The sequence below is a fragment of the Mucilaginibacter sp. P5_A6 genome (genome assembly GCF_056400585.1).
This window is the reverse complement of record NZ_JBFUKZ010000005.1, coordinates 230,685-288,355: the sequence shown is the minus strand read 5'-3', so window position 1 is coordinate 288,355 and position 57,671 is coordinate 230,685. Positions and strand designations below refer to the sequence as shown.

The 57,671-nt window shown below is 41.4% G+C and carries 43 protein-coding genes (2 of these 43 cut by a window edge); 16 read left to right on the top strand and 27 right to left on the bottom strand.

The features are described 5' to 3' along the window. The 6 genes from AC1DO4_RS07785 to AC1DO4_RS07760 form a co-directional block, all read right to left on the bottom strand. Nucleotides 1–1,018 carry the 5' portion of a vanadium-dependent haloperoxidase gene (locus tag AC1DO4_RS07785; RefSeq protein ID WP_477414527.1) on the bottom strand. 326 nt of this gene lie to the left of the window's left edge, so only the first 1,018 of its 1,344 coding nucleotides appear in the window; it begins with the start codon at nucleotides 1,016–1,018; its stop codon lies off the left edge, out of view. After that, complete coding sequence (locus AC1DO4_RS07780) at nucleotides 1,018–4,332, bottom strand: VCBS repeat-containing protein (RefSeq protein ID WP_477414525.1); 3,315 nt, start codon at nucleotides 4,330–4,332, stop codon at nucleotides 1,018–1,020. The genes AC1DO4_RS07785 and AC1DO4_RS07780 overlap by 1 nt, the downstream gene beginning before the upstream one ends. A gap of 123 nt (nucleotides 4,333–4,455) precedes the next feature. Further along, entirely contained in the window at nucleotides 4,456–6,051 is a 1,596-nt protein-coding gene (locus AC1DO4_RS07775) for a SusD/RagB family nutrient-binding outer membrane lipoprotein (RefSeq protein ID WP_477414523.1), read from the bottom strand. A 5-nt stretch (nucleotides 6,052–6,056) separates the two neighbouring features. Continuing rightward, entirely contained in the window at nucleotides 6,057–9,371 is a 3,315-nt protein-coding gene (locus AC1DO4_RS07770; RefSeq protein ID WP_477414521.1) for a SusC/RagA family TonB-linked outer membrane protein, read from the bottom strand. 241 nt (nucleotides 9,372–9,612) lie between these two features. Further along, on the bottom strand, nucleotides 9,613–10,704 hold the full coding sequence (locus tag AC1DO4_RS07765) for a FecR family protein (RefSeq protein WP_477414519.1): 1,092 nt from the start codon (nucleotides 10,702–10,704) through the stop codon (nucleotides 9,613–9,615). A gap of 88 nt (nucleotides 10,705–10,792) precedes the next feature. Continuing rightward, nucleotides 10,793–11,425 (bottom strand): RNA polymerase sigma-70 factor, encoded by a 633-nt coding sequence (locus tag AC1DO4_RS07760; protein ID WP_477414517.1) that lies wholly within the window; start codon nucleotides 11,423–11,425, stop codon nucleotides 10,793–10,795. A 451-nt stretch (nucleotides 11,426–11,876) separates the two neighbouring features. On the opposite strand from AC1DO4_RS07760, the gene AC1DO4_RS07755 reads away from it, so the two are divergent. The 3 genes from AC1DO4_RS07755 to AC1DO4_RS07745 are packed head-to-tail and all read left to right on the top strand — an operon-like array spanning nucleotide 11,877 to nucleotide 17,618. Continuing rightward, entirely contained in the window at nucleotides 11,877–13,316 is a 1,440-nt protein-coding gene (locus AC1DO4_RS07755) for an alpha-L-fucosidase (protein ID WP_477414515.1), read from the top strand. Between the two features lie 55 nt (nucleotides 13,317–13,371). After that, nucleotides 13,372–16,041: a glycoside hydrolase family 2 protein gene (locus AC1DO4_RS07750; protein ID WP_477414512.1), complete on the top strand. Its 2,670-nt coding sequence runs from the start codon at nucleotides 13,372–13,374 to the stop codon at nucleotides 16,039–16,041. 8 nt (nucleotides 16,042–16,049) lie between these two features. Next, on the top strand, nucleotides 16,050–17,618 hold the full coding sequence (locus AC1DO4_RS07745; RefSeq protein WP_477414510.1) for an FG-GAP repeat domain-containing protein: 1,569 nt from the start codon (nucleotides 16,050–16,052) through the stop codon (nucleotides 17,616–17,618). A gap of 96 nt (nucleotides 17,619–17,714) precedes the next feature. On the opposite strand, the gene AC1DO4_RS07740 is transcribed toward AC1DO4_RS07745, so the two are convergent. From AC1DO4_RS07740 to AC1DO4_RS07690, 11 genes are all read right to left on the bottom strand, one after another. Further along, the gene (locus tag AC1DO4_RS07740) at nucleotides 17,715–18,620 is read right to left on the bottom strand and encodes a PepSY-like domain-containing protein (RefSeq protein WP_477414508.1); all 906 of its coding nucleotides are present in this window, start codon (nucleotides 18,618–18,620) and stop codon (nucleotides 17,715–17,717) included. Nucleotides 18,621–18,759: 139 nt separating this feature from the next. Further along, a complete protein-coding gene (locus tag AC1DO4_RS07735; protein ID WP_477414506.1) occupies nucleotides 18,760–19,851 on the bottom strand; it encodes a hypothetical protein in 1,092 nt (363 codons plus the stop codon). A 141-nt stretch (nucleotides 19,852–19,992) separates the two neighbouring features. Then, nucleotides 19,993–20,613 (bottom strand): tetratricopeptide repeat protein, encoded by a 621-nt coding sequence (locus AC1DO4_RS07730; RefSeq protein WP_477414504.1) that lies wholly within the window; start codon nucleotides 20,611–20,613, stop codon nucleotides 19,993–19,995. Then, nucleotides 20,601–21,776 (bottom strand): tetratricopeptide repeat protein, encoded by a 1,176-nt coding sequence (locus tag AC1DO4_RS07725; RefSeq protein ID WP_477414502.1) that lies wholly within the window; start codon nucleotides 21,774–21,776, stop codon nucleotides 20,601–20,603. Before AC1DO4_RS07725 ends, AC1DO4_RS07730 begins: the two co-directional genes overlap by 13 nt. Next, the gene (locus tag AC1DO4_RS07720) at nucleotides 21,758–23,914 is read right to left on the bottom strand and encodes an urea transporter (protein ID WP_477414500.1); all 2,157 of its coding nucleotides are present in this window, start codon (nucleotides 23,912–23,914) and stop codon (nucleotides 21,758–21,760) included. Before AC1DO4_RS07720 ends, AC1DO4_RS07725 begins: the two co-directional genes overlap by 19 nt. Further along, nucleotides 23,911–25,266, bottom strand: coding sequence for a hypothetical protein (locus AC1DO4_RS07715; protein WP_477414498.1), 1,356 nt, complete (start codon nucleotides 25,264–25,266; stop codon nucleotides 23,911–23,913). The genes AC1DO4_RS07720 and AC1DO4_RS07715 overlap by 4 nt, the downstream gene beginning before the upstream one ends. 10 nt (nucleotides 25,267–25,276) lie before the next feature. Next, nucleotides 25,277–26,329, bottom strand: coding sequence for an ATP-grasp domain-containing protein (locus tag AC1DO4_RS07710; RefSeq protein ID WP_477414496.1), 1,053 nt, complete (start codon nucleotides 26,327–26,329; stop codon nucleotides 25,277–25,279). Further along, nucleotides 26,329–26,577 carry a PqqD family protein gene (locus AC1DO4_RS07705; protein ID WP_477414494.1) on the bottom strand — a complete coding sequence of 83 codons (249 nt, stop codon included), beginning with the start codon at nucleotides 26,575–26,577 and terminating at the stop codon, nucleotides 26,329–26,331. Before AC1DO4_RS07705 ends, AC1DO4_RS07710 begins: the two co-directional genes overlap by 1 nt. Before the next feature lie 102 nt (nucleotides 26,578–26,679). After that, complete coding sequence (locus AC1DO4_RS07700) at nucleotides 26,680–27,057, bottom strand: response regulator (RefSeq protein ID WP_477414492.1); 378 nt, start codon at nucleotides 27,055–27,057, stop codon at nucleotides 26,680–26,682. 113 nt (nucleotides 27,058–27,170) lie between these two features. After that, entirely contained in the window at nucleotides 27,171–27,866 is a 696-nt protein-coding gene (locus AC1DO4_RS07695; RefSeq protein WP_477414490.1) for a LytR/AlgR family response regulator transcription factor, read from the bottom strand. 12 nt (nucleotides 27,867–27,878) lie between these two features. Next, complete coding sequence (locus tag AC1DO4_RS07690) at nucleotides 27,879–29,057, bottom strand: sensor histidine kinase (RefSeq protein WP_477414488.1); 1,179 nt, start codon at nucleotides 29,055–29,057, stop codon at nucleotides 27,879–27,881. 365 nt (nucleotides 29,058–29,422) lie between these two features. Between AC1DO4_RS07690 and AC1DO4_RS07685 the strand changes: the two genes are divergently transcribed. Beyond that, the gene (locus AC1DO4_RS07685; protein ID WP_477414486.1) at nucleotides 29,423–29,908 is read left to right on the top strand and encodes a DUF421 domain-containing protein; all 486 of its coding nucleotides are present in this window, start codon (nucleotides 29,423–29,425) and stop codon (nucleotides 29,906–29,908) included. A 3-nt stretch (nucleotides 29,909–29,911) separates the two neighbouring features. On the opposite strand, the gene AC1DO4_RS07680 is transcribed toward AC1DO4_RS07685, so the two are convergent. Further along, nucleotides 29,912–30,373: a nuclear transport factor 2 family protein gene (locus tag AC1DO4_RS07680; RefSeq protein WP_477414484.1), complete on the bottom strand. Its 462-nt coding sequence runs from the start codon at nucleotides 30,371–30,373 to the stop codon at nucleotides 29,912–29,914. A gap of 293 nt (nucleotides 30,374–30,666) precedes the next feature. On the opposite strand from AC1DO4_RS07680, the gene AC1DO4_RS07675 reads away from it, so the two are divergent. Both AC1DO4_RS07675 and AC1DO4_RS07670 read left to right on the top strand, forming a co-directional pair. Then, on the top strand, nucleotides 30,667–32,493 hold the full coding sequence (locus AC1DO4_RS07675) for a glycoside hydrolase family 9 protein (RefSeq protein WP_477414482.1): 1,827 nt from the start codon (nucleotides 30,667–30,669) through the stop codon (nucleotides 32,491–32,493). A 71-nt stretch (nucleotides 32,494–32,564) separates the two neighbouring features. Then, nucleotides 32,565–33,323: a ThuA domain-containing protein gene (locus AC1DO4_RS07670; protein ID WP_477414480.1), complete on the top strand. Its 759-nt coding sequence runs from the start codon at nucleotides 32,565–32,567 to the stop codon at nucleotides 33,321–33,323. A gap of 88 nt (nucleotides 33,324–33,411) precedes the next feature. On the opposite strand, the gene AC1DO4_RS07665 is transcribed toward AC1DO4_RS07670, so the two are convergent. Next, nucleotides 33,412–34,587 (bottom strand): DUF5009 domain-containing protein, encoded by a 1,176-nt coding sequence (locus tag AC1DO4_RS07665; protein WP_477414478.1) that lies wholly within the window; start codon nucleotides 34,585–34,587, stop codon nucleotides 33,412–33,414. A 717-nt stretch (nucleotides 34,588–35,304) separates the two neighbouring features. Between AC1DO4_RS07665 and AC1DO4_RS07660 the strand changes: the two genes are divergently transcribed. Further along, on the top strand, nucleotides 35,305–38,184 hold the full coding sequence (locus AC1DO4_RS07660; RefSeq protein WP_477414476.1) for a TonB-dependent receptor: 2,880 nt from the start codon (nucleotides 35,305–35,307) through the stop codon (nucleotides 38,182–38,184). A 157-nt stretch (nucleotides 38,185–38,341) separates the two neighbouring features. Further along, nucleotides 38,342–39,223, top strand: a complete 882-nt coding sequence (locus tag AC1DO4_RS07655; RefSeq protein WP_477414473.1) for an AraC family transcriptional regulator — start codon at nucleotides 38,342–38,344, stop codon at nucleotides 39,221–39,223. A 43-nt stretch (nucleotides 39,224–39,266) separates the two neighbouring features. Here the strand turns inward: AC1DO4_RS07655 and AC1DO4_RS07650 are convergent, their stop codons facing one another. Further along, entirely contained in the window at nucleotides 39,267–39,956 is a 690-nt protein-coding gene (locus tag AC1DO4_RS07650; protein ID WP_477414471.1) for a class I SAM-dependent methyltransferase, read from the bottom strand. Between the two features lie 61 nt (nucleotides 39,957–40,017). Here AC1DO4_RS07650 and AC1DO4_RS07645 point away from each other — a divergent pair, with 61 nt between their 5' ends. Next, nucleotides 40,018–40,740, top strand: coding sequence for a DUF92 domain-containing protein (locus AC1DO4_RS07645; protein WP_477414469.1), 723 nt, complete (start codon nucleotides 40,018–40,020; stop codon nucleotides 40,738–40,740). A 98-nt stretch (nucleotides 40,741–40,838) separates the two neighbouring features. After that, nucleotides 40,839–41,609 carry a M90 family metallopeptidase gene (locus AC1DO4_RS07640; protein WP_477414467.1) on the top strand — a complete coding sequence of 257 codons (771 nt, stop codon included), beginning with the start codon at nucleotides 40,839–40,841 and terminating at the stop codon, nucleotides 41,607–41,609. A 3-nt stretch (nucleotides 41,610–41,612) separates the two neighbouring features. Here the strand turns inward: AC1DO4_RS07640 and AC1DO4_RS07635 are convergent, their stop codons facing one another. Continuing rightward, on the bottom strand, nucleotides 41,613–42,434 hold the full coding sequence (locus tag AC1DO4_RS07635) for an MBL fold metallo-hydrolase (RefSeq protein WP_477414465.1): 822 nt from the start codon (nucleotides 42,432–42,434) through the stop codon (nucleotides 41,613–41,615). A gap of 153 nt (nucleotides 42,435–42,587) precedes the next feature. On the opposite strand from AC1DO4_RS07635, the gene AC1DO4_RS07630 reads away from it, so the two are divergent. Continuing rightward, nucleotides 42,588–43,241 carry a YceH family protein gene (locus AC1DO4_RS07630; protein WP_477414463.1) on the top strand — a complete coding sequence of 218 codons (654 nt, stop codon included), beginning with the start codon at nucleotides 42,588–42,590 and terminating at the stop codon, nucleotides 43,239–43,241. Between the two features lie 98 nt (nucleotides 43,242–43,339). On the opposite strand, the gene AC1DO4_RS07625 is transcribed toward AC1DO4_RS07630, so the two are convergent. Next, nucleotides 43,340–47,632, bottom strand: a complete 4,293-nt coding sequence (locus AC1DO4_RS07625; protein WP_477414461.1) for a hybrid sensor histidine kinase/response regulator — start codon at nucleotides 47,630–47,632, stop codon at nucleotides 43,340–43,342. 263 nt (nucleotides 47,633–47,895) lie between these two features. Between AC1DO4_RS07625 and AC1DO4_RS07620 the strand changes: the two genes are divergently transcribed. Further along, nucleotides 47,896–48,120: a VF530 family protein gene (locus AC1DO4_RS07620; RefSeq protein WP_477414459.1), complete on the top strand. Its 225-nt coding sequence runs from the start codon at nucleotides 47,896–47,898 to the stop codon at nucleotides 48,118–48,120. On the opposite strand, the gene AC1DO4_RS07615 is transcribed toward AC1DO4_RS07620, so the two are convergent. From AC1DO4_RS07615 to AC1DO4_RS07605, 3 genes are all read right to left on the bottom strand, one after another. After that, entirely contained in the window at nucleotides 48,117–49,418 is a 1,302-nt protein-coding gene (locus tag AC1DO4_RS07615) for a DEAD/DEAH box helicase (protein ID WP_477414457.1), read from the bottom strand. The genes AC1DO4_RS07620 and AC1DO4_RS07615 overlap by 4 nt on opposite strands. Nucleotides 49,419–49,535: 117 nt before the next feature. Next, nucleotides 49,536–50,345 carry a tRNA pseudouridine synthase A gene (locus AC1DO4_RS07610; protein ID WP_477414455.1) on the bottom strand — a complete coding sequence of 270 codons (810 nt, stop codon included), beginning with the start codon at nucleotides 50,343–50,345 and terminating at the stop codon, nucleotides 49,536–49,538. A 105-nt stretch (nucleotides 50,346–50,450) separates the two neighbouring features. Then, nucleotides 50,451–50,675, bottom strand: a complete 225-nt coding sequence (locus AC1DO4_RS07605; RefSeq protein WP_477405487.1) for a CDGSH iron-sulfur domain-containing protein — start codon at nucleotides 50,673–50,675, stop codon at nucleotides 50,451–50,453. A gap of 280 nt (nucleotides 50,676–50,955) precedes the next feature. On the opposite strand from AC1DO4_RS07605, the gene AC1DO4_RS07600 reads away from it, so the two are divergent. The 4 genes from AC1DO4_RS07600 (at nucleotide 50,956) to AC1DO4_RS07585 (ending at nucleotide 56,135) form a co-directional block, all read left to right on the top strand. Next, complete coding sequence (locus AC1DO4_RS07600) at nucleotides 50,956–51,987, top strand: aldo/keto reductase (protein ID WP_477414453.1); 1,032 nt, start codon at nucleotides 50,956–50,958, stop codon at nucleotides 51,985–51,987. A gap of 324 nt (nucleotides 51,988–52,311) precedes the next feature. Further along, nucleotides 52,312–53,697: a Gfo/Idh/MocA family protein gene (locus tag AC1DO4_RS07595; protein WP_477414451.1), complete on the top strand. Its 1,386-nt coding sequence runs from the start codon at nucleotides 52,312–52,314 to the stop codon at nucleotides 53,695–53,697. A gap of 52 nt (nucleotides 53,698–53,749) precedes the next feature. Further along, on the top strand, nucleotides 53,750–55,105 hold the full coding sequence (locus tag AC1DO4_RS07590; protein ID WP_477414449.1) for a 3-keto-disaccharide hydrolase: 1,356 nt from the start codon (nucleotides 53,750–53,752) through the stop codon (nucleotides 55,103–55,105). Nucleotides 55,106–55,727: 622 nt separating this feature from the next. Further along, the gene (locus tag AC1DO4_RS07585; RefSeq protein ID WP_477414447.1) at nucleotides 55,728–56,135 is read left to right on the top strand and encodes a GNAT family N-acetyltransferase; all 408 of its coding nucleotides are present in this window, start codon (nucleotides 55,728–55,730) and stop codon (nucleotides 56,133–56,135) included. 116 nt (nucleotides 56,136–56,251) lie between these two features. On the opposite strand, the gene AC1DO4_RS07580 is transcribed toward AC1DO4_RS07585, so the two are convergent. Beyond that, a complete protein-coding gene (locus tag AC1DO4_RS07580; RefSeq protein ID WP_477405499.1) occupies nucleotides 56,252–56,779 on the bottom strand; it encodes a hypothetical protein in 528 nt (175 codons plus the stop codon). Between the two features lie 228 nt (nucleotides 56,780–57,007). Then, nucleotides 57,008–57,671, bottom strand: the final stretch of a protein-coding gene (locus tag AC1DO4_RS07575) for a M20/M25/M40 family metallo-hydrolase (protein ID WP_477414445.1). 896 nt of this gene lie beyond the right edge of the window; the window shows 664 of its 1,560 coding nt (coding positions 897–1,560); the start codon falls outside the window, past its right edge — the gene reads right to left on this strand; its stop codon occupies nucleotides 57,008–57,010.

Here is a 57,671-nt window from a genome sequence, read left to right as displayed (position 1 = left end):
CATCGATATACCGGTTAATATAGGTTTCGGGGCGGATGCGGTTACTGGAGAATTTCTCCTCCCAACAGCTAATGAAAGCATCCATTAATGTTAGTCCCTCTAAGGCAGTTACCATTATGGAATGATCAAAATCAAGATGTGCCTGTTTGGTAACCAGCCCTGTTATATGCATCCAATGCCCGCCCGGACTGATCTTTTTATAACCAATAGCCATATGACCCGAAGTGGTAATGGCGAAAGGGTTACAATCCCAAAACAAGGCAATATTAATTTGTTCGGTAGTAAGGTGTTTCGAGATACCGTAAACGGCCTTAACCTGTTTATAAAATGCCGATGTGGTATCCTTACTAAAAGGAATTAAGGGTGCAGGTTTATACTGATTGGCCGAATCAATCACCATGGTACGTATGGTACGCCAGTTTGGCTCAACTGCTTCAAAATATCCCGGAGGGGTTGGGTACCATTTACTTTCATCTTTTATAGGGGTATATCTTTTTAGAGCGCTTAATTTGCTGTAGTTATCTGATTTTGAAAAACCTACCGCAATTTTAGAGGCTGTTTCTGCTACCTTAACAGAATTATCAATGATACTTTGATCAACCTTGGTTTTTTGAAGTAACTGGACAAACGCGTCTTCATCATCCTTTAGCATAAAGCCCGATGGCAGCATAAGTTTAGCCGTTTCAAGGATGCTGTAATAGGCGGCTATTTTATAGTCGTATTTGGTATGGATGGTATCTAAACTGTTATTAGGCTTATAGTCCTTTACAAAATTTTGCAGTTGGGGTATGGTTTTATTTTTTGCGGCAACAATGTTGTATGCGCCCAGCATGGTATAAGCATAGTAGCGCGCCGCAACCGGCGGACTAACCACATCATGCACCATCACCATGGTTACAGCATTCACCGCATGATCTGGCTGTAAATAATCCGGGTAATCATTAGCAGTGTTTTGTGCATAAGCCTGCCTGGTTATTATAGCACAAAATATAATAAGCGATATTTTTAAGTAATTCATTATTCTTTATAAAATTGAAGCGGACCGTCGCTCACGCCTATCAGTAAATATGGTATATTGTTGATATTGATCTCCACCGCCGATTTTACATCGCCCATAACCGAAAGCCCGGATGTTGGCTGATCTACATAAGTAAAACCTCCCTTGCCATCGCCTTTTAACAGGCACCCGTAATTTGCATCAATGCTGCCAATCTTGAGGCGATTATCGGAGTGGTTACCTAATAAAAGAACATCGGTATGCCCGTCATGGTCAAAGTCGCCGGTTATTACCTGGCTTACCGGGGCAAACTGCGCTTCTATTGGTAAAGGTGCAGGTGTAAACTTGCCATTATTATTGATGAAAAGCGTTGTTTGTATATTGTTAATGCTCAGCTTGCCGGCTTTGGTCAGGTCATCGGCACTAAAAATTTCATTGATGGTGGCGTCAGCATACATTTTGTAGGAGTTAAACTTCCTGCGCATCGGGTAAATCTGCTCGTTCAGTTCGTCCCTGCTTACAAAAGGATAGCTTTTACCCTGGATATAGAAGTTAAAGAAAGGATCGATAGAACCATTATTGTCCAGATCGGTAAAATACATTTCGGCAGGTTCCTTATCACTTGCGCGGATCTGTGTGTTTAAGCCCAGGTTGCCTGCAATCAAATCGGGTTTACCATCACCGTTTACATCGGCAAAAGCAATTTTATACCAAAATCCTTTTTGAGGCGTGTCAAAATAATCGCTGGTTTTATCTTTAAAGCCATCCTTGTCATTTATCAAAACAGTGACCGGCATATATTCACCACATAATACCAAATCTTTGCGGCTATCATTATTTAGGTCGATCCATTGTGCATCTGTAACCATCCCAATTTTATTAAATGGGATAGCGGCGGCTGCGAATTTGCCCGTACCATCGTTTGCCAGCAGGTAGCTTTGCGGTGCAGCCGGGTATTGACCCGGAATTACCCTGCCACCTACAAACAGGTCGATATCGCCATCACCATCAAAATCGCTGGGCTTTACAACTGATTTACTATTGGCATTAAGTACCGGTAATGCAGTAGGAGAGAGTACAAAGCGGCCATTACCTTCGTTGATATAAAGTTCGTCCTGCAGATCGGCAGTATTGGGATCATATAATGAATAACCACCTTTTGCTATGTACAGATCTGGTTTACCATCGCCATTGGCATCAAAAAATGCAGCTGCAGATGTAGTGCCCATATTGTCGGTACTGCCGCGAACGATATCCTTTGCCTGGTATTTACCTCCGGCCTGTTGCAGAAATATTTTACCCGGACTATCCTTTTCTCCGCTTACAAATAAATCCTCCAACCCATCGCCGTTTACATCGGCCTTTACAATAACAGGGGCAGTTTTGGAGTACATGAACAGCATTAATAGCTGGCGTTTAAAATCATTCAGGGTGATCTCTTCCGGTTTAAAATCAATAACTGGTTCTGCATGTTTAAAAACGGTCTTTTTAACCACACCAGCCTGTGCAGATGATTTTTCTGTTGGCTGATATTTGATCGTCAGCAACTGGTCTGCATTAACATCTTTAAGCAACTGCGAAGAATTATCGGGCCAGATGATGCGCACAGAATCAACCTTTTTGGTATCTCCCAAACCAAAATTCAACGTAGTTGATACACATGAAAGGTAACCGCGGTTAGGATTAACTTCCTGGTATTGTATGTTTTTACCGGTGTATACACTTACTTTGGCGCCAATGGCATTGGTGTTTTTACCGGTGCCTTTTAGTTTAATAGCCAGATAAGAGGTATTATTTGCTTCGCGACTGGTGTTTTGGTAAACGGATGCCGGTTGATTAATATTATTAACCACCAGGTCAAGGTCCCCGTCATTATCCAGATCCACATATACAGCGCCGTTTGAAATGTTTTGCTGGTTAAGGCCCCACTCCACCTGTTTATTGGTAAAGGTAAGGTTGTGGTTGTTCCTGAAAATATAATCAGGTACGGCAGTCGAAGGCATGGCCATTACAAGCTCCATCAGGCGGAATGGTTGGCCTGCCATTGCTTTCTTGATCTTATAATCGCCCCAGTAGCGTAAAAAATCTTTATTGGTATAGTCTCTTAAGTAACCGTTGGTAACAAAAATATCCTTATAGCCATCGTTGTCAAAATCGGCAATTAGGGGGCACCAGCTCCAGTCGGTATTTGATACACCTGCCAGTTGTGCTATTTCGCTAAATGTGCCATCGCCATTGTTCAGATGCAGCATATTGCGCATATATTGTTTGTAAAGTCCCTGGTTTTGCATCAACGCAAACGACTCATAGTTTTCTTCTAATTGTAATGATTTTTGCCTGTGGTTATCCTCGGGCAACATATCAAGTGTCATAATATCGGGCAGGCCGTCATTATTAAAATCGGCAATATCAACACCCATCGAAAAGTGCGACATATGCCTTAACATATCTTTTGATTTTTCGGTAAAAGTACCGTTGTGGTTGTTAACGTATAGGTAATCCGGTTCGTTGTAATCGTTTGTTACATAAATATCGGGCCATCCGTCCTTGTTAATATCGGCAATGGCCACGCCCAGTCCAAAGGTAAGCGGGTTTTGAACTATCCCGGCTGTTTTTGACACATCGGTAAAATGCCCGTTTTCGTTTTTGAACAGTTTATTGCTGGCTAAATCATCAGTTTGATTTTTATAGCGGGCCAGCTCCATGTTATCTATCTTTTTAATGTTATGGTTCAGCAGGAACATATCCAGGTCGCCATCATTATCATAATCAAAAAATACGGCCTGTGTACTGTATCCGGGGTCGGCTAAGCCATAAGCTTTGGCTTCTTCCTTAAATTTGTTATTGCCCTGGTTTATAAATAATTGGTTGCTACGGGTTTCGTTATCAGTTTTGCCAGAGTAGCATACATAAATGTCTAACAAGCCATCGCCGTTAACATCGGCCATAGTAACGCCGGTTTTCCATGAATCCCTGCGGCCTCCCAGGTCGGGACTGGCATCATTGGTGATATCCTTAAACTTCATTTGCCCCATATTGAGATAAAGTTTATTGGGCTTCATGTTTCCCGTAAATAGCAGATCGGGCAGACCATCGTTATTTATATCGCCAACAGCTACACCACCACCATTATAAAAATACTCGTATGATAACACGTTGAGCGATTCGGTCTCGTTGATATCATTACTGAATTTGATATTGGTTTCTTTACTGTTCAACAGCTTAAATAACGGCTGCTGGGAGTAGGAGGTAAGTGCAGAAAAACTAAGCGCGGCAGTAATTACAGCAGGGAAGCCGATTGCGCGTTTTAAGAAATATAAATTAATAAGGGACATAAATACTTTAATTAAAACTTATGATTGGGGCACACAGTTCTAAAAAGGTTGTTAATCAATATAAAGGTAGTAAAACAAACAGGGAGACAATAATGTCTCCCTGTTTGTTAAGGAAATTAAATTTTATTTATCCCACCATACTTTAGCAGTGAAGGTATCTTGCCCCCCAGAAAGTCTTGCAACGGCAGCAGCATAGTTTGCAGCATTGGTTGCAGGTAATGTGATTGGATAAGGCATCCTTCTTGGAATAGTACCAGCTGGGTTTGTAAACTGGCCTGGATAGGTCACACCTGTTAAAACAGGGTATCCTGATCTTCTCCAGTTAGCCCAGGTTTCATTGAAGTTAAATGTTGATGACGTTTCAACAAAATACTCCATATTGATTTGCTGTAAAGCTGTAGCAGGGACTAAAGGATGCGCGGCAACATAAGTTGCGATACTCGCCACATCTACAGAGGTCGTCCCAAATTGTGATAAGGTTTGCATATCTGCAGTAAGTGCGTTAGCATAATGTGTAGCCGCAACTCCTGTTGCCCAGCCCCTGGAAGCTGCTTCAGCTAATAAAAGCTCAGTTTCGCCGTAGGTTAATATGAAGTTATTACGGTTTTTATTATCATACACTGCAAATTGCGGGCGTGAATATTTGCCATCAGGTGCAGGAGAATCGGTTGCTGAAGCAGCAGGTGAGGTGCCTGGGTAACCCGGAGCTTTTGAAATATCGGTAGAACCACCATTGAGGTCATAACCGTTAGGCATACCAATTTGAAGGCTTGCGGTGTTGATGCCGGCAGCTAATACTTCATTGGCTGCTTTACCAGTGCCCGAAGATATTTCGGCAATAGCGCTAATACGCGGATCATTAGTTGATTTCATATAACTGATCAAAGTATTTGACCAGCGCACTTCTCTAAAATCTGCAACTACTAATAAGGCGTTAGCATCACTGTTGCTGTTACCACTTGCGTCATCAGCCATTACTTTTGCATTATCAGCTATAGCACTCATTGTACCACCGGTGTAAGCCGTCTCTGCATATTTTTGAGCAGTAGCGGCATCAACTTTAGTTAAACGCATTGCAACCCTAAGCATTAAAGAATAACCTAATTTTTTCCATTGGGCTATATTGCCGCCATAAAAAAGATCGCTGGTGGGGGCTGCCTTTGAGGCATCCAGAGCTGGCACAGCTGTGGCAAGTTGGGTAAGCATAGATTTGTAAATGCTCTCCTGAGTGTCAAAAACAGGAGAAGTTATGCCTGCTTTTGCTTGTCCTTCCTGCGAGAATGGTATGTCGCCATATGCATCGGTGATGCGTTCAAGCATCATAATACGTAAAATAGTGCCGCAGTTATCAAGATTGGAGTATTGGGCTTTTCCTGCCACAAGATTTTTCATCTCATCAACAAGGGTTACTGCACCATAACTGGTAGTCCAGGTGCGCGCTTTATAGTTATCATTACTACCCGAAGCCACATATTTATCTCCATTGCTATAATAATCATAAGTTGATGCTAATGATTGTGACCACATGCTTTGATATAACAATTGGTCATAACCCGTATTTGAAAATTTGATCTGCGCCTGCGCCATTAAAAAGTTCGGGTCGAATAAAGTCGCATTTACTTTGGTTGGATTAGTATTAATTGCATCAAAATTTTTAGTACAACCCGCTATAAAGGTAGCACCTATAAGCAGGCAACTATATATATATCGTTTTTTCATCTTCGTTATTTTTTAAATTTAAAGTTCACATTTAAACCATAAGATCTTACTGCAGGTACGCTCGTACCTTCAATACCAGCATAGTTAATCCCTGGAGCGAAGTTTGATTCAGGATCAATGTTATCAGTATGCTTCATGATGGTCCATAAGTTGCGTGCCACTAATGAAAATGTTATTGAGTTGAATGGTGTACCTGCAATAACAGTTTTTGGGATGTTATAACCAACGGATATCTGGCGTAATTTAATGAAGCTGCCATCCAATACGTTTACCGAAGAAACTTTTGCTAAGCCTTGATAATAAGCCTGCGCAGTTGCATTGGTAGTGTTTGTTGCACCGGTTACCTGGTCAACTCCAGCCCCAACAATACCGGTTTCACGGCCGGTCAATGTTATTTTACTTAAACCGCGGTAGATAGCATAGTAGTTGGTTGCTGATAATACTTTGTTACCAAAACGATAATCAACCAGGAAAGAAAGATTGAAGTTTTTGTAGTTGAAATCGTTATTTAAACCACCATAAACTTTAGGTACTACGCTACCGAATGGTTTGTAAGCACCTTGTTGCGGAACACCGTCTTTATAAATAATTTGACCGGAAGCATTACGCAGATAGTCATAGGCTATAATTTGCGGGCCATCCATACCTACCACAAAAGCAGTTGATGCATTCAGTGGGCGATAGGTACCTAAGCCGATGTTGGCACCGGTTTCATTTGTAGATAGAACTTTATTTTTTACGTAAGTAAAGTTGAATGACGGAGACCAGCTAAAGCTGCTGTTTTTAACCGGCGTACCATGTATCTCAACTTCAACACCGCGGTTTTGGTTAGATGCGGTTGCAACGTAAGCGTTTGTATAGCCACTTGAAATATCAATGGTACTATTAAGGATCTCGTTTTTAGTCTTTTTAGCAAAGTAAGCAACGTCTAAGCCTAAACGATCATTAAAGAATTTTAATTCGGTACCAACTTCAAACTCGCCCAAGGTATATGGCTTTAAAAATAAATTTGGCAGCTGGGTGTCAAAACTACCGGCATTTGTGCCGTTGATTGAATTGGCTACGTTATAATAAACCTGGTTAGCATATGGAGAAGGGCTACCGCTTGTTTTAGCATAAGATACACGCAATTTACCAAAGTCTAATCCTTCAATATGCGCCAAATCTGAGAAGATAAAACTTGCAGATACTGACGGTGTAAATATACCCCTGCCTGCTGCACTTGATATACTGCTATAAGCATCGTAGCGGCCTGTAGTACTTAATACAAGGTAGTTTTTGATGCCAAAATCAGCAGTATAGTATAAAGAGTTAACCTGCTGGTTGGTTACTCCCTGGTTACCACTATCCCTTGTTTTGCCGTTTGAAAGGTCATAGAAATATGGAATAATCAGGTTATTGGCATTTACATAAGTTCCTGAGCCATTGGCTTTACGGATGTTTCCACCAGCAGATACATCAAGGTTCAACAAATCTTTGATAATGTCGTGTTTTGCACCTATTAAAACATCACTGTTAAATTCAGTAGTCTGCGTAGTTTGAGTTTGCATCGAACCATTTGAACCACTTAAATAGGCAGTACCTGTTGGAGTAATACTTAAGCGCGTGTCATGAATTTTATCATAACCAATCCGGCCCTGAACATAAGCCCACGGTGTAAGGGCGTATCTGGCAGAGATTGAAGATATTAAACGCTCCCTTTGGGTATTGGTAACAAACTTGTAAGCTGCAAAGTAAGGGTTGGTAACATATTCGTCATCAGTCCATAATAACTCAGCACCACTTGCATTAGTTCCCGGAGCCAAAATGCTTTGTGATACGTTTGGCGCCAAAAACTGAACGTTGTTGGGGTTACCAGGGCCATCACTTAAACCTGAACGGTTTTTTGAATCATCTAAAACGTAGTTAGCAACCAGGTTTATATCCAGGTTTTTAATTACAGTTTGTGAACCATTAAAGTTGAAGGTTTTCCGGTTAAGCCCACTGTTTGGAGTGATAGCATGGTTATTCAGATCAGATAATGACAAACGGAAAGCACCGGTTTCATTACCACCAGTTAATGCAACTGTGTTGGTAAAACTACCGCCGGTTCTGTAAAATTTGGTGTAATTATCGCTTGTTTTTGAATAAGCGTATTGTTTGCCATCAAATTGAATAGCTTGTGATCCATCTAATTTTCCTCCCCACGCAAACCTTGTGTTGTTTTTGGCTTCAATGGCAGTGGTAGGTTTAGCACCTCCCGAACCCTGGCCATATTGGGTTTGGAAATCAGTATTATCCATAATTTTGTCAGCCTGGTAATTTGAGTTATATTCAACTCCAAAGCCGGAATTTTTTTTACCCGATTTGGTAGTAATTAAAATAACACCGTTGGCTGCACGTGTACCGTAAAGAGCCGATGCTGATTGGCCTTTTAATACGGTCATGCTTTCAATATCGTCTGGGTTGATGTTGGAGATACCATCGCCATAATCCGCACCACCCCATTCGCCTGACTGGCCCCTTTGGGTGTTATCCATTGGTACACCGTTGATAACAAATAATGGTGAACCTGCGCTGCCGCTGGTTACCCCGCGTAATAAGATACGTGCCGAAGAACCGGGACCACCGTTGGTGCCACTGATACTTAAACCAGCAACGCGCCCTTCTAATGAATAAGCAACGTTTGTTTCTTTAGCTTTATCCATTGTATTACCAGACACCGTTGTAACAGCGTAACCTAATTTTTTGGAGTCTTTTTTGATACCCAATGCAGTTACCACTACTTCATTAAGGCTTTTGGCAGATACAGTTAACTTAACAGAAAGTTCTGTTTTACCTGCTACTGCTACTTCCTGGGTTTCGTAACCTAAAAACGAGAAGATAAGTATTGCATTATCGGGGGCATTTACCGAGAAATTACCATTAGCATCGGTAATAGAACCTGTTGTAGTCCCTTTAACCCTAACCGAAACACCAGGTGCTGGCGTACCGTTTTCATCAACTACTTTACCATGAATAACCGCTGCGCTTACAATCTCATTTTTTTGAGAAATAACGATCAGGTTATTTTCCAGTTCGGTGTAGGTGAAATCTGAATTGGCTAATAGTTTGTTAAGCACGGAAGTAACTTCTTCGTTTTCAACGTTCAGAGTTATTTTTTTACCTGAAGGTATTTTACGTTCGCTGAATACAAAGTGATAGTTGGTTTGCTTTTGAATAGCAGAGATAACCTTGCCAAAAGCAACCGACTTTACATTAAACGTGACTTTTTGTTGTGAGTATACTTTGGCCATCGATTGCAGGCTAAAGAACACTGTTAAAATAAATGTCAATTTCATTATTAATATGGACTTAAATAGCCAATAGTTATCTCTTACACCCTTTGGGTGTTTAAAATATTTCATACTTTTACTTAATTAAAGGTGACTTGATTAAATGGCAATGTTCTGTTCGAGAGAACATTGCATGAATAACTAACAGATCTTCATCTTAACGGGGATTACCATTGGTGATTCCCGTTTTTTTTTGGGTATGTAAAGGTTCCTTTATTTCATAGGCTCATTTAATTCATTAGTTTGGTTAATAAATATATACGGTTTCATTTTTGTATTTATAGGAAAAATGTTCAATAAGTTGCAACGCGCTTAATGCTTGTGTAATGGTTTCTTTTTCAAAAACTCCGGTAAAATGATAATCTTTTGCAACTGAATTTTTAAATTTCATTTTTATCCCGTACCAGCGTTCCATCTTGTTGGCTAATTCATTAAAGTCTTCGTCTTTAAAAACAAGCCTGTTATTTACCCACGAGGTTTCAACTACAGTGGTATCGTTTGATCGCAAATAAGTAAGATTGGTTAAGGCGTAGCTTGTTTTGGCACTATCGGGGGTTTGTGCTACTAAATTCCTGTTTATAGTATGCCTTTTAAAAGTGGTGCTTTTTAAAATAAGCTTCTCGTTCGGTTTTAAAATTATCCTGTCGGCAGGCCTGTCGGCCAGGGTTACTTCAATTGCGCCCCTTATAAGTGTAGTTTCGCTTGTTATATCGTTTTTATATGATTTCACATTGAAAGCCGTACCTAAAACCTTTATGCTCATTTTACCAGCATGTACAATAAACGGATGCTGGTGATCTTTTGCCACGTCAAAAAAAGCTTCACCATTCAGGTAAACCTCGCGGGTTGGGCCTTTAAATGAGGGAGGATATTTCAATGTAGTTTCTGAGTTTAATGTAACAATTGAACCATCACTTAAATAAATCTTTGATTTTACGCGGCTTGGCGTTTTTTTTTGCTGTAAATCAGCAATTTTAATGTTGTTTAAACTATAGCCCCAAAAATTGTAAACAGCAAACATGCAAATACCGGCTATAAAAATGGCTGCGATGCTGCGTATAAATAGCTGCCTGCTTTTGCAATCTCCTGCAATTATACCTGCTTCGGTTTCTTCGGCATCTTTTTGCGGAACTTCAATTTTGTTCCTGATCCGTTGAAACATTAGGTCGGTATTTGAATAGTGCTCCTCGTTTTTAACCAAATAAGTTTTAAAGAAATTATTTTGCTGTCTGCAAGTATCATCGTTCGCAACCAGGAAACTGAATTCTTCTAATTCCCCTGCATTAATCTCGCCGGAGAGTTTTTTTGAAAGCAGTTCAATAAATCTTTCGTTAACCATTTAATTGTGCAAGTGGGCTTTTTTTAGATAGGACAACGTTTTTTTTAAAATTGCCTACAAGCTTTAAAAAAAAATTTAAAAAGAATTGCTATAACAACGAAAGTCCTATGGTGTGGTGATCAGAAGAAGCCTTTTCGGCCGATTTTGCAGACAATTGATGCGTAGAAAGTATAACACTCAGTTTTTTTATAGCCCTGAAAAGCTGGGTTTGTACAGTACGCGGTGATATATTTAAAATTTCCGCAACTTCTTTGTACCTCATGCCGTCCTCCTTAATAAGTTTAAAAATTATACAAGCCTGCTGAGGTAAGGATGCGATTGCATTATCTAATAAAAAATGGAGTTCTTTGCGTTCAAGCTCTTTTTCGGGATCAAAGGTGTTTACAAACTTAATTTCGTCTGAAGCTTCGATTTGAACAAGATGGATATTGGAGAATTTTTTTAAATAGTTGAAAGATTGGTTTTTAACTGCTACAAATAAATATGTTTCGGGATTGGCTATTTCGGTTAGGTTTTTACGCGATTCCCAACATTTTATAAATACGTCCGATACTATCTCTTCGGCAGCTTCTTTTTGACGAATGTAAAATACACAAAACTTAATAAGCCGGGTATTCAGCGCATGAAACATTAATTCAAATGCCTTGATATCATCATCAAAACAAACTTGTTTCCACAAACCCGAAGTGTCAGTTTTAGAGATTTTCAATAGTTCAGTCATTTAAGAGTGCTCAAATCAATTACCACGATGCAATGTAACAATTTGATAACAAAAACAAGCATTTATTTTAATTTCAACAGAAAAATTACAGAAATTTCGTGCTTCTGCCATTTTATTTACTTAGTGTGTAGGCAAATTGGATGAAAAAGTTGTCAATAGGGCACACTAAGGCCTGTTTGACCTGTTTTAAAATGTAAAACTGACATTTTAAAACTCAATTTGGTATAAAAATAATAAAGTAAATAAAGTAATGTTACTTTTTTGATATTTGCCATAATATTAATGTTGCTTAAAGGTATACACTAAGTGTCTTTTTTATAACTAATAAGCAATGAAATGGATAAAAAATATCCAAATTTTATCCATTAATTGGTGGATCTTATCAAAAAAGATTAATATTTAAGGTTCCCTAATTGGCGTTGATATAAAGAAACAAAAAAAATAAATATAAATGAAAAAACTACTGATTTTGTTTACATGCCTGTTGCCTTTTGGTAACCTTAGTGCGCAGCAACATAATATGTCAAAAGATTATGTGGTACCTGATGATTCACTGGTGCAAAAAAATCTGCATAAGTGGCAGGGCCTTAAATTTGGATTATTTATGCATTGGGGTACGTACAGTCAGTGGGGTGTTGTAGAAAGCTGGAGCATTTGCCCGGAGGATGAGGGATGGACACAACGCCGTGGTCCATATGGCGGCGATTACAACGGCTATAAAAAAGCATATGAAAACCTGCAAACAACTTTTAACCCTACAAAGTTTGATCCCGAAAAATGGGTAGCTGCTGCTAAATATGCCGGAATGAAGTATGTTGTTTTTACAACCAAACATCATGACGGATTTTGCATGTTTGATACCAAACAAACCGATTATAAAATTACCAGCTCAAAAACGCCTTTTTCTGCCAACCCCAGGAGCAACGTTGCCAAAGAGGTATTTAATGCCTTTAGCAAAGAAAACTTTATGATTGGAGCTTATTTTTCAAAACCCGACTGGCATACCGAAAATTATTGGTGGCCGTACTTTCCGCCTAAGGACAGGAATGTAAACTATGATCCGGCAAAATATCCCGAGCGCTGGCAGAAATTCAAGGATTTTACCTTTAATCAAATACAGGAATTAATGACCGGCTATGGTAAGGTTGATATTTTATGGCTGGACGGCGGCTGGGTTAGACCCAAAAACACAATAGATGCAGCTGTTGACTGGCAGCGTACCATTCCGTACGACCAGGATATTGACATGGCCAAGATAGCTGCGGCGGCAAGAGTAAAACAGCCGGGTTTAATAGTGGTTGACCGTACCGTAGCCGGGCAATATGAAAATTATACCACGCCCGAGCAGCAGGTGCCCGATGCTCCTTTAGATCATCCCTGGGAAAGTTGCATCACTATGGGTAACTCCTGGAGCTATGTGCCTGGCGATCATTATAAATCGGCCAGCGAAATAATAACCTTATTGGTGAAAATAGTATCCCGAGGGGGAAACCTGTTAATGAATATAGGCCCCGGCCCTGATGGTGATTGGGACCCTGTTGCCTATAGCCGCCTGAAGCAGATTGGCGACTGGATTAAAATAAATGGTGAAGGTATTTATAACTCTAACGCAATAGCGCCCTACTCAGAAGGAAATATATATTACACCAAAGCAGGCAAAAGTGTATATGCATTTGTTTTGGCCGAAAAGGATAAAGACGCCGTTGTTTTGCCTTCAACTATGTTATTACATTTAAAGGATGCCGGTACGGTTAAAAAAATAAGTTTGCTGGGTATCGGCAAAAAACTAAAATGGACCGCGGGTGAAGGTGTAATTAAAATAAATGTACCTGCATCTTTGCAAACGCAAAACGGTTTGGCCCAGGCGGCCGTATTTAAAATTCAATATTAATCAGCTTAATACTTTTTATACCATACCTATATAACACGATCTATAATCAAATAAAATGTCGCAACCACTATCATTCCGGCTCAGTAAATTATTTTTCACGCTGGCCTTATCTTTTACCATAACTAATATATATGCAAAAAGCAGCTATGAACTAAACTCCGGCTGGGTGTGCGCGCCTATAAGCAGTGTGAAGGATAATGGACCGGTACTATCAACAACAGCGTTCAACACCGGCAGTTGGATGCCTGCTACCGTACCGGGCACTGTTTTAACTACGTTGCTAAACAATCACAAAGTGCCCGATCCGTTTTGGGGGATGAATAACGAGCACATACCTGATATTTACAAAACAGGGGCAGATTATTATACTTATTGGTTTGCAAAAGATTTTAAAGAAGCACCGGCACAAAACGGAGGCCAGGTTTACCTGAATTTTAGAGGGGTAAATTATAGTTGTGATATTTATTTGAATGGTCATAAGCTAAACAAAACCATTCAAAAGGGAATGTTTTTAAGGTTTAACTATAACATCACATCCTTTTTGGCAAAAAATGGCAACAATCGTTTAGCCGTACTGGTGCATCCGCCAGATGTGCCTGGTAACCCAAATGGCGGCCAGGGTGGTGATGGTACCATTGCCCGGAACGTTGGTTTGCAATATACCGCAGGCTGGGACTGGATTCAACCGATGAGGGACAGGAATACCGGGATATGGGATAAGGTAACTATTCAAAAAACAGGCGCTGTACGTATTAACGATGAGCATATTGTTACCCTTGTGCCGGGAGTAAGGTTGCCTGAGGGTCCGCAGCAGCCTGCTACTATCAAAGTATCTGCCGAACTAAGTAACCCAACACCGAAACCGGTTAGCGGCACCTTAAGTTTTGAGCTGGATGGTAAAACCATTTCAAAAAGCATCAGCCTGAAACCAAACTCAACCGCGGATGTAAACTTCAGCGATTATAGTTTGCCAAATCCTAAACTTTGGTGGCCAAACGGTTATGGGCCGCAGCATTTGTATGATTTTAAGTTGAAGTTTACCGTTAACGGCAAAGCAGTGTCTGATCAGCAATTGCTTAAAATAGGGGTAAGGCAATTAACCAGTGAGTATAACGAGCACACCGGAAGCCGGCAGATTGCGGTTAACGGTCAAAAGATATTTATAAAAGGAGGCAACTGGGTTATATCCGATGCCATGCTGCGCCTGTCGGATATGCGTTATGATGCTGAAGTTCGTTTCCACCGGGATATGAACCTAAACCTGATCAGGGTTTGGGGAGGCGCTATGATTGAGCGGCCCGAATTTTACGAAGCCTGTGATAAATACGGTATGCTGGTTTTCCAGGATCTGTGGGGATCGGGCGATTGCAATGGCCGCTGGCAAGACCCTATGAAGCTTGACGACCAATGGACCCGCCGCAAATACCCGGATGATCATGGCCTGTTCCTGCGTTCGGCAATCGACCAGATAAAGATGGTACGCAACTATCCTTCGCTGGCCATCTGGTGTGGTGGTAATGAGATCACTCCGCCCGAGGATATCCTTACAGCTTTACGCGATACCATTTTACCCAAGCTTGATAATACCCGCTGGTTTGTTGATTATTCAAACTCTGATAGCATGTCGCATAATATACTGGGGGGTAATGGCGACGGGCCGTATGGTATTCAGCCTTTATCGGTATTTTGGGAATTTAAAACCTATCCTTTTAACTCCGAGGTAGGTTCGGTAGGTGTGGGCGACTATGAATCATTGAAAAGATTTATCCCTACTGTTAACATGGTGCCGCCGGTTTATGACGAGGATACACACAAAAATACAGTAGATAGCGTTTGGGATTACCATAAATACATTGGTTATGATACCAGTATCAACAAATATGGCAAAGCCAAAAACGCTGCCGATTTTGCAATGAAAGCGCAACTGGTAAACTATGACCAATACCGCGGGCTTGCCGAAGGCTTTACCTCGCATATGTGGGATTGGTACACCGGCTTTATCATCTGGAAAACTCAAAACCCATGGACTGCCATGCGCGGGCAAATGTATGATTATTACCTTGACCCTAATGCCTGCCTTTATGGTTTACACAATGGCAGCGCGCCCTTCCATATTATGTATAACCCTGTAAATGGTATGGTTATGGTTGCTAATAATACCCTCAAAGCCAGGCGCAGTATGATGATGGTAATAAAAACCTATGATATGGAAGGAAAAGAAAATTTAATCACCCAGGTTTTTGCCGATATAAATGCCAATACAGTTAAAAAATACTTATCTGTTAAAGCATCTGTTGATAAGCTTGCCGCCAAAGAAGGTGTTTTTCTGTCATTACAATTATTGGATGAAAATAAAAAAGTTATCACCGATAATACCTACTGGATTCCCGACAGTAAGGGTGCATTTTCGGGTCTTCAAAGAATGAAGAGCCAGGAATTATCTGTTAAAGCAAAGTACATAAAACCAGGTAACGTAGAAGTTACGTTAGTTAATAAACAAAATAGCGTACTTGGTTTTTTTAATAGAGTTTCGTTAGTGGATGCGGATAGTAAAACACGGGTATTGCCTTCATTTTACAGCGATAACTATATTACTGTGTTACCGGGAGAAGAAAAAAAGGTAATTATTGATTACAATGCGGCTACAACTAATAAAAAATTGCTTGTGAGCATTAATGGTTGGAACGACGCAGGTACTCCCCAAATGATAAGTATTGATCAATAACAAAAACTATGAATATCAGACCGGTCATCTTAACAGGACTTTTTGCCTTAACGTTGATGATCGGTCTGAGTTCATTAACTCAGGGCCCGGTAACTGCGGGGCCAAAGCCGGCAAAGGTTGATGATGAGGGTAAAGTCTTATTCACCGACTTTTGTGCCAAATGCCATATGCTGCCCAATCCGGCCAGTTTAACCAAAGAGGTTTGGCGCTTGCATGTGCTGCCCGTGATGGCTGCACGCATGGGGATCATTTATCCCAATTATGATCCGTTGCGCGGATTATCTGATGAGGAGAGGATCATCGTTAAAAAAAATGACATCATACCCGATGCCCCGGTTCTAAATAAGGATGAGTGGGACAAACTGGTAGCATATGTTATAAGCCTGGCCCCCGATACACTTATTGCAGACGAAAGCAGGTTAAGCCGAAACAGTCCGCTTAAACAGTTCACCAGGCAGGATATTCCAATTGATAATCAGCTGCCATCTTTAATAACCGGGATAAAATATAACCCGGAAAACAACACTTTATGGATAGGGAATTACCTTAATAGGGTTTTCACCTGGAAATATAATACGGGTGTTATCAAAACTATAAAAACGCAAAGCCCCGTAGTTGATTTTAACTTTTATAAGGGAAGTACTTATTTTACCGAGATAGGTAAACTATACCCAACCGAGCTGAGCCTGGGGTCGTACGTAAACTATAATGACAGTACAGCCTCGGCAGTGTTAAACTCGCTGCACAGGCCGGTTAATTCCATTATAACCGACCTTAATAATGATGGCATCCCCGAAATCATTGTGTGTAATTTTGGGAATAAAACCGGGAGCTTATCGTTGTTTAAAAAAAACAAAGCCGGGAGATATAAGGAAACTGTTTTACGGTCGGTTGCAGGGGCCATTAAATGTTACGTGACGGATATGGATGGCGATGGTAAAAAGGATATTGTAGCCATGTTTTCGCAGGGGGATGAGAGTGTTTATGTTTTTTACCAGAAAGATGATCTGAAATTTAAAGAAGAAAGAGTGCTGCGTTTTCCGCCAAATTATGGTACTACAGATATGGTATTGGTGGATTATAATCATGATGGGCTTACCGATATTATAACCGTGCATGGTGACAATGCCGATTATTCCCAGATACTGAAAGCCTATCATGGTATCAGGATTAATATTAACCAGGGCAACAACGTTTTTAAAGAACAGTTTTTTTACCCAATATATGGCGTAACCCATGTTTTGGCCGAAGATTTTGATAAGGATGGTGATATAGACCTGGCCTGCAGCGCTTTCTTTCCCGATTTTGGCAAGCTGATAGACGAATCCTTTGTATACCTGGAAAATACAAACCAGGATAAGTTTGCCTTTAAATCTTACATCCTTAAAAGCGAGGTGCCACTTAAAACTTTAACCCTTGAAAAGGCCGATATTGACGGCGATGGTGATTTGGATATTATAGCAGGCAATTTTGCGCAAAGCCCGGGAGCTGTGCCTAAAGACCTGGATGATAAATGGAAGAGCGCTAAGTACGGGATTACCATTTTTATGAATCAGCTTTATCATGCTAAAAAATAACGCTGATTAATCAATAGCGCTTTTTTTCTAATAAAAAACCCGGCCTCTACCTAAAGAGAACCGGGCTAAATGCTTATTTATACTACAGGAAGACTCTTAATGTACTGCAAACGCTTTTAAAAATGCGCCGCCGCCATCAAACGTCACTATATATTTAGTGCTGTTGGATGTAATTAATACGGCATACCCTTTTAAAGTACCGCTTACACTAAACGAATATGCCTTTTCAAATACATAACCAGGATAGGTAGTGGTTAAATAGGTGGTTATAGTGGCCGGTAGGTTGGCAGCAGTTACCGCAACAGGTTTACCCGGATGCAGGTTAATCTGTACGCGTTTTACAAAGGTGCCGGCTGCTTTAATTACCGTAGCGTATAAGCCATTGTTTTTACTGATGAGCACATAGGCGCTATCCGGCATGATTGAAGCATGTAGTAGCGTATCTGTTGGATAGGTAATTTTAAAATAGCTGGTTACAGCAGCAGGCAGGGCAGATATAGCTATCGTATCGCGGTGTTTACCATCCCTGTTATCAAACGGGCCGCCGCGATGCCATCCCTGTCCCTTCAAGTCAGGACCATCCCTTTGCTCCAATATACTTACGAATGTTCCATCTGTGGTAAACTTTAAACCAATCAGCGCGCTGTTGTATTTAATCACAACAATATAATTAACCACAGTTTTGGCGCTATCGGTAATTGAATAAGCCTTTTTAAAAGTATAGCCGCTGTAGTTTGCGGTTAAGTAAGTGCCAATTGCTGTTGGTAGTGCATTAAAAGCAATAGAGTCTTTTTTGCTGTGCTTGCCGTAGCAGCTAACCATGTACACCGTATCTGTTGAACCAGATGCCAAACTAATGGCGATGGCCCCGGTAGATGTAATGGTAGAAGAAGTTGTACTTGTAGCGGAAGCCGATTTAGAGGCGTTTTCCTTTTTGCATGATGCCAGGCCTATTAAAGCCGCCAGCATCAACAATCCTGGGTTGGTAAGTTTGTTTTTCATTCCGAATTAATTTTGGTTAGTTAAAAAGTTCCTGCCAGAGCAGGCAGCAGGTTTTGTTACTCAAAATTAATCCGGGAATACCGTTGCTCCCGGTAATGTATCGATGAATAGTGGCTATAAATCGACGAATGAAATTTACCTAATCATTCTTCAGCCCTATCTGGTGATTGCCGTAATCTGTAAGGTATTCATTTTTGATAAAAAAGTCGATACTTAAAATTGTACGGTAATCGGCGGTATTATTAGGGTTTTGTACCTCGGTAAGGTTTCCTGTACTTGTTGTGGTGTAAGTGTAAGTAAATCCCTTATTGGTAGTTATGGTTACTACTGAATTTGCAGGAAGTGGGCCGGTGGCGCTTGTGGCAAGCTTATCTTCAATAGTGGTTACAGATGGTGTTCCGGTATCAAACAGGAACTGTGCCGAAATGGTTTTCCCGCTGTAAGTTATTGTTCCTGGTATATTAGCCGAATAACCGCCATTGGCAAAATAAGTAAGCGGGTGCATAATGAAGCCTGACGAGGAAAGGTCTGAAGTAGTGAGGCCAACGGTAAGCAAGCMGGAAACGTAGGTGGGTGTACTTGCAAAACTTGTATTTAAAGTTGCCAGCTTAAAGCCGCTGGTAAGGCCAGTACCATAATCAAAAAACCTTAACGGGCTTGAAATTTCGCTCCTGCTATTGCTCAAACCAGGCCCTACGCCAAAAACATCGGCAGCGTGGGCGCTTAGCTGGTTGCCATTTCCATCAATTATTTTATAATACAAAAAAAACGGTACCCTTTTTAATGATATGCTGCCTGATGAGTTGCCTACTTTAACGTTAGCATAGGCCAGGTTGCCGTATTCTTTAGTGGTGCCTGTGGCATCGCCAAAACTTATAACAGCTGTTTTTGAGGTTACAGTGATGCCGTTTACAACGGTAGAATCGCCAGTGACCGTAATTCCGGCTGAAGTGATCATTGCTGCCGGAAGTAAGCCTGTGGCGTCTATGGTCATTCCCGGCGATCCGGTATCAAATATGCTTCCGTAATTTACAGTTTGCGTACCAACCTGTGTAACCGGAATAAGCACTCTTTTATTTACCCCTAATGCGTATTGATACAAACCCAATGTTACCGGAGTTGCATTTACTACTTTGGGTGTGGTTTTATCTTTTTTGCAGGAGCTAAAAACTACAATGAAAAGCAGGAAACCAATGAGCTGTGGTTTAAAATATAAATGTTTTATTTTCATGTATATAGTTTATACGGTTATTATGAGTGTTGTATTGGGATGTTAATTTAAATGACCATACACTATGATACTTTAAACCACAAAGGTATAACATTACCAGGTAACCAAGCCAGGAATCGATAAACGGGTTTAATGACCCGATTAATTGCACCTGTTTAACCCATCGGTACTTGAAGCATCTGCCGGCTTAATTACCAATGCCCTTTCAAAAAGCGACCTGGCATCTGGCTTTTTACCTGCCATCAGGTTACTCCAGGCCAACATATGGTTGCCATCGTAATCAAAAGGGTAAAGGGTTACTACTACCTTAAAACACCTGATGGCGGCATCATATTGCTTTCGGTTATAATAAATTATACCAGCCCAGTAATTGGCCTGCGTATTTTGAGGGTCAATCTTCAGGATAGCTAAATACTGTTCAAGTACTTTATCCCAGCTTTGCAAAAACGACAAGGGCTTCACGAATCCAAATTTTGCCTCAATAGCGCCAGGTTTTATACTGATGGCTTTTTGGTAATAAGACTGTGATGCGGTGTAGTTTTTATTTAGGTAATGGAGCCAGCCTAAACGGATATTTACCTCATAACTGTTATCACTAAGGTACGGATAAATATCGTTAATGGCAGCTATATAATTTTTGTTCTGTTCATCGGCATAACTGGTGCGAAAGGCTTTTTGCAACACGGCATTGGTTTGTGCCTGCAGCCTTATCACCAATAAAATAAAAAATGCTGCTATAAACGTTTTCTTTAAAATTTCCATATTATACCTAACGTAACAGAATTTTGATTGTAATTTACAGAACGGTATATGTCTGTTTTATTTTCATAATTATAATTTAAATCCAATAAGGCGTGAGCGCTCAACTGGTAAAAAACGGTTTCTCCGCATTTAAATTTTGTGGGGTCGATGGAATTATAAACGTAAAGTCCATCTGCATCCAGGTAATCATCCTGGTTACCAAGGGCAGCCATTGTTTCTACCCAGGTTTTATTCAATACCTTAAACCCAATGGCCTGGCTGTAAATAAAATTGTTTATGCCGCTTAAGTTTAAAACAGATGCCCGGCTAATGGTATATAAATTAAGGTTACCTAACGGATAAAAATCCAGTTTGGTATTATATTGTTTTAAAGTTTTATTGATCAGGTTTCCGAAATTAATATCTCCCTGCAAATTAATATATTGCCCGGTATACTTTATACCCAACAAGCCCAAATTGCTATTGTTAGTATTACCCCTGTAAGTAGTGTGCAAGTAATGGTATGAGCCAATTGCACTAAGGTAGTTATTGAACACGAATTGGGCCTTTACAAAATATTCCAGTTGTTTATCAGTTTTTCCGGATAGGTTTTTATCATTATACGATGAACGGAATATATTTTGGTTAAATGAAATTGCCGATTGTTCCAGTTGCAGGCGCCAGCCCAAACGGTTACTAATACCTATACGTTCAAAAAAGCCATTGTCGCGCTCGTTGTTATTAGGGAGTTTTATACCGCTTTCAAGATCGGCACCTACTAATCCGAAGGGAGATATTTTTATAGAATGCAAGGTTTCCCTGTCAAGGTATGCGGCATGGTAGGATGCTGCGGGGTTATTATTAAGATATGTGTTACAATAGTAGGCGTATAGGCGTGCCGTCGAGTTAAAGGAATCTGCACTTAATACCTGGTTAAACTGGCCGATGGCAGCTTTATAGTTACCGGTTATCATATAGGCGTATCCAATTTTAAAATGCAGACCGGGGAAGTCAAGGCCATTGGCAATTGATTTGTTACCAAAAATAATCAGCTGCTTCCAGTCGCCGGCACTATATAATTGTTCGGCTGTACTATCGGCCAGCGCAAATTTATTCTCTTGTGCATGGGCGGCAAGAGTGGCAAATATCAAAGCAAGCAATACTGTCAGTTTTCTGTACTCCATTGTGCTTTAATATGTTCGCCATTTAAATTTATGCAGAAAGCCAGTAAGCTGCCATGATCTATATCAACCGTGGCTTCCATCATCTGTATTTTTTTGCCTGCAACTTGACTGTATTGTTTGGATCCAATGCTTAAACCTGTCTTTTTATCCACGCTGCTGCTTTGGTAACTTATGTTTATGAACCGGTAAAAAGGGGCTATAAAATCCTGTAAGCAAAGCAAAGCTTTGTTTTTGGTTAGGTGCAAAGGGAACTCATCGTTAACCAGTATCGCTTCGGTATTATTAAAAATCACCTTGTACGCGGCCAGGTAAAAATAATACAACAACGATTGTTTATCGCCATAGAAGCTGGTGAAGTAAAACATGGTGCCGTTGTTGATGAAATACGCCGCAGCACCTGTGTTTTTGCTGTATATGCAGGATTGGTTTAACTCATCTTTAAAAACTTCCCATTCTTCAGTTGCTCCATTTTCGCGGGTAAGTTTTGCTGTGTAACCTGGCTGCAGGTCGAAGGCTTTTTTTACCGGCATGTTAACTTCAAGGTTGCCAATTAACTCACCTTCAGCAGGAACACTATGGCTTTCCAGGCTGTTTTTACCGTCTCTGCGGTTAAAATAATAAGCAAAAGGATAACTCCATGTTTTCGACCCGATATAGGGCGTAGCCTGTACCTGGAAATGTAAATGCGGCTCGGGCGAACGACCGGAATTGCCACAAAAACCCAGCATATCACCCTGGTTTATTACATCGCCGGGTTTTACTTTGATAGATTTTTTTTTAAGATGCGATACTTTAGAATACAGGCCGGCAGTATGTTTGATCACCACGGTATTGCCCCAGTTCTCTTTCAGGTTTTGCTCGCCTATGGCATTATCATCAATATGGTTAACCACCAGTTCAACAATGCCATCGCCGCAGGCTAATACGGGTTTATTGTAGCAATAAAAATGTTCGGGTAGCGTGCCCGGATATTGATAGGTGTTTTGTTCATCGTCGCAGATCACAAAATCCAGGGCCTTGGCCCAGTCGCCTTTGTGTGTAATAGCACCATTGTAGCCTTGTGAAACTGTCCAGTAGCCCATAAAAGGCAGGTTTAGCTTAAAGTATTTCAAATCTTTAAGCCTGTGCTGCTGGTTTAAAAACTGGTACAGGTTTCTTTCGGGCGAGTAATGCTGTACAGTGGCTAATTGTAATTTTCCTGGTGATTTGCGCAGGATTAAAAAATATAGCAGGCTGATATTGACGATGCAAAATGGCAACGAAAAAACCGGCAGCGCATGAACCGACATAAAGCCCGTGAGTGCGTTTATAATGATAAAACCCGGCGGTATACACAATATGGCCAGCAAATAGGAGCGCATGGAAGGTATTGTGAAAAAACTGCCAATAGCTACAGATGTCATCATGAAATTTGCACCCAAATGATAATAGCTGATACCTTCTGGATAGGTATGCATAATGCCATTAAATCCGCAGGCAGTTATAAAGCTCATGATGAGCAAACTAAAAGCAATACGCGAATGGATGAGCATACCAATACTAATGAGCATGCCCGAAACAATATTATGCTGAAATAAAATGGCGCTTAGCGAGCGGAAGAATAAGCTTACAAATTGTGGCAGTATACCGGCAAAGTAGCCATCAATACCGGCCAGTGTAACCGGACCTGCGTAGATCTCTGCTAATAGGTAACTATTTTTTTGCAGTAAACCCATACTGAAAATACTGTTTGATGCCAGCAGTATCATCCAAAATACCAGGATAAATGGCAGCGAGAGCATTGGCAATCCTGATTTTGCGAAGCGTTGCGAAATAATAATAGTTGCTGCGATCACCAAAATACAGGCAGCAAACAACCATATCACAAACATGAGGTTAACCTGGTAAAATGCGCCGAATGCTATCCCCAACAATAAACTGTTAAAACTGTAAATACCCATTTGCAGATCGGCATTGTGAAATTTAAACAGGCGGCAAACCAGCAGCGATATAATTACGCACGCAAGCCCTGCAAAACCCGAAACAGGATTAAAAAAAGAAACCAGCAATAAAATGATCCCCAATACCTGGTTCTGCGAAAAAAACAGTACCGAGTAGGAATTGACGACCGATTTTATAAATGATGAAATTTGCTTCACTTACTGGCTTTTAAATGGGCCGGAACAAGCTCCGGTTCTGCGATATAATTAAGCGTTTCGCTGGTGCGGATGAGGTGTGTACGTTGCTGCTCATCTATCAGCACAACGGCGGGCCGCAGGGTGATAAACTGCATCCACTGTGTCATGTTATAAGCGCCTACTTTATGTACCACCACCTGGTCGCCGGCGGTAAGCAGCGGCAGGTTGATGCTCTCCCTGATCACGTCAATATTCATACAAAGCGGACCGTATATTACCATGTTTTCGCTATGCGGCATAAAATCCTGCGCGGGACTTATCTGGTGCTCGTACCAAAACGAGGTGAACAAAATGTTTACCCCAAAATCCATAATGGTAGCCCTTTTGCCGGTGCTTAACCGCTTATTGGCAATAACGGTACCTAAAAGGTACCCGGCATCATCAATCAATACCCGTCCGCTTTCTAAAATAAGCAGGGGCAGGTCTTCATTGGCAAAGCCGAAGCCGAGCAGGGTAGAGGTGATAACCTCCGCGAAATCATCTACCGATGGTACGGTATCATTCCCCGGCAGGTAAGCGCCTTTTAAGGTATTGGTTGACGGGAAGCCGCCGCCCATATCAATGTATTCAATTTTGTGGTTCAACTGGGTTTGGCTGCGCAGGGCCAGGTTACACAGTTTGGTAGCTGCTATGCCGTAAGCATCCGTAGCAAGCATATAGGTACCTATGTGGCAATGCAAACCAACCAATTGCAGCTTGCCCGAATCCACAATTTTTGATAGGGCCATCCAGGCCTCTTCGTTTTCGTAATTAAAACCAAAACGGTCCCACAGCGGGTATACGCCGGTATCCATATTAACGCGGATAGCCACACGTGGTTTATTGGCCAATCCATTACTTAATGCAAGCAGTTTGCCCAGTTCTTCAAAATGATCAATGTGGATAAGCGAATCATTTTCGATAGCCATTTTCAAATCATCGTTTGATTTACCCGGACCGTTAAAAATGATCTTATTGCCCGATACGCCATTGCTCAATGCTTTGCTGTACTCAAAACCGGATACCACCTCGGCCCAGCTGCCTTCCTGGTGAAATACCTGGCAAACGGCATTAAGGTAATTGGTTTTATAACTCCATGCAAACTGTACTTTTGGGTAGCGTGTGCTGAAAGCCCTGTATGCCGAACGGTAATTTTTACGGATCTGCTTTTCTGATAGTACAAAAACGGGAGAGCCGTAGTTCTCGATCAGGCTTTTAACCGAAACACCATCGATGCTTTTAACAGGCTGCACACCGGTACGGGTGCCAAACTTGTTCATAACACCCGCGTGCAGCTTTTTAATATATGGTTTTTCGTATTCCAGCTTTTTCATTATAATCAAATTATAGTTCGCCAAATACCGAGAATTGTTGAAAATCGGTAATGTCGGTTATATGGTCCCATGAGTACCGTACAAATAATTTACCTGCCTGGTAATCATCAAAGGCCTTAACATCATCGCCCAAAGCAATTTTTACCAATGCAGCAGGTTGGTTTTGCCCGGCCGCGGCTGTTAAATAAATCCATGCCGGGAACCGTGGGTTGATCTCCAAAACATATAAATGCCCTTCTTCGTTGCTCATGATCTCCATTTCAAAGCCGCCTCTCCAGTTGGTTGCACGGGCAAAATTATTGGCCAGTTCAATAAACTTATCGTCCTTAATGGTAACTCCCGCCCAGGCTTTTCCTTTATCGGTTATGTATAGCTTCCRCATGGCTACTATACTTAGCGTACTGCCTTTGCCATCGCCAACAGCGGCTATGTTTATCTCGGTACCTTTTATATGCTGCTGTGCTATCACCGGTACTCCCCAGGCCGCGTTCAACTGGTGAAATGCTTTAACGGCCTGGTCCATGGTGTAAACTACATAGGCCTCATAAAATTTCCCTTTTATCACCATCGGGAAGTTAAACTCATCGGCAGCATTTTTTATATCGTCGGCGGTATACAGTTTATGGTCGGCCGGTACGTAAAACCCATGCTTCAATCCAAAATCCTTTAAATGTACCTTATCCCGTAAAGCAAGCTGCTGGTGCGTTGGCAGAAAACCCGCAATGCCAATCTGCCGCAATTGTGGAGCGATCTTTATAAAATTAAACAGCTCCGAATCAAAGTTCGGAATAACCACATCCAGCTTTTCCTGCTGATGGATATAGGCGAGCCGCTCAAATAAAGCGCTTGTTCCTTCGGTTGGGTATGGTACCTGGTAGGTTTTATTTACATGTTCATGTAAATAAATACCTGGTTCCAACGGTTCATATGATAAACCTATGATCCTTAAGCCTGCTCCAAAAGCTGCTTTTAATGAACGGATAACAGCCATCCCCGGGCCCGGATTATCATTGGCATTTATCCCGGTAACGGCAATACATAAATTAGCGTACTTATCTGCCATTATCCTTCAGTTTCAAGCAAATTAGCTTCTTTCAACTGTATCATCCAATCTTCCCAGTCGCGTTCCAGCTCAGCTGCGCTTACATCGTATTTATCAAGTATATCTTTTTTGATCTCGTACCCGGTTTTGCCGCTTTTCATCGCTATTAAAAAACGCGCAGCCATGGCATTACCCGAAAAGGAATCGCCTGTGGACGGATTAAAAATAAACCCGTTTTCGCTGGTGGCTATGTTACTCTTTATCTTCATTTATAATTGGCAGGGCTGTAAATAATAAAAGTTAAACTTAACTTGTTTAAGCGAGTTTTACAAAATCAATGCCGTATACGGTGTTTCATTGTAAAGCCTTATTTATGATGCCATTAAATATTGCATCCTTGATGCCAGCAATTCCATATCCAATGGTTTTATAAAAAGGGCATCGCACTTATATGATTCCTGCTGTGCTTTTTTGGTTTTAAAGGCGGTAACAACAATGATAGGTACACCCTTCAATTGTTCATCATCTTTAAAATCCTGGCATACCAAAGCACAATCTGTATCCAGTAATAAATATTCCAGTATAATCAGGTCGGGATTAATCACTTTTGCCTTATCATATATGGCATCGGGATCATAGGTTAAATGAACGTCAAAATCGCCATAGTACATAATGTCGTCAATTACTGATAACATCCTGCTATTTTTGTCCAGTATCAGGATCTTTTTTTTGGTGCCGGTAGTTTTCATATGCTAAGGGGGTAATTCAATATTTATAATATAAAATTGAGCTTATTCCCTTCAGCATAAAACAATGTGTCGTTAAATACCATGAATGTGCCGATGAACGGGCCGATGCAGCGTTATTTCGGCCAGTCTTTAATAAAATCAGCGTAGTTTGTACCAACCGGTAATTCGATATTACGCAGTTTAACTTTGCGGTTGTATATCGACCTGATCTGCGCCCTGGCAACTACAAAACTCCTGTGGATACGGATGAACTGGGTAGCAGGTATTTTTTCGATAATGCTTTTTAACGACATCAGGGTAAGCACCGGCTTTTCGGCGCTTAGTACATGAATTTTGATATAGTCCTGCATGCTTTCAATGTACTCAATATCCCTGATGCCGATCTTGATCACCCTGTATTCCGAATGCACGTAGATATGTTCATCCTCCCCGGTATGGTCGGTATGTTTAAACTGATAATAGTCAATAGCTTTATGCACTGCTGCACCAAAACGGTTGCTATTGATGGGTTTTAACAGGTAATCCAAAGCCTCGAGCTCAAAGCCTTCAAAGGCAAATTTTTTATAGGCTGTGGTAAATATTATCATTGGCTTTTCCTGTAGGGAACGCACCAGGTCTACCCCGGTAATATCGGGCATATTAATGTCTACAAAAAGCACATCTACCTTATTGCTTTTTAAATATTCGGCGCCGGATATGGCGTCTTCAAAAGTATTTACCATCTTCAAAGACGGATAGTTGGATACATATTTTTTGAGAATTTCCAACGCAAGTGGTTCATCGTCAATGGCTACACATTTTAACTGCATAATGGTGTTCAATTAACTGTCAATTTCTAATTCCACCCTAAACAGGCCGCCGTCCGAACTGATGTTCAGCCTGTGCCTGCCGGGGTAAATATGTTGAAGCCGCTGCCGGGTATTGGTAATGCCTATACCTTTGCGGCTGGATGTGGGGCGGTTGTCGAATATAGCGTTCTCACAAGTGAAGAGGATCTTACCGGGAGCTACTTTCAGATTGATACTGATCACCGACGGTTCATGTTTACTCACCCCGTATTTAAATACATTTTCAATAAAGGTCATCAATACCAGCGGAGGGACCTTTTGTTGGTCGATATCGCCGGAGAAACTAAAATTAAGCGTTGTTTTTTTACCCAATCGCAGTTTTTGCAGGTCGATATAATCATTGATACAATCTATCTCGCTTTGCAGCAACACAAAATCCTCGGTCACCTCATCGGTAACGTATCGCATAATGTTGGATAATTTCATAATGCTTTCCGAGGTATGTTCACTATCTGTAACCGATAGCGCGTATATATTATTCAACGTATTGAACAGGAAATGCGGATTGATCTGCGCTTTAAGGAATGATAGCTCGGCATGAACCTTTTCTGCCTCGGCCCTTATCACCATTTGCTCGGCAAGCTGCCATTTTTGTACGGTGCTCATGGCAATGCCCAGGCCAATAACGATGATGAAAATAAACAGGCCTACCATATCAATATTCCCCGACTGGTGGATGAAAATGATTTGGTTTGATGGTTTCTTAAGGCTTGGGTCCTGCATTCGCAGATCTTCATGCGGCAGCGGTCCGAAAGGCAGATTTTTTGGATCTGCAGCGCCACTATCGGCCCCGGGCATCAATTGCGGACCGATAGTGGCCACGGTATTTTGTTTTTCTTTAAGCAGATTGTGTAAAAGCAGGTTATCAAAGGGCTGTAAGAAGTACACACAGCCCGATAGTAACAATATAATAAGCCCATACGCTATATATTTTTTATGAAACACAAAGCGTGGCACCAGGTACCAGGCATTAAAATAAAACATGAAAATATAAGTAAGACAAAATAGCCAGTAATAGGGCGACAAAATAACGTTGTATGTGCTGCTGCTGCTTTGCTGCGTACGGTTCATGAATAACAACGGGAAGCCAAAAAATACCAGCCAGCCAGCAGCGTGAATAAATATATTGGTGGCTTTTTTGGAAAGAATCATCTAAAAAAAATTTATTAAATATAGCAGCCATTAGCTGCCAACAAAAGATCATCTTAAATTAGTTAAACTTTTAAGCAAAGCCTCTTTCATTTGATGGAAGCTTTTGATTTGTCCAGGTTCATCAATAAGCGTTCCGTACCTGTACGGAACGCTATCAACTTTATGAAAAAAAACAAAACACAATAACCCGGGTATGTCCCTATCCCCGGATCATTGATTCAAAAGTGGTAAATGATTGGGCTACGGCCAATGGTTTATCGGTGAACCGTGGTTTTGTATAGATGAATGGGGGTAATTGTTTTGAAGTAAACAGTAATAGTTTCTGGTTGTTAAGCTAATATTAGCAAAATATTAATAGCAGCAACATGGAACTGGTGAAGGAAATTTTTGGCGAAGGCAAAGATCTCAATGTAATACAAATGAGTAGCCGTGGAATTGTTGTTTTTGTGATAGCGCTGGTGCTTATCAGGCTATCGGGCAGACGCTCCTTTGGCATCCGCACGCCGCTTGATAATATTATTACTATTTCGCTGGGTGCAATACTTAGCCGTGCTGTTGTTGGCGCTTCGGATTTTTTGCCGGTTATTATCTGTTGTTTTACGATTGTTATTATGCACAGGATATTTGGCTGGCTTGTGGTGCATTATAAAGCTTTTGGAAAATTTATTGAGGGCGACAAGATAGAGATATTTAAAGATGGCAGGTTCATTAAAAAGAATCTTGAAAGAGGCCTGGTATGTCAGGAAGATATAATGCAGGGTGTCCGCAAATCTGCCTCAACGGAAGACTTGGAGAAGATTGATAAAATATACATGGAACGGAACGGGGAGATTAGCGCTCTTAAGAAATAAAGATTATTCTTTAAGCGCATTATCCCAATGCTCGGCTATTTTGTCATTCTCTACACGCAGCATATCGAACCAGGCGGTTGTGTATTTTTTGCCGGGTGCTTTTGGATCGGGGTGTTCATCTTTAAAACTTAATACTACCCAATCACCTTCGGCAACTATCGAGATCAGGTTTGCTTTAATGGTTGCACTGATAGGTTGTTGTTTGGCAAACTTCGAAAAAAAATCAATAAAGCCCTGCCTGCCGGTTGGAACGTTTGGGTTATGCTGAATATAAGTTGGGAGTAAATATTGGGGAGCCAGCTCAAGGTGCCCGCCTTCTAACACTTCACGCCAAAAATCATAAACCAGTTTTTTGTTTTTGGCAAGTTTTGGATCCTTGCTATAAAGCATAGCTTTCTGATCCTGGCTAAAAGAATCAAAAGCGAATAAAAGTGTAAAACCCAATAACAGCAGTCCTTTTTTCATGAGGTAAATGATTGATTGTTTAAAGATATCGAATTTTTTAACAAAGCCTTTTGACATTTTAATGGGGTAATGTTAATATGAGAAATGGTGATGTATGGCTGTAAGGATCAGTAATGTAAAATGCTTGTTATGATTTTTGTTTGGATAAGAATGCAATATATAAGAGGGCATAATTTATTATATTCGGTGGAGGTAAAGTGATGGAAGAAAAAGCAAAATAAGGCCGGTGCGATTTTCTTCCTGGTGGGAGGATGGCCTACACAACGCATATGACATTAAGAATACACTAATCCATGATCAATAAAACAGTATCGTCTTTCCTCGTCGCGATAGCCCTGCCCGGCATTGCCTTCGCGCAAAATATAAAAGTAGTAACCAACCAGGTTGGTTACGAAGATACCCAGGCAAAAAAAGCTATTGTGGTAACCGATAAGCAATACGCCATCGGCTCATTTAAATTATTGGATGAAGCTGATAAAACCGTATTCAGTGGCAAACCTGATTACAGTGGTAAAGTGAATGGCTGGAAAGGCCGGGAATTTTATACCATTGATTTCAGCGGTTTTAATACGGATGGTAATTATAGGATAGAGATTGACGTTGCAGGTAAAAAGGTAAGCTCGTATCCGTTTAAAATTGGTAAAAATATTTTGGAGCAGGCTACCATGAGCGATGTGGTGTATTACTTTAAAGGGCAGCGCAGTGCGGGGGAGATTGACAAGGCCGATCACCACCTGCCGTTAGCCGGGAAAACCGCTGATACCATTGATGCCCATGGAGGCTGGTACGATGCTACAGGCGATTATGGTAAACACCTTTCGCATTTGTCGTTCTCGCTGTATTTTAATCCGCAGCAAATCTCTTTAGTGGTTTATAGTTTATTTAAAACCTATGAGTTACTTAATAAAAAAACGGTGACCGATTTTCGCCAGATTAACCGCCGGGTTTTGGATGAGGCCATTTATGGCGCCGACTACCTGGTAAGGATCCAGGCTAAGGATGGTTCGTTCTACAGGTCGGTATCTGCGCCTGGGCCGGGTAAGCTGGCTAAGGATAGGGTGATTCGTGCCGAAGATGCATCCTATCGCATTAAACAAACCAAAGATCAACCCTTCAATAATAGCTCCCAAAACGTCGATTGGCACCGCTACCAGGCCAGTTATCGCTCTGGCGGCGGTATTGCCATTGCCGCCCTTGCTATGGCATCAACGGCAAAAGCAAGTGGCGATTTTAGCAATGCCCAATACCTGCGGGCAGCCGAAAACGCTTTTAAATTCCTGGAAAAGAATAATAAACTCATGACTTTTGATGGTAAAGAAAATATACTTGATGATTATTGCGCCTTAAGTGCAGCCACCGAATTATACAAAGCGAGCAAGAAACCTGAGTATTTAGCTGCCGCAACCAAACGTGCCAATAGCTTATTAAGCCGCCTATCAACATGGAAAGATTATAAAAACTATTGGCGCGCCGATAATACCGACAGGCCTTTCTTCCATCCATCAGATGCGGGTTTGCCTGTGGCCAGCCTCATCTATTATTACCCCTATGCTGATGCAGGGATGCAGGCGACTATTACAAAAGCCGTCAAAAGCTCCTTTGAGTTTGAGTTAAAGGTGACGCACGAAGTGAATAACCCCTTTGGTTACAGCCGCCAACTGGTGCAGGATACTTTGGGCAAAAGGCGCACATCATTCTTCTTCCCGCATGGAAGCGATGCCTCGCCATGGTGGCAGGGCGAAAACGCACGGCTATCATCAATGGCTGCCGCGGCCAGGCTGGCTGCCGGTTTGTTTACCGATGATAAGCCATTCCATGATCAACTGGAAACTTTCGCCATTGATCAGTTGAATTGGGTGCTTGGACTTAATCCCTTTGACGCCAGTATGCTGCAAGGCACGGGGCATAATAACCCGGCATATGGCTTCTTTGGTACATTTGAATATACCAATGCGCCCGGTGGTATTGTAAACGGCATAACATCGGGGCTGAATGATGAAAACGATATCGATTTTAACCTTTCATACGCCCAGATCCACAACGATTACGATTGGCGCTGGGCCGAGCAGTGGCTGCCACACACTGCCTGGTACCTGCTTGCTGTTGCTTTACATGAGTAGATTAATTTGATGGGACAAATAGATTTTGGTTCCATCGGTGGAGTATCCTGAATTTAATGACAAACACCCCCATGAAAAAATTACTATTTCTTATTATACTCGTTCTTTTTGCCCCGGTTAGTTTAAAAGCTCAGTCAAAACATTTTAAGGTGCTGGCTTTATATGAGAACGGAGGCCACCATATAGCGTTTTCAAAACGTGCTAAAGTATGGCTGGATAAACTGGCTGCCGAAAAGGGGTTTACTATCGACTATATCCAAAGCCCAGATAAAATTGACGATGAATTTTTAAGCCATTACCAATTGTTTTTGCAACTGGATTATGTACCCTATGGCTGGTCCGATACCGCCATGGCCGCTTTTCAAAAATATATTGCCGGGGGTAAGGGTGGATGGGTCGGTTTTCATCATGCCACCTTACTTGGCGAGTTTGACGGATTTCACGAATGGCAATGGTATTCGAATTTTATGGGTGGCATCAGCTGGAAAAATTATATAGGAACGTTTGCTAAAGGACAAGTAAATGTGGAGGATAAGCAGCATCCGGTTATGAAGGGTATGCCCGCGTCCTTCCCGATTGAAAAGGAGGAGTGGTATACTTATGATAAAAGCCCGCGACCCAATGTTCATGTACTGGCAAGCGTTGATGAATCAACCTATGAACCACAGGGCGATATAAAAATGGGTGATCACCCTGTGGTATGGATCAATGAGCATGTTAAAGCCCGCAACGTTTATATTTTTATGGGCCATTCACCAAACCTGTTGGATAACCCGGCCTGGGTAAAGTTGGTTACAAATGCTATTTTATGGGCTGCTGGTGTTAAGTAGTAAGTCTTAAGTCAATAGTCTTAAGTACCAAGTTTGAATTCCAATTTGTGACTCTTGACTTAAGGCTTCCGACTCAAGACTTAAGGCTTCAGATTTTTAAACGGATACGTTTCTTCTCCATTAAACCAACCAGGGCTATCAATATAAACCCGGTAGCCATGGATCGCGCCAGCCCGATGATTCCATTATTAAATATATAGGGGTACTTTAAGTGGAAAAGCTTCAATATAAACACTTGAAAGTAGGGCAGCAGGTAGCAGGTAAGCGTACTGGTTCCGGCAGGCCAGATCAGTTTAAACCAATTCTTTTTACCCTTAACATCCACCAGGAATATCATCAGCTCGAAAACCAATATGGTAATCCCGCTGCAGATAAAGATCCAGGCCGGGGTAGAGCGAATTTTTGAAATGCCGTCGGCATACGGACGGATCAAAAAAGCCAGTACAATTAGTAATAAGCCTGTTGCGCCAAATATTACCCACAATAATTGTGTTTTGCTTTTTGACACGAGCAGCGCATAGATCTCCGTGATCATAACGCCACCCATTACCAAACATGCTGCTGAGGCATCGCCCAGCACCGGAATTTTAAACTTGAAAACACCGGTATGCCTGGCAATATTTATAGCTACAAAAGCAAGCAGGGCAATTACCAGGATATTTATTTTTCCTTTGGCCAAAAGGTATACCAGCGCACATACCAGGTAAGCCCAGCCTATGATACCCAATATGCCCCACCAGTAAGGGCGCATACCTTGAATTACACCATCCTCGCCTCCCTTATAAATAACAGCCATAACAATGAGCAGTAAAATTCCTGTGCCTATTAGGGTGTATCGCTTTGTTTTGGCCATGGTTTCGGGATAATCCAGCCAGATGAGGAAGAAACCAATAGTTATTAATATGGCCCACAAGGCTTGCGGAATAATACCCCCCGTAAGGCTATAGTTTTCCAGGTTTACATGAAAAAAGCCCATAATAATCAATGCAGCGCTGCGGGTAAGGATATACATTAATATTGATGAAAATGAATCGCCCTTGTTCATCCTGTTTTTGATGGCAAAAGGCAACGAAAGCCCTACAATGAACAAAAACGCCGGGAAAATGGTATCTGCAAAACCCATTGCGTCTGCCTTCCCATCGGCGTGATCTATCCATTCGGGGATGTGCTTTACGCCGCTGGCATCATTAACAAATATCATAAGTAGCATAGTGATGGCACGGAGCACATCAATGGATAAAAGACGTTTGGGGAGTTGGTTCATCGTGATGTTTTGAGTTTTAGGGGCTTTGGGAATTCGATTTTTTTAACCTAATAAATATATCGACTATTTGCGAGTAAAACTATGATAATTAAAAAGATTGCCTTTCTTTTTAAATTTCGTGTTAAACTTCTGGTTTTGAAACGACTACTGCTTATAGACTGAAAATTCTTTAGTGACGGTGTTTGAATAATTATAAGAATAGCAATCAGATGCCCTGTGAGTGAATAAATTCAGCAGGGTATCCTCATTAACAAAACTAAAAGGCAATGCACTTCCATTGTATTGGTGCAGTAACCATACGTGTACAATTGTGCCGGTGTGCTGAAATGACTGTATCGAATTTAAAAGAGCTTGTAAATGAATTTAGTGTTTATTTTACACTTAGAATAATTAAGAATAAATAAAAGTTAATTTTTAGTCGTGTTTTTTAATCTATTATACTAAAATTCATGACATTTGATTATTTATATTGTAGAATTTATTTATATTGAAAAAAAATTAGATCGATAGCTATTGTATAATTTACTTATGATGGAAAAACAGTCTATATTTTGTTTAATTTATTTTATTTTATTGATGTTTTTTTAATTTTTGTTAAAATATTGATGTAGTTTTTGAGTAAATTTTAATGTTTTTGATAAAGTGCTGATGTTTTTATGAAAAATTAATCTAATTTGTGGGTCAATCAACATAATTAGTTAATCAATCAAACGAACAATGAATTTAAAGCTACATTTTTTTCTTTTTGGAGCGCTCTTATTGCTTTGCTCCCCGCTTTTTGCGCAAAAGCTTACGGGGACCGTATCCAGTGCCGGTAAAACCATAAGTGCCGGGACTATAAAAGTATTACCGGCAGGTGCAGGCACCACAACCGACATTGATGGTAAGTATACTTTAACCTTAAAAGCTGGCTCACACCAGGTAAGTTTTTCGGCAATAGGTTTTGAAAAGAAAATAGTAACCGTACAGCTTGCCACGGGTGAAACCAAGGTGCTGGATGTAGAGCTGCTTACTTCTTCGGAGGCTTTAAAAGAAGTAGTAGTAGTAGGAAGCCGTGGCGGTGGTCGCACTAAAATGGATTCGCCGGTACCAGTAGATGTGCTCCGGACGAGCCAGATTGGCGAAACTACAGCAAAACCCGATTTGATGAACCAGCTGAACCAGGCTGTGCCTTCATTTAATTACAATAAGCAAAGTGGCGGCGACGGTTCTGATGCTATCGATTTTGCCAGTTTGCGTGGCCTGGGCTTCGACCAAACATTGGTGTTGATCAATGGTAAACGCCGTCACCTATCGGCATTTGTGAACCAGGTAGGCACCCGTGGCCGCGGCAACAGTGGTACCGACTTAAATGCGATACCTGAAGCGGCTATTGACAGGGTAGAGATCCTGCGCGACGGCGCTTCGGCGCAATATGGTTCTGATGCCATCGCGGGGGTTATTAATATCGTTTTGAAAAAAGATGTAAATCGACTGAATATAAATATTGGTGGCAGTGGTTATTATGATCACAAATACAATACACTGAACAATGTTGATCCAACCCAATATTATACAGGCTCCCAAGTTGATGGTAAAACTTTTACGTTAGGGATGGACTATGGGCTGGCGATTGGTAAAAACGGCGGCTTTATTAATTTTGGCGGTAATTTCATGGATCAGGGTAAAACTTTCAGGGCTGTACCCGAAACCAACTGGGATACAAATCCAAATGCCTTAGGTGTTAATGCCTGGAGAAGAGCATTTGGCGATGGTTCTGTTAAATCCGGTGGTGGAATGTATAATATGGAAATTCCTATTGCAGGTACTCAAACCACTTTTTATTCTTTTGGTGGCTATAACTATAAACATTCAAATGTATATGCCTGGACACGCAGGTGGAGCAGTGGAAGTAATCATATAAAATTCCCTACTGATGAAAATGGTAAGTTAATATTTGTACCGGGCATTATGCGTGTTTTTGACCCTACACCGGGGGCTTTAGATACCGCCAATGTATATTACAATCCACAGGAAGATGTTTATATAAAAGATATGTCGGGCGCGTTGGGTTTTAAAGGTACTATAGGAGATGGCTGGGACTGGGATTTGAGTAATAATACAGGATATAATGATTTTCATTATTGGGGTAACCAAACCTTTAATGCCTCCCTCCCTTTACCCGAGCAATATACCAAAACCCGGTTTAACGACGGGGGATTCAACTTTTTACAAAACACAGCCAATGTAGATGTAACCAAGCATTTTGACCAGGTAGCTCAAGGATTTACACTATCTTTTGGTGGAGAATTAAGGTATGAACGCTATAAATTATATGCCGGCGAGCCCGACTCATATAGAAATGGCGGGGCGCTGTTAAACGGCGTGCCTAAGGCTTCCGGGTCCGAAGGATATCCTGGCTACCAGCCAACTGACGCAACTACAGCCAACAGAACTAATGAAGCTGCTTACATAGAAGGTACTTTAGATGTAACCAAAGCATGGCTGGTTGATGGTGCAGCCCGTTTTGAACATTACTCGGATTTTGGTGGAGTAAGCACATTTAAATTAGCATCCCGCTATAAAGTAAGCGACAACTTTAATTTAAGGGCCTCATTTAGTACAGGCTTTAGGGCGCCTTCACTGCAACAAATGAATTTTAGCAATACCAATACTAACATTATTGCAGGTGAACTGGTTTACGCTAAATTGATTCCAAATTATGCCGATGCCGCCCGCCAGGTAGGGATTCCAAAACTTACACAGGAAACATCAACCAATACCAGCTTAGGCTTTACATGGAAACCAACGCATGAGTTGAACGTTACCGTGGATGGTTATCTAATTAAAATTAAAAACAGGATAGTAATTACAGGTGCTTTTGATACCTCGGTAGCCGCGCTAAAAGACTACCTTATAGCTAATAATGTAACAAATGCCAACTTTTTTACCAATGCTGTCAATACAACTAACAGAGGTATTGACATTGTGTTAGATTATCGCAAATCGTGGGGTAAAAATAAATTCACAGCTTTATTTGCCGGTAACATACAAGGGATAACAATTGATAAAGTTAATATTCCGGCCGCGCTGAATGATACTTATGCACACCAGCAGGCATACTTTAGTACAAGGGAAGCTGCCTTTTTAAAGGCCTCTGCACCCCGCGAAAAGTTTTCTTTAGGGCTTGAATATGGATATGGCAAATTTGCGGCAGGTAGTCATATTACTTATTACGGCAAACTGACTACGCAGGGCTTTGGTTATAGTAGTGTACCAGGCGCAAATCCCGACGGACCGGGCGGCGCTAACATTTCTGCTTCGGGTAACGGATGGGACCCTTATGTTGATTTGAATAACGGCAATGGCGTTGTTCCTGAAAACTTTGTTTTCCACGGAAAAGCTACTACCGATTTATATGTATCTTATAAAATATCTAAACAAATATCATGGACTGTTGGTGTAGATAACATATTTAACGTACACCCTGATTTAGCTGTTACAGAAGGCGCTCATCAATCATCATGGGGTGATAGTGAATCGGGCGGTCCTTTTGATGCCGTACAAATGGGCTCTAATGGCATGAGGATTTTTACCAAACTGGCATTCCATTTTTAATAAAATCATAACAACAAATATTTATCCCCCGTTTCAATTTGAGCCGGGGGATTTTTTTTGATCTTTGGTGGTTTAATCAAATATTAACCCTTAATTTCACTAAATTGAATTTTTATGGTAACATTTGTCTGTTTTTTGTGTTTGAAACGGATTCCAGATGAAGGTTTTACAGTTTACTATTCCTGTTGCTCACGATAAAAGTGTAATTGCCGATCAGTTTAGCCTGCCTTATTTTTATCCCTACCTGCACAGGCACAAAGAAACACAGTTAACCTGGATTCAGCAGGGCGAAGGCACACTCATAGCCGGTAATAACATGCATCCTTTTGAGCCCGGCGATGTGTTTTTATTAGGGGCCAACCTGCCGCATTTATTTAAAAGTAATCCGGAGTATTTTGAAAATGAAACTGAAGGCGCTATAAGCGCGTTAAGTATTTTTTTTAATCCTGATGGAATACTTGCTGCTCTTTTTGATCTGCCCGAAATGCGTGCTTATAAGCTTTTTCTTAATCAGCACCAACAGGGTTTTAAAGTGCCCAATGCCGATATTGAAAAAATAATTGATAAGCTTACCGGTTTGAGAGATACCAATGGCGGAGACCAATTGGTGCAGTTTATTCAATTAATGAAAGAGTTAAGCGGGATAAGCGAGCAATTGCAACCACTTTCATCCTATGGAAATTTGCCGGGTATTACCGATAGCGAGGGGATACGGATAGGCAATATTTACAACTACATAATACAAAATTATACGCAGGCAATTACGTTGGATAATGTGGCCAAAGCGGCGTTTATGACATCCGAATCTTTTTGCCGCTATTTTAAAAAGCATACCGGTAATACTTTTATAACCTTTTTAAACGAGGTGCGCGTTAATGAAGCCTGCAAAATGCTTACAGCTAATAAATCAGATAGTATAGCATCGGTGGCTTATAAATGCGGATTTAAAAGCATCACCAATTTTAACCGGGTGTTCCGGTCAGTAACTGGTAATTCGCCAAGGGAGTATATGGAAAATTATAATGAGAAAATCAGTTAATAGTCCTGGTAATTTTTAAAAGTCTCCCCCTTCAGTGGGAGATTTAGAGGGGGCTTAGTCTCACCAAATACTGCTGATACTCGTCTTCCAGCAAAACTTCCATTTCAAACCCGGCTTCTTCGGCTATAGTGGCTAATGTTTTTTCATCTACATAAAGCCATGGGAACCAGTCGGTTTTTGCACGGCTGTATTGGTACTGGTAGCTGAGCTCGCCGTAGTATTTACCGGTATCGGGAAGGTTCCCTTCGTACAGGTAAGCAATATCCGATGAATCGAATAATAGCTGCCCGCCCTTATTAAGCAGGCTTTTTACATGTGCTAAAAATACTTTGAGGTTTGCTAATGTTCCTGTCAGGCCTATTCCGTTCATCAGTAATAGCAGGGTATCGTATTTGCGGTCCTTAAATTCAAATATATCAGCAGTGATCACTTTTTTTACGCCACGGGCCTGCATCACGGCTGCAGCAAGGGCCGAGATCTCCAGGGCGGTTACATCAAAGCCGCGTTCCTGCAGCAACAGGGCGTGGCTGCCTGCACCTGCGCCAATGTCAAGTACTTCACCCCGGCACTCATTAAGTGCAAGCCATTCAATATCGGGCATATCGTCCTCATCACGGAAGTAAATTTCTATAGGCATTTCTTCCTTTGGGCCATACTGGTTATTGATCCATAATTTGTGCGGTGGATTTTTGTGATAATGATTGTGTATGGCCTGACCTAAAATATCTTTCATGCTGGGGCAAAAGTATGAATTGAACGCTTAATTACCGGCACAATAAATACCTTTGGTTATTATGTTCACAAGTAATACCTTACTGGCCCTTATCATTGTTGCAGGCATATCTTACAGTGTTACAGCAAAAAAGCTAACTTTTATTGCCGCGTTAACCGGGGGACTAGTAGCTTATTTTGTTTTTACAGGTGCAGGTTTTACCGGTATTGCCATGATGACCACCTTTTTTATTTTAGGATCGGCGGCTACATCGTGGCAACAAAATAAAAAACAAGCTTTTATTATTGCCGAAGAACGTAAAAGCGGCAGAACAACCGGGCAGGTGCTGGCCAATGCGGGTGTAGCGGGTATAATTGGATTATTGGTGCTGCTGTATCCTCAGCTCACTCATTTACTGGTGCTGATGATGACAGCCAGCTTTGCCTCGGCAACGGCCGATACGCTGTCATCAGAATTGGGTACGGTTTATGGTAAGCGTTTCTACAATATTATTACCCTGAAGGCTGATGAACGGGGACTGGACGGCGTGGTTAGTTTAGAAGGAACATTGATAGGCATAGCCGGAAGTTGTGTGATAGCGGTAATTTACGCCATTGGCTTTGGATGGAGTTTAAACTTGATCTGGATTGTTATTGCCGGAACAACAGGAAATTTAAGCGATTCGGTAATGGGGGCATTGCTGGAGCGAAAACATTATATGAGCAATAATGCAGTTAATTTTTTAAATACTTTGATAGCTGCTTTGGTTATGCTGTTGCTTACTTATACGGAGTCTATTAATTAATTTAAATAAATTGATTAAATAAGATTGAAAATCAATCTATTAGCTTTAAGCTTTGTGCATTCTGCTTTAAGCTTCTACATAATACTGATATTTACCATATGACTTTTATTTTAATCGGCTTTATTGTTTTTGCCCTGGTTGCTTATTTCTTTTTAAAGAGCAATAAGGCAAAAACAGTCTCGCTTAATGCAGGTTACAGATCAATCCTGGAGCAGCACATTCAATTTTATCAACAATTGGATGAAACTGGCAAACAAATATTTGAACAGAAAATAAATACATTTCTTAACGGAATTACTATTGAAGGTGTAGGTACTATAGTTGATGATACCGATAGGGTGATGATAGCTTCAAGCGCGGTGATCCCCATCTTTGGGTTTAAGGATTGGGAGTACAGGAATTTAACTAACGTGATATTATACCCGGATACCTTTGATAGTGAGTTTCAGTTTGAAGGCGAAAACCGCAGTATACTGGGTATGGTAGGTACAGGATATATGAATGGACAGATGATTTTGTCGCGGGCTGCTTTAACCAAAGGTTTTTCCAGGTGGGCAGGGAAGGAGAATACAGCCATTCATGAGTTTGTGCACCTGCTGGATAAAAGTGACGGAGCAACCAATGGCGTACCCGAATATCTGCTGGCGCATGAATATGTATTGCCCTGGCTTAAAATGATTCACCAGGAGATTCGTAAAATAGAAGAGGGCGAATCGGATATTAATCCTTACGCCATTACCAACGAAGCGGAGTTTTTTGCCGTAGTAGCCGAATATTTTTTCCAAAGGCCAGATGAATTGAAGCACAATCATCCCGAACTATATGAAATGCTAAGCACCATATTTAAGCAGGATAGGGCAACAGAATAATTTTTACAGCGAATTAAAGCCCAAATCCAATTGGCCGGCTATTTCTAAGGTATTACCGGCATGGCCAATGTAATAAACGGGCGTTTCCTCATACCTTGACGCAACTACTATTTTGATCCCGTCGGCGCAGTTGGTAAACAGGTCTTCTACCAATTTAGGATCGTTATTGTTTTTAGATAGGTGGGATAACAGCAAGTGCGTCATGTGGGCTGGTCGGTGGGTCATGAACAATGCCAGTGCCTGTTTATTGCTCAGGTGGCCTTTACCGCCGCGGATCCGTCTTTTCAGGTGATAAGGGTATCCGCCATGCTCTAACATATCCTCGTCATAATTAGCCTCCAAAAATGCGGCATGGCACTGGCTAAAATAGCGGATCAGCTGATCGCATACAATACCCAGGTCGGTAAATACACCCACCTTAATATCGCGGCAGCTGATGATAAAACTATGGGGTTCGGTAGCGTCATGTACTTTGGGGAAAGATGTTATTTCCAGTTCACCAATAGTTACCGTTTCAAATTCGCGCAGGTGATGAACAAGTTGCAGGTTTACGCTATTGCCCAAATGAAGTAATGTACCAGGTGTAATATACACCGGCAGGTTAAACTTTTTGGCTAATACAGGTATGCCCCGAATATGATCAGAATGTTCATGGGATACAAAAATGGCTTTTACTTTGCTCATGGAGAGGCCAAGCCTGGCCATGCGTTTTTCAGTTTCACGGCATGATATGCCGGCATCAACCAATATAGCCTCCCGCTCGTTCCCTACGTAATAGCAATTGCCATTACTCCCCGAATTTAATGATGTTATAAATAAAGACATGTTTTTAAGCCAAAAGCTGAAGGCCGAAAGCTACCCTTCAATCCCATTATACAAAGTAACGGATTTGCACTATATTATTAACTGTAGTATGGCCACACTTTTAAAAATAAGCTACATTTTTTTGCGGTTATAAAAAGCTGCTTATATTTAGCCATGGATTCACCACAAACTTTACCCATACTTGACGCGGCCGAACTGCGTGTGCTTGGCTCACTGATGGAAAAAAGCAAAACCACACCGGATTATTACCCAATGACCCTCAATGGTTTAACTGCTGCCTGTAACCAGAAAACATCGCGCAAGCCGGTTGTAAACTATGATGAGAGTACGGTTACCGAGGCGCTGAACACACTAAAAAGGCGCGGACTGATATCGACCGCAACCGGGGGATCTATCCGTAATATTAAATACAAACACAATTTTGCAATAGTTTTCCCCGTGATACCGGCCGAGGTGGCTTTAATTTGCCTGCTGATACTGCGCGGTCCGCAAACACCGGGTGAATTGAATACCAATTCGGGAAGGTTATATGAGTTTGAATCGATTGAGGAAGTGCAGGAAATGCTGGAGAAACTGGCAGACCCGGCTATGCCCTATATCGTACAACTCCCTAAACGTCCCGGACAAAAAGAGCAGCGCTATGCGCATTTGTTAGCCGGTATACCCGAAATAAGCGACGATGATGAAATGGAAGAAACAGGCGGCAGATCATCCGGTGTCCTTGAAGCCCGCGTCGCTAAATTAGAGCAAGACCTGGCCGAAATGAAAGAGGCCTTTGATAAACTGATGAAGGAATTGATGGGGTAGGAAGTACGGTGATTTTCAACTGCCGCCAGGTTTTATCATTTGCCGCGAGCTTGCAGCATTATACTCACGAGTTACGGTACACTAACCTCGCAGGAATATTATTTACTTATACCCACCAATCTCATCATCTTATACGCCGCTTTTAAAACCGCTATTAAACCTTCCGGTTTCATGGGTTTGGCAATGTAATCGTCCATTCCTTCGCTAATGCACTGGTCACGGTCATCGGGGCCCGCGTTCGCGGTCATGGCTATAATGAAGGGTTGTAGTTTACGGTTGCTCTCGCGGATAGAGCGTGTTGCTTCAAAGCCATCCATTTCGGGCATCTGGATGTCCATTAATATTACGTTAAAATCCTGTTCATCTAATTTTTGCAATACTTCAAGCCCGGTCTCGGCCAGTGCAAATTCGTACCCCAGCTTGTTTAGCATGCGGCTGATGAGTTTTTGATTTACCAGGTTATCTTCAGCAACCAGGATATTGAGCGGGAACTCACCTGCAAATTTTTCATCAAGCAGTTTTACAGCTTTAATTTCTGTTTCAGGGGGATTTCTATCACCTTTCAACTCAGCCTGTATGCTTTTACCGAGTTGATTTTGTTTAACCGGCTTGGTTAATATTGCCGAGAACAACCCCGGATATTTTGTTTTTGAACCATCGCCAACAGAGCTTAGCATAATAATGGGCAGTTGCGCATATTGCGCTTTAACAGCAGTTGCAAAAACAACACCATCCATCCCGGGCATTTCCATATCGGTAATGATAAGATTGTAATCTTTATCATTAGCCAGCAATACAAGGCCATCGGCTGCCGACGAGGCGGTTATAGTAATCAGCCCCCATTGCTCTAACTGGGTTTTAAGGATAAAAAGGTTGGTTTTGTTATCGTCAACAATCAATACCTTTTTGCCTTCCAATATGGCGGTATCAAATACCAGCGGTACATATTTAGATTGCTTTTGGCTTACCGCCACGTTAATAGTAAACGCAAATACCGATCCTTCACCGTAAACACTTTCTACCCAAATATCACCTCCCATTAGTTTTACCAAACGCTGGCAGATAACCAAACCCAAGCCAGTGCCGCCATATTTACGCGTGGTAGATGAATCGGCCTGCCAAAATGCATTGAACAAGCTTGATACCTTTTTTTCATGGATGCCTATTCCGGTATCCATCACACTAAAACCTATCTCGATATCACTGTTACTATGGGTTTTTGAAAGGAAAACCTTTATAAATACTTCGCCCTGTTGCGTAAACTTCAGGGCATTGCTAATTAAATTGCTAATCACCTGTTTAAGGCGAAGGCTGTCACCAATAACCTGGTTGGGCAGAGCAGGATCTATTTGGTAAACCAGCTCAAGGCCTTGTTGCGATGCTTTAGGCGAAAACAAGTCGAGCACATCTTCAATACAATGGCGCAGGTCGAAATCCTCTTTCTCCATATCCATCTTGCCCGATTCTATCTTCGAAAAATCAAGAATATCATTGATAACGTTAACCAAACTGTCACCGCATGATATAATCGTATCTGTGTATTCGCGTTGTTCGTGGTTAAGCCCCGTTTCACTTAAAAGTGAAGCCATGCCAATTACGCCATTCATAGGCGTACGTATCTCATGACTCATGGTGGCCAGAAATACGCTTTTGGCCTGGTTAGCTTTGTCGGCCTCTTCGCGGGCCTCCTTTTCCTGGGTCATGTGGAGTTCAAGCTCTTCTGATTGTGATAGCAGCTCCTCGTTCAGGGCCTGTAACTCCTCAGATTGTGCCTGCAGTTCGGAATTTAGAACCTGCAGATCATCCGACTGTTTTTTTAATGCTTCCGACTGGTATAAAACCTCGGCAGTACGTTCAGAAACTTGTTTTTCCAATAATTTTTTTTGTTTTTCTATACTGTTAACTTTCCACCGGTATAGGCTATAAATTAAAGTAAGAACAAGCAATACTGTGGTCGAAATAAACCACCAGGTAAGCCAGAAAGGAGGTAAAACGGTGAGATTTAAACTAAGTTGATGCTTTGACCATTTGCCATCGCTGTTACGGCTTTTTACCTTGAATTTATAGTCGCCTGCCGGTAAATTGGTATACGTGGCAGTATTTTTGGTGCCCACATAGTTCCAGTTGTTATCAAAGTTTTCTAACTGGTATGCATATTCTTTTTTATTAACCTGGGCAAAATCCAGTGATACAAACTCAAAAGAAATAACCGATTGCTCATGGGTTAAAGTGATAGATTTTGTTTCAGCAATATCCCTCTTTAATGGTGAAGGATCATCATCGGTTTGGGCTACAGGAACACTTTTATTAAATATCTGGAAATCGGTTAACCGCAGCGGGGGATCATAAACGGTTTGGGTTATCCTATCAGGATCGAACATGTTGAACCCGTTAACCCCGCCAAAATATAATGTGCCATCATGACTTTTTACAGCGGAGTGTGGTTTAAACTCATCGGCCTGCAAACCATCATCAGTAGTAAAATTTCTGAACCTTCTTGTCCGCGGGTTGAATCTCGACAGACCATTGTTGCCGCTTATCCAAAGGTTGTTGTTATTATCTTCCCTTATGGCATAAGCGTAATCATTAGGCAAGCCATCCCTGGCTTTATAAACGGTAAATTTGTTTGTTTTAGGATCAAAACGATTTAAACCATTATAAGTGCATATCCATATGTTCCCCGAATGATCTTCGAACAGATCAAGAGCAGAATTGTTGCTCAAGCTGTTTTTTGATGCATCATATTTAAAAGTTTTAAATGTATTGCTTGTTGCATTAAAAAGGTTTAAGCCGCCATCATTGGTGCCAACCCAAAGGTTACCTCTCGAGTCGCCTAAAAGCGAATTAATATTATCGCTGCTGAGACTTTGAGGGTCGCCTGCCTTATGCCTGTAATGAATAAAACTGTTTGTTTTAGGATCAAATAAATCAAGCCCTTGTCCAAGCGTGCCAATCCATATTTTATGATCAAGGGTGGTTGTTATAGCGTATACGTTGTCGCCACCTAGGCTGGTAGAGTCGTTTTTATTGTGTTTGTATGTTTTGAATTTACGGGTTTGCAGATTCATTACGCTTACACCATCGCCCCAGGTACCTATCCATAAATTATTTTTGTCATCTTCTTTTAAGGCCAGGTTATTATTGCCCCCAATACTCGTTTTATCCCGGGCATCAAAACGATAAACTTTAAAAGTTCCTGTTTTTATATCAAACAGGTTTAGTCCGCCGCCATCAGTGCCAACCCAAATATTATGATTTTTATCTTCGGTAATACTTAGTACAAAATTATTGGATAAGCTGTTGGTCCGTGAGCTGTGTTTAAATTGTGCAAAATTTTCATTTGTCTTTTTATAAAAGCTGATACCTGATGCAAAGGTACTTAGCCACATATTGCCAAACTTATCTTTCAATATCACATCCACAGAGTTGCTGGGGATACTGGTATTATCTATATCGTCCTGGGTGTGGTTGCTGAATTTGCCTTCGGTAAAATTAAAAATGCTAAGCCCGCCGTTTTCAGTACCTATCCATAAATTATGGTTGCTGTCTTCGCTGATGCATTGTATCCCGTTATAGGGTAGCGAATTGGTGTTATTAGCAATGTTTTTAAAATGTTTAAAAGTTAGCGTATTGGCATCATATAAGTTTAACCCGTTCCCGGTGCCAACCCATAGCCGGTGGCTGCTATCCTCAAAAATGCTGGTTATTCTGTCTGAAGATATGGTTCTGTCGTCGTTTTCATCATATTTAAAACTGGTAAAACTTTTGGTTTTAGGATTAAAAAGATTTAGGCCGGATACTGTGCCTATCCATATATTTTTTTTACCATCTACATAAATAACCCTGGCGTGATCATCGCTCAGGCTGTGTGGATCATCCTTGTTGTACTTGTAGTGAACAAATTTGTTTTGGCTGACGATATATTCATCAACACCATCCTTTAAAGTAGCTATCCATAAATTGCCATCCTTATCCAGGGCAACATTTACAGTAAAATTGTTTGTAAGGCTGTTTAGTAGTTTGTCGTTGTGCAGATAACGGTAAAAGCGGTTCTTTTGGCGATCGTATTTATTAATACCGCCGCTGGTGGCTATCCAGATATCGCCATTTTTATCCTCAACAATGTGGTTTACAGAATTATTGCTGATGCTGGTATTATCATTGATATTGTTTCTGAAAATCTTAAACTTAGTGCCATCGTAGCGGTTTAAGCCGTCGCGCGTACCTACCCATATAAAGCCGCGGCTACCCTGGATCATGGAGTTTACATTAAGTTCTGAAAGGTTCTCCTTGCTGCCAATATGCTGAAAATGAATAGGCTGATCCTGGGCAATTGCTGATAATGATATAGCTTGAAAAAATAAAACCAGGTAAAACTTATAGCCACTCATTGATATCAGGATGTTTATTAAATGGGGTATATTGTGTATACAACTTTGACGTTAGAAATTAAGTAATTATTTGGTATTGCCGGTCAAATATATTTAAACGGGGATAGATAAATTTAGTTATGCTTTAGCGCAGGTTAAATTAATAAAATACCTTGTAATTTACACTATGTTTCCGGGAAAACGAACTCAAAAGCCCCATGCTCTTTTAACACTTTGGCTACTTAAGGTGAAAAGATGTAAAACATATTTATTTACCTTTGCATATGCCGCAACAAGTAAATAATCCGCTTCATGGAAAAACTTTAGAAACGATACTGAACGACCTGGTGGCCCGTTTTGGTTGGGCCGAATTGGGTTACCAGATAAGGATCAATTGCTTCCTGGATGATCCCAGCATATCATCAAGCCTTAAATTTTTGCGCAAAACACCCTGGGCCCGCAAAAAGGTTGAAAACATGTATATACACTACTTTACCAAAAAAAATTAGTGCTTGCGCTTGTTGTTCATTTTAGCCTTTTGGCCCGAACTAAAGTTGTAAGTTTTTGAGTTAGCCGCTTTTTTTTCGTGAAAGGCCGCGCCTGCTATGGGAGTATCGGGATTTGACTTAGGCGCCTTCTCTTCCTTTTTAACTTTTATATCTTTTTCAATTATTAATTCTTCGGGCAGCTCTGCCATGGATATTTTTTTACCAATGGCCTGTTCAATCTTTTTAACCTGGCTAAGCTCAAGATCGGTAGCAAAGGTTAGTGCCATGGTTTCGTTTTCACTACCCGGTAAATGGTTAGTTATGCGCTCAATAAAGATCTCTTTTTCTGCCGGCAGGTCAAAATGGATCAGGAAGGGGATATCTATAAGGTTAATGGTTTCTTCATTTTCATTAGCTACCAACAGTACCCTTGAATTTTCGTCGGCCTTAAAGTCTTCAATGCTTTTAAAACCGGGGCTATCAAAAAATTGTGGGTTTAAATAGGCAACGGCACTACGCAGGCGGGTTTGGAGGCTTTTATATACTTTATCTGCTGTGGCACGGGTATTTACAAACACAATGGTTTTGGTAAATAACTCCTCATCGTACATGAATAAATTAAGCAGGTTTAATTTGGTGCCAAAGTTTGGTACATTATATAATAACTGCGGATGTGTTTCTAATGGTTTTTCTGCTAATGCTTCAACTTCGATGATGGCGGGCTCATGCATAAAAGGCGCCAACATTTTTTCCAGTTTGCTGTGCATTACCTCGGTAAATACCAGTTTCTGGCTTTTGCCAATGCTGTTGGCCAGTTCAATTACAGGTAATTGCATGCCTTTTTTAATCATCTCATCGGCATCGTCAACCACAAAAAGAACAACCTTGTTGAGGTTAAGGGCAAGTTTGAGGTATATGGCTCTTGCCCTGTCGGGAGTGGCAACAACAATATCGGCGCCATCTGCCAGCGCGTCCATTTGCGTTTCTATGCCCGGCGCTACATACAGGCCAACAATTTTAATAGATTTATTTTTATTAAGCAGGTCAAATTGTTCAATTACGCTTAATACATCTTCTTTTTCGGGTACCAGGATCAATACATGCGGAACGCCCTCGGGTGCATAGTTAAAGCGGTTTAACACACCTAAAACATAGGTTGTAGTTTTGCCGCTGCCTTCATAACCTATGGCGATAATGTCCTGGCCACCAACTATTCTCGACAAGGTTTTTAGTTGCAGTTCTTTCGGGTTTGTGAAACCAGCTTCATTTACCGACTTAACCAGTTGCTTTTTCAGCTTCAATTTTTCAAACCACACCATCTGAGAACCTTATTAAATAATATTTGAGAGTGCGAAATTACCTAAAATACCGCTCATATCCATACCGGGAGTCAAGATATTAAAATCAGGAGGCAAGAGGGGAGTGTTTCTTCAATATTATATGGAGTGCCAAACCGCATCATCATCCTTTTGCAGCAGGCCCGAAAAGGTAGGCCGGGCCGGAATATCAAGGTAAGGATAAGTCACTTTTGACAGGTATAAACCCTGCGGATAGGCAGGAATAATGATCTTTGGCGTTTGCCTGCTGATAAGGTAACCCTCAAATTCGTCAACGCTCATCTCCCCGCGGCCAATTTCCAGCAGGCGGCCAATGATGATCCTGATCATCCTGCTTAAAAAACGGTTTGCCGATATGTTGAAACGCAGCCGGTCCCCGGTTTTATCTACGTACAACCCGGCCGAACTCACATTGCAGATAGTATGTTCAATCCTATCGGGCATTTTGCAGAAGCCACGGTAATCACTATATAGCGGCAACAGGGCCGTCGCCTTTTTCATTTCATCAATGTTGAAATTTTTTTCGGGGTATAACGCGCTAAAGCCACTTAAAAACGGGTCCTTATAGGTATGAATGAAGTAATCGTAAGAGCGTTGCACAGCATCAAACCGGGCGTGGGGCAGGCCCTGCATCGGGATAATGTCAAATACCGCGATATCATCCGGCAAAATTTTATTCAGCCTGAAAAACAAGTCAAAATCCCATTCCTGCTCTACGTCAATATGAAAAAAAAACTGGCTGGCATGCACATGAGCATCAGTACGGCCACAGCCGTTAATGGCTATTTGGGTTTTTAAAAGCCTGCTTAGTGCGGCTTCAAAGATTGCCTGCACACTTACAACGCCGGCATGTTTTTGCCAGCCGCTATACTTTGTGCCATGATAACCTATATGAAAAAAATACCGCATGATCCTTTGTTCAAAAATCCACAAAAAATGTGGTAAAATGGCTGTAAAAGTAAGGGCCTGCGGTATTTAACAGCAGGCCCTTTATAATATGGTGATTAACCGTTATTAAACTTTTTTAGGAGGCAGATCAAATGCGATTGCATTATGCTCAAAATGACCTTTGTGCGAACCATCACAAAACGGTTTATTTGCCGACAGGCCACAACGGCAAACAGAAACCACAGTTCTGCCTTGTAAACCGTAGTTTTCGCCCTGCATATCTACAATTTCAAAATCGCCCTCAATTTTTACAGATCCGTTGTTATTAATAGTAAGTTTAGTTGTTGCCATACGTTAAAATTTTGGCGCAAAGTTAACTAATGGGAGAGCCTTTATATAGCCTATTTGCTATTTAGAAGTGTTCCTGATTGGATTGGGATAGAATCAGGAGTCAAGAATCAAGAGTTAAGACGGCTGGCGTTTTTCCTTGTTGCGGCTACCTGACTAAATTACAAATGACAAAATGATGATGCATAAAACCCGCTCTTCGCAAACATAAATTTTAGCTTTGTATACATAGCAAAAGCTTAAAGCCTTTCGCTTTAAGCCTTCTGCTTAAATAAACTACACTATGGAATACAGACAATTAGGAGCATCGGGTTTAAGAGTGCCCGTTTTAAGTTTCGGCACTGCCACTTTTGGCGGTGGCAACGAATTTTTCAAAGCCTGGGGCAATACGCAGGTTGATGAGGCCAAAAAGCTGATTAGTATATGCCTTGATGCAGGTGTGAACTTTTTTGATACCGCGAATATATACTCAAGGGGGATAGCTGAAGAAATACTGGGCAAGGCATTGGAAGGTTTGCGTAACGAAGTGCTCATCAGCACAAAGGCTACGCTTCCTATGGGTGATGGTGCTAACGATTATGGTTCATCGCGCCTGCATTTGGTAAAACAGGCAGAAGATAGCCTGAAACGTTTACAAACCGACCATATAGATATTTACCACATGCATAGCTTTGACGCCACAACCCCGGTTGAAGAAACTCTGCGCGCGCTTGACGACCTGGTAACAAGCGGCAAGGTGCGTTATATAGCTTGTTCAAACTTTTCGGGCTGGCACCTTATGAAATCGTTATCGGTATCTGAGCGTTATGGCTGGAGCAGGTATGTGGCCAACCAGGCTTATTATTCGCTATTAGACCGCGAGTTTGAATGGGAACTGATGCCTTTAGCCATCGATCAAAATGTGAGTACCATAGTTTGGAGCCCATTGGCTTCCGGCAAGGTGAGTGGTAAATTCAGGAGAGGGCAGCCCATCCCTGCAGATTCAAGAACAGTACAAGGCGGCGCTCATGGCCCCGCAACCAACTTTGATCGCCTATACAACATTGTTGATGCCTTGGACGAAGTTGCCGAAGAAACAGGTAAATCTGTAGCGCAGATTTCAATTAACTGGTTATTGCAAAGGCCAACCGTTGCCAACATTATTATAGGCGCACGTAACGAGGAGCAGCTAAAACAAAACCTTGACGCCATTGGCTGGAACTTAACTGCCGACCAGGTTAAAAAGCTCGATGCCGCCAGCGATTTGCCGCCAATATATCCATATTGGCACCAACGCCAAAATCCTAAACTCATTCCTCCGCCAATACAATACTAATAACAGTATAAATTTAAACACCATAACCATGGGTTTCATCCCCATTGGTTATGGAGTTTGGTATACCCTCGCTTTAATTACGTAAAAACACGTATAAAAACGCCTCAAATCCCGTATAAATACTAATTCCAAAACATACCTTGTTGCCTACTTTTACATGGCAAACGGTTAATGTTAATGTTTGCCGCAAAACCTAAACCTTATCTTTTTCAAAACAACCTCTGGCTATTTACAGGCTTGTGGAAATTAAAGTAACAGTTAAATTACAATTGCTTTTAAAAAAAAGCGACTGTTTTTTTCGAGCCTTTACAAAACTTAGCTAATTTGCCAACGCTGCCCACCGGGCAATGTGTTATAAACCAATTAGCCATTTTATCCATGCTCAACCGCAGGCAGTTCATTCAAACTACGTCACTTGCCGGAACCAGTTTCCTGCTTGCATCCCAGGTATCAAAAGCAGCTTCATTTTTTAAAGGATCGCCTAATGAAAAAGTTGTTTTAGGTATGATGGGCACCAATAGTCGCGGCCTTTACCTGGCCCAAAGCTATGCTAAGATACCCAATGTAGAGGTAGGGTATATTTGCGATGTAGATTCAAATGTGGTTGATAAAACCGTCAACGAGATTTATAAAATAACAGGTAAAAAGCCCAAAGGTATTACCGATATCCGCAAAATGCTGGAGATAAAAGATATCGATGCGGTTGTTATAGCCCCACCCGATCATTGGCACGCCCCGGCAACCATCATGGCTTGCCAGGCAGGTAAACATGTATACGTAGAGAAGCCCTGCAGCCATAACCCTCATGAAGGCGAAATGGCTGTTGAAGCAGCAAAAAAGTACAATCGTTTGGTGCAGATGGGGAGTCAGCGACGCTCATTTTCAAATGTGCAGGCCATGGTTAAAGAACTGCATGATGGCGTTATCGGTCGTGCTTATTATGCAAAAGGATGGTACACTAATCACAGGCTAAGCATTGGCCATGGCAAACAGGTGCCTGTGCCGACTAATTTGAATTATGATTTGTGGCAGGGCCCGGCACCACGGAAGCCATACCAGGATAACCTGATTCACTATAACTGGCACTGGTTTTGGAACTGGGGAACCGGCGAGGCGCTAAACAATGGCACCCATGAGCTTGACGTGATCCGTTGGGGGTTGGGTGTTGATTATCCCAATAAAGTAGTTTCAACAGGCGGCCGGTTTCATTTTAACGACGACTGGCAAACACCCGATACGCAAAATATCCTGTACAACTTTCCCAACAATACCGCCGCCGAATGGGAGAGCCGCAGCAGCAACGGCTTTAATATTGAGCAGTTGAGCCGTGGGGTAGTGTTTTACGGCGATAAAGGAACACTGTTTTATGGCAGCGGCAATGGCTACCAGGTTTATGATGGCGATAACAAGCTTATAAAAGACATTACAGACGATACCAAAGTTGATGGAACCAACAAAGTAAGCCCTACCGAAGCGCTGGATGGTTTCCACTTTAAAAACTTTATTGATGGGGTTAGGGGAGTAGCCCCGCTGAATTGCCCTATAGAGATAGGTTTTAAATCAACCCTGCTGCCGCAGTTAGGAAATATATCCTACCGGGTAGACCGGGTGCTGCACATCAACCCCGGGAATGGCCATATCCTTAATGATCCGGAGGCTCAAAAGCTTTGGAGCAGGGAGTACGAAAAGGGTTGGGAAGTGAAAGTGTAAGTCTTAAAATTTACAAGTTGTCAATTGCATAAAACATCTACTATATCATAACATGAAAAAATACATTTATCCAATAGTAATTTTACTAAGTGCGGCCACACTATCCCAGGCTCAAACCAAAATATTTGATGGTAAAACCCTGAAAGGCTGGAAACGCTTGGCCGGTACTGCCGATTATAAGGTAGAGGATGGAGCCATAGTAGGCACTACTGTTTTAAACTCCGGCAACACATTTTTAGTTACCGAAAAGGAATACGGCAATTTTATATTGGAGCTTGATGCCAAAATTGAAAGCAACTTAAGTAACTCGGGCGTACAAACCCGCAGTCACTACAACCCTGCCGGTCATGATGGTAAGGGCTTGGTTTATGGCCGGCAGCTTGAGATTGATCCATCCGACCGTAAGTGGACAGGTGGTATATATGATGAGGGCCGCCGCGACTGGCTTTATCCCTTAGATTTAAATGCCGCGGCAAAAGACGCCTTTAAAGTAGGAGCGTATAACCATATTCGTATAGAGTGTATTGGTAACGAAATGAAAACCTGGGTAAACGGTATTGCTACTGCCGATGTGGTGGATACCATTGATGCAAAAGGATTTATAGCCTTGCAGGTACACGCCGTTAGTGACGAAAAACAGGCAGGCAAAAAAGTGTACTTCAAAAATTTTAACCTGCAAACCACCAATTTAAAATCAAAACCGTTCCCTAAAAATGTGTACGTGGTAAACCTGCAGCCCAACAGCATTACACCTGCAGAAAAAGCTGCCGGCTGGAAGTTACTGTATGATGGTAAAACCAACACAGGCTGGCATGGCGCAACCCTTAAAACCTTTCCTGATCATGGCTGGGAAGTGGCCAACGGAACAATGCATGTGCTGCCATCGAGCGGTAAAGAAGAATCGGGCGGTGGTGATGTTGTTACCAATGATAATTTCAACGCTTTCGACCTGTCGTTTGATTTTAAACTGACACCTGGTGCTAACAGCGGGGTAAAGTATTTTGTTACCCTGAGCGAAGTTACAAGCGGTTCGGCCATTGGTTTGGAGTACCAGGTGCTGGATGATAAGTTACACCCCGATGCCAAACTCGGCCGTGATGGCGACAGAACTTTAGCTTCATTATATGACTTGATAAAGGCCAACAAGAAAGATCGTTTTGTTCACCCGATAGGCGCCTGGAATACCGGCAGGGTGATTGTATACCCAAATAACCATGTAGAACATTACCTGAATGGTGTTAAGGTGCTGGAATACGAACGCGGCTCAAAAGCCTTCAAAGACCTGGTAGCCATGAGCAAATATACCATCTGGAAAAACTTTGGCGAGGCCCCGCAAGGACATTTGTTATTGCAGGATCATGGAAATGAAGTGTTTTTCAGAAGTATAAAGGTGAAGGAATTGAAGTAAATCGATGCCAGCAAGACTAAACTTACGAAGTTTAACTCGATAATATTTTTTTTTGGCCTCGTTGAGGGCTTCGCCGTTTACTTCGTAAGTTTTTTGTGCTATCAGAACATATCTCCAACCGTCATTGCGAGGTACGAAGCAATCCCAAACTACACAGATCGGATTTGAAAAGCTATTCTGTAAGTCCTACCGTGTGTACACATCTTTTTAATTAAAGAAAATGTCATTTCGATTGAGCGAAAGGGGGAAAGATGGGGGCGCGAAAGAGAAATCTTATGCGACAGACAGTCAGCCATGCATGCTTTAGAGCAGGGTGCAGAAGATTTCTCCTCACTCCAGTGCTCAATTCCCTCCCTGGTTCGCTCGTATGACAATCGTTTTTTAAGTATCGATAGAATCTTAAAGAAGTGTACACACGGTAGCTGTAAGTCGGGGATTGCTTCGTACCTCGCAATGACGATCTATTTATCTATTTTTACATACCTTCTTCGACTTTCTGTTCCAAACCTGTAAAATGTACTTTTTAAAAACAGTACAAACTTTACAATTTGTGTGCATTCGCTTGTTTTTCTTTATCGAACAAAAAAATAAGTATAAATTGTGTTTAAAGCCCAATTTAAAAATGAAATCAAAAATTTATGATATGATGTATCCGCTGATCAATGATGGCAGCGGAACGTATGAACTTGATGATTTAAATGCTTATATCGATAAAATCATTGAAAAGGGATGCATAATCTCTGTAATGGAAAACGACGTTTTACTTGCGTTTTTAGCCTATTATGCAAATGATTATGAAAACAAGCTCGCTTTTTTATCAATGGCGGTAGTTTCACCGTCGATGCGGAAAATGGGATATGGAAGGAGGTTACTTGATTTTTGCCTGGTTGATTTGATGCGCAAAGGATTTAACAGATGCCTTACCGAAATAAAAGCGAACAATAAAACAGCTTTAAATGCATGTAAAAAGCTGGGCTTTACTGAATTTGGAGAAAAAGGTAACTATATAGTTTTGGAAAAAATCATATAGTAGTTTCCACTGTATAAAACTCCATTGTCGCGTATCAAAACTATTCAGTTATGTAAGAGCCAAAAGCAGAATGCATTTACCTTAGGCTTTGTGTATTCTGCTTTTAGCTTTATAATTTAGCGCATTAAATCCTGATAAGCGGCCGATAGTATAATACCATGATGGGCATTCACCACTCCATTGGCGTAGCCGTTGTTATCAACAAACATTTTCTCGTTCTCGATAAAGAAATGAGTATTGCCAACTTTAAAATTACCTTTAATAGTTAACACCTTATCTGGCAGCTGGGCATGTATTTCGTTAAGGATATGACTGGATAAGCCGGGATACTCATGTTCATCAAGCTGGTAAACATCCAGCACAGGTTCGTGATGACCGGTTTGATATACTTTAATTCGGAATTTACTGATCTCTAAGCGGATGTCTGTTCTGTCGGCAACGCTGTTACTCGCGATGTTTAAAGCATGGCCATCCATTGTTGAAATATTCGCATCGATATTTAGCGCCAGGTTCTCATGGTTTTTTTTCTCATTATAAAATGATAAAACTCTTAAAAACTCGGTGCTGTTATCACCATCATTCACCCTAAGGGTGCGCTGTGTGCTCAGGAATATGGTAGTCCCGAAAATAAATGCGTGTTTCATAACTTTTGATATTGGTTTATGTACTAATAAGCGCCAGAAACAAGAAATGTTTTGTTTAAATACGCACATTCATAAATAAAAAAGCCCTTCAGCAAACGCTGAAAGGCTCTCATAAATATGTAGTGCCGTGTCAACATTGAATTGACGTTGGCCGTTAGTCAATAGTCTTAAGTTCGAAGTCAAAAAAGAACAAATCCGGCTTACAACTTATGACATAGTACTGTTGACTTAATCCAAACCTCCCCGCCGGGTAGCCTTGGTTTGCACCGGCCATTTAATACCCTCGGTTTTGGTGTTTGTTGTTTTAGCCGGATCTTCGCTGGCCATATAAGCCATTATTGCGGCCAGCATGGCATTATTCTTCAGGTCGTCAAATACAACCTTGTCATAAGTATCGCGGTTGGTATGCCAGGTATATGAGCCGTACGACCAGTTAAGCGAGCTTAACGAAAAGCCCGGTGCGCCAACGGCCACAAATGAGGCAAAATCGGACCCGCCGCCACCCGGCTGGCCAGGGAAATTTGTTTTGATGCGGTTTTTAAGCGTATCGGGCACAGCGGCGAGCCATCGGCCTAAATAATCTTTTGCTTCCACAAAACCTTGTCCGCCCAGGTTAACTACGCGGCCTGTACCATTATCCTGGTTAAACAGGGCCTGCAGGTTTTTTACTATCTCCGGGTGATCTTCAACAAAGGCGCGCGAACCGTTCAGTCCTTCTTCCTCGCTGCCCCAGTGCCCAACTAATATGGTGCGTTTTGGGTGTGGATAGTACTTCTTAAGTAAACGCATGGCCTCCATCATGGTTAAAGTTCCTGTACCGTTATCGGTGGCGCCGGTACCACCATCCCATGAATCAAAGTGGGCGCTCAGCATTACGTATTCATCAGGTTTT

Bases quoted from the DNA above. Each gene is read 5' to 3' on its own strand.
- AC1DO4_RS07780 (WP_477414525.1), bottom strand. From the start codon at position 4,332: ATGTCCCTTATTAATTTATATTTCTTAAAACGCGCAATCGGCTTCCCT.
- AC1DO4_RS07775 (WP_477414523.1), bottom strand. From the start codon at position 6,051: ATGAAAAAACGATATATATATAGTTGCCTGCTTATAGGTGCTACCTTT.
- AC1DO4_RS07770 (WP_477414521.1), bottom strand. From the start codon at position 9,371: ATGAAATTGACATTTATTTTAACAGTGTTCTTTAGCCTGCAATCGATG.
- AC1DO4_RS07765 (WP_477414519.1), bottom strand. From the start codon at position 10,704: ATGGTTAACGAAAGATTTATTGAACTGCTTTCAAAAAAACTCTCCGGC.
- AC1DO4_RS07760 (WP_477414517.1), bottom strand. From the start codon at position 11,425: ATGACTGAACTATTGAAAATCTCTAAAACTGACACTTCGGGTTTGTGG.
- AC1DO4_RS07755 (WP_477414515.1), top strand. From the start codon at position 11,877: ATGAAAAAACTACTGATTTTGTTTACATGCCTGTTGCCTTTTGGTAAC.
- AC1DO4_RS07750 (WP_477414512.1), top strand. From the start codon at position 13,372: ATGTCGCAACCACTATCATTCCGGCTCAGTAAATTATTTTTCACGCTG.
- AC1DO4_RS07745 (WP_477414510.1), top strand. From the start codon at position 16,050: ATGAATATCAGACCGGTCATCTTAACAGGACTTTTTGCCTTAACGTTG.
- AC1DO4_RS07740 (WP_477414508.1), bottom strand. From the start codon at position 18,620: ATGAAAAACAAACTTACCAACCCAGGATTGTTGATGCTGGCGGCTTTA.
- AC1DO4_RS07730 (WP_477414504.1), bottom strand. From the start codon at position 20,613: ATGGAAATTTTAAAGAAAACGTTTATAGCAGCATTTTTTATTTTATTG.
- AC1DO4_RS07725 (WP_477414502.1), bottom strand. From the start codon at position 21,776: ATGGAGTACAGAAAACTGACAGTATTGCTTGCTTTGATATTTGCCACT.
- AC1DO4_RS07715 (WP_477414498.1), bottom strand. From the start codon at position 25,266: ATGAAAAAGCTGGAATACGAAAAACCATATATTAAAAAGCTGCACGCG.
- AC1DO4_RS07705 (WP_477414494.1), bottom strand. From the start codon at position 26,577: ATGAAGATAAAGAGTAACATAGCCACCAGCGAAAACGGGTTTATTTTT.
- AC1DO4_RS07700 (WP_477414492.1), bottom strand. From the start codon at position 27,057: ATGAAAACTACCGGCACCAAAAAAAAGATCCTGATACTGGACAAAAAT.
- AC1DO4_RS07695 (WP_477414490.1), bottom strand. From the start codon at position 27,866: ATGCAGTTAAAATGTGTAGCCATTGACGATGAACCACTTGCGTTGGAA.
- AC1DO4_RS07690 (WP_477414488.1), bottom strand. From the start codon at position 29,057: ATGATTCTTTCCAAAAAAGCCACCAATATATTTATTCACGCTGCTGGC.
- AC1DO4_RS07685 (WP_477414486.1), top strand. From the start codon at position 29,423: ATGGAACTGGTGAAGGAAATTTTTGGCGAAGGCAAAGATCTCAATGTA.
- AC1DO4_RS07680 (WP_477414484.1), bottom strand. From the start codon at position 30,373: ATGAAAAAAGGACTGCTGTTATTGGGTTTTACACTTTTATTCGCTTTT.
- AC1DO4_RS07675 (WP_477414482.1), top strand. From the start codon at position 30,667: ATGATCAATAAAACAGTATCGTCTTTCCTCGTCGCGATAGCCCTGCCC.
- AC1DO4_RS07670 (WP_477414480.1), top strand. From the start codon at position 32,565: ATGAAAAAATTACTATTTCTTATTATACTCGTTCTTTTTGCCCCGGTT.
- AC1DO4_RS07665 (WP_477414478.1), bottom strand. From the start codon at position 34,587: ATGAACCAACTCCCCAAACGTCTTTTATCCATTGATGTGCTCCGTGCC.
- AC1DO4_RS07660 (WP_477414476.1), top strand. From the start codon at position 35,305: ATGAATTTAAAGCTACATTTTTTTCTTTTTGGAGCGCTCTTATTGCTT.
- AC1DO4_RS07655 (WP_477414473.1), top strand. From the start codon at position 38,342: ATGAAGGTTTTACAGTTTACTATTCCTGTTGCTCACGATAAAAGTGTA.
- AC1DO4_RS07650 (WP_477414471.1), bottom strand. From the start codon at position 39,956: ATGAAAGATATTTTAGGTCAGGCCATACACAATCATTATCACAAAAAT.
- AC1DO4_RS07645 (WP_477414469.1), top strand. From the start codon at position 40,018: ATGTTCACAAGTAATACCTTACTGGCCCTTATCATTGTTGCAGGCATA.
- AC1DO4_RS07640 (WP_477414467.1), top strand. From the start codon at position 40,839: ATGACTTTTATTTTAATCGGCTTTATTGTTTTTGCCCTGGTTGCTTAT.
- AC1DO4_RS07635 (WP_477414465.1), bottom strand. From the start codon at position 42,434: ATGTCTTTATTTATAACATCATTAAATTCGGGGAGTAATGGCAATTGC.
- AC1DO4_RS07630 (WP_477414463.1), top strand. From the start codon at position 42,588: ATGGATTCACCACAAACTTTACCCATACTTGACGCGGCCGAACTGCGT.
- AC1DO4_RS07625 (WP_477414461.1), bottom strand. From the start codon at position 47,632: ATGAGTGGCTATAAGTTTTACCTGGTTTTATTTTTTCAAGCTATATCA.
- AC1DO4_RS07620 (WP_477414459.1), top strand. From the start codon at position 47,896: ATGCCGCAACAAGTAAATAATCCGCTTCATGGAAAAACTTTAGAAACG.
- AC1DO4_RS07615 (WP_477414457.1), bottom strand. From the start codon at position 49,418: ATGGTGTGGTTTGAAAAATTGAAGCTGAAAAAGCAACTGGTTAAGTCG.
- AC1DO4_RS07610 (WP_477414455.1), bottom strand. From the start codon at position 50,345: ATGCGGTATTTTTTTCATATAGGTTATCATGGCACAAAGTATAGCGGC.
- AC1DO4_RS07605 (WP_477405487.1), bottom strand. From the start codon at position 50,675: ATGGCAACAACTAAACTTACTATTAATAACAACGGATCTGTAAAAATT.
- AC1DO4_RS07600 (WP_477414453.1), top strand. From the start codon at position 50,956: ATGGAATACAGACAATTAGGAGCATCGGGTTTAAGAGTGCCCGTTTTA.
- AC1DO4_RS07590 (WP_477414449.1), top strand. From the start codon at position 53,750: ATGAAAAAATACATTTATCCAATAGTAATTTTACTAAGTGCGGCCACA.
- AC1DO4_RS07585 (WP_477414447.1), top strand. From the start codon at position 55,728: ATGAAATCAAAAATTTATGATATGATGTATCCGCTGATCAATGATGGC.
- AC1DO4_RS07580 (WP_477405499.1), bottom strand. From the start codon at position 56,779: ATGAAACACGCATTTATTTTCGGGACTACCATATTCCTGAGCACACAG.